Source organism: Desulfurispora sp., from assembly GCF_052744395.1.
In genome coordinates this window covers 1-57,671 of the sequence record NZ_JBRAJI010000004.1, presented here as the reverse complement: position 1 = coordinate 57,671, position 57,671 = coordinate 1, and the positions used below count along the sequence as shown (strand labels likewise).

Sequence of the window (57,671 nt, the reverse complement as noted above, 5' to 3'; positions counted from 1 at the left end):
GACCGTGGAGGACATCGCCCTGATGCGCAGCCTGCCCGGGATGACCGTGCTGGTGCCGGCCGACGGACCCTCCACCCGGGCGGCCGTGCTGGCCGCGGCCGAGATCAAAGGCCCGGTTTACCTGCGCTTGGGCCGTTCCGGCGTGCCCGTGCTCTACGACGAGCCTGTGTCCTTTACTGTGGGCCGGGCCAACTGGCTGCGCCGGGGGGAAAAGGCGGCTATCATTGCCTGCGGCATCATGGTGGGCATGGTCCTGGAAGCAGCCGGACAGCTGGCCGGAGAAGGCGTGGAGGTTTCCGTGCTGGATATGCATACCATTAAGCCCCTGGACGAGGCGGCAGTGCTGGAGGCGGCCCGCAGTTGCGGCGCCCTGGTGGTGGCCGAGGAGCACAGCATCATTGGCGGGCTGGGCAGCGCAGTGTGCGAGGCTGTGGCCGGCGGCTGCCCCGTGCCGGTGCGCCGGGTGGGCCTGCCCGATGTGTTTGGTGAGTCGGGCAAACCGGCGGAGTTATTAGCCAAATACGGCCTGACCGTGGAAGGACTGGTGCGGGCGGTTAAAGAAGTGCTGGATCGGGTTAAGTGAGGTTACCGTGAACGGGGGGCGGGTGCAGCGTAAAGTGAGCCCATCCTCCGGGAGGGACGATGGGCGGGCCTGGCCCGTGCTGGTCAGGACAGTTGCATGAGTTATGAAAAAATGAGCGCGGGACAAACCGCGCTCACTGGTTTTCTACGGGCAGCCGGCTGTACTGGCGGTGAAAGAGCAGAACGGATAGGGGCAAGAACACAGCCACCAGGCCGGTCAGCACCACCAGATCGTGCTGCATGGTGGCAAAGCTGATGTCCATCAGCGCAATATCGCGCAAATTGCCGGCAAAATAGGTCAGGGGCAGCAGGGCGGAGATCGCCTGGCACAGGGGGGGCATAGCCTGCACCGGCCAGGTGTAGCCCGAGAACAAGAATGAGGGCAGGGCAATTACCATGGACAGCTGGGTGGCCTCCAGTTCATTGCGCGACACCAGCGAGAGAAAGGTGCCCAGAGCCAGAATGCCGCCCAGGAAAATCACTTCCAGCAGCAATAATTGGGTCAGGCTGCCGTTAAAGGGAATCTTAAACCAGTACACACAGCTGGTCAGCAGCAGGTTCAAAGTGAAAAAATTGACCGCAAAATACACGCCGTATTTGCCCAGCAGCACGGCCAGGGCGCTGATGCCTTCCTCCCGCAGGGCGGCCAGGGTGCCGGCCGCCTTTTCCCGCACCAGAGAAGTAGCCATGTACAGCAGGGTCACCTGCTGGATGGCCGTGGCCAAAAGGCCCAGTACCAGAAAATTGGCGTAGTTGAAAGTGGGATTGTACCAGATGCGCAGAGCCAGCTCCACGGGCTGCACGGCTTTAAGGGCGCTGTCCGGCGGCAGGCCCATGCTCTCCAGTTTGACCAGCGTGGAGCCGGCCGCAATGGTGGAGACGATTTCCGTGGCCGCACTGAGCACTGCGTTGCTGAAAAGCATGTTGCTGCCGTTAACAATCACCAGCACCTTGCTGGACTGGCCGCGCTGCAGCTGGCGGGCGAAGTCGGCCGGGATAACCAGGGCCGCCTCTACCTGCCGGGTATCCAAAAGCTGGCGAATCTCCCGCTCACTGGCGGCCGTGGTTACCAGATCAAAGCGGTCCGAATCGGCAAAGGCTTCCACCACCTGGCGGCTTAACGAGGTCTGGCTGGCGTCCCAAACCGCCGTGCGGATATGCAGGATGATGTGCTGGCTGTAGAGCAGGTTGAACAGGATGATGGCCAGGACGGGAAAGGCGAACATGATCAAAAGCAGTTTAGGGGTCCTGAGCATGTAAGCCAGTTCCCGCCGGGCTATATCAAAAGAGCTGCGCAGCAGTCCCCGGGGAGTGGGTAGTGGTTGCAAGAACATAGCCGTTCCTCCTCTAGTCAGCAACGCTGGATGCGATGGGCCGCATAAACCGGCGGGCAGGGGGCAGGCATCACCGCCTGGGAGATAATATCGCGATTACACCGGGGTAGCCCGGCCTGGCCTGGCTTTATTCAAAGTGCACGGTCAGCTCCATGCCCGGCCGCAGGCGGGGATCATCTACCTGGATTTTCACATTATATGTCACAATGTCTTTCTCCCCCCGGTCGTTGGTGGCGCGGTGGGTGGCGAAATTGGGCTTGCGGGAAATATCCACAATCCGCCCTGCATAAACCGTTTTGCCCAGGGTTAGACGGGCCTTTTGCCCGGTTTGCAGGTTCTGCACAATGTCCTGGGGCACCTTGACATTGACATGGTTATGTTGAAAGTCGCTGATCACCATGATGGGCAGGCCGGTGGAGACCAGTTCACCAATTTCCACATTGACTTCGGTTACAGTGCCAGCAGCCGGGGCCTTGATGGTGGTTTCCTGCAGGTTGGCCCGCACCTGTTCCAGGGCAGCCCGGGCCTGGGCCAGTTTGGCCCGGGCTGTCGCCACGTTGTCCTGGCCCAGCTGCACCTGCAGGCGGGCCGAGAGGGCCTGGTTCACCGCGGCCTGGGCCTGATCCACGGCAGCCCGGGCGGCCTGGGCGCGAGCCCGCACCTCGTCCAGCTGCTGGGCCGAAATGGCCCCTTCAGCATACAGAGCTTCCAGGCGCTGACGGGTCTTTTCGGTTACCTCCAGGTCGGCCCGGGCCCGCTGCAGGGTGGCCCGGGCCTGTTCCAGAGCCGCCGCCGTGCTTTGATCCTGGAGAGATGTCGAGGTGTTGGCCTGGTCCAGCCCGGCCTGAGCAGCACTGATCTGGGCCAGTAGTTCTTTCTCTTTGGCCTGCAATTCCTTGCTGTCCAGCACGGCCACCACCTGACCGGCCTGTACTGTATCTCCCTCGCGCACTTTCATTTCCAGCAGGCGGCCGGGGATCTTGCTGCTCACATTGTATTCGGTGGCCTCCACCGTGCCGCTCAGTTCCCGGCCGGCCTGGGCCGCTCGGCTACAGCCGGTTAAGGGAATGGTGCTGCCCAGGAGCAACAGAGTGCCGGTGAGCAGGGCCAGAGCGGAACGCCAGGAACTTTTTTCTAAAAAGTTAATCACTGCTAAAAACCTCCCCGTAAAAAATTCATGGGATCATTTTTGTTCGGTTTAGCATCTTGCGCTGCCAGATGGTGTTTCTCCGGCAATGGCGAAAGGCTGTATACGGCAATTTTGCTTGCCGCCGCACCCAAATGTTTACTAATATGTATTGCTGGTTAAGTACAACATATCATGCGGGCGCCTGGCGTAAAAAATTGACCGGCGGCGGTGGTAATTTGTGTACTGACCGGTCAGTATAAAGTTAGATCAATAATTGCCAGCTGGCAAGGGCAATTTTGCCCCGCCTGGGCTAAAAAAGCCTGATTGAGATGGATAAGCGAAAAATGCTCAAAAATTGAGCATCAATTTATGTTTTTTTACAGGCCGGGAACTTGTCTGAAATTTTGCTAAATAACAGCTGGAGAGGTAAAAAAAGAAAACCGGCTGGCTGGCCGGTTGAAGTAACATGATTTACGGGCTGTTTTCGGTTGCGCGGCAGTGACGGCCATAAACCGGTTGTGCATAGCCATAAGGGCTATAACTTCTTGATCACGGTAACCTTTCCGTTTTCCAGAGTCAGCCGGACCTCCCAGCCCTTTTCCACTTCGCCCAGTTCATCGGCGCTGGTGTTCTTGAAGGTGCAGCTGGAACTCACCGGCAGGGTGAAGGACAGGCCGTTGGACTGTTCAATGGTGATCTTGTTGCTGCCCGACCGCACTTCTTCCACCGTTCCTTCTACAGTGATGTCCTCATCGTTGGTGATGTCAATGCGCGTGACCTTGTCACTGCTGTTCAGGTAGAGCTTTACTTCGGCACCCAGCATGATGTCCTCAATGTCCATGCTATCGCCGTCCTTGTATACCCTGACACTGCTGGCCAGGTAGTATTTCCTCTGGTCAAGGGCGATGTAGGAACTGGTCTTAAGCGCGGTCACCGTGCCCCTGCGGGTGGAGGAACTGCTGGCACTGCTACCGAGCAGGATCAATTTGGTAATTTCATCGCTACTGTTCAGGTCAAAGGTTACTTCATCGCCTACTTCAATATCAGCCAGATCTATATCATCGCCGTCCTGGTCTTCTATAGTGGCACTTTTGCGCACATAGTAGGTTTCTGTATCGCCGTCATCCAGACGCACCTTGATCTCGCGATTGTCCTCATCCACACTGCGCACTGTGCCGGTGTAGTCCAGCCGGCTGCTGGTGTCATCAGAAACTTGCAGCCAGACAATCTGGTCATCCTCGTCCAGCTCAAATTCCACCTCGTCGCCCACATCTAGATCGTCCAGGGCGATTTCGTCGTCGTCCTCATCCAGCAGTTCAGCCCGCTTGTACACGTCATAAGTCTTGGAGGTGCCGTCCGCCAGCTTGATGGAGAGCTGCCTGTCGTCAGCGTAGACCTTCTTGATGGTGCCGCTCCATTTGCCCTCGCTCACCAGACTTATTTCGATGGCTTCGTTATTATAAGCTGTGACGCGCAGCTCCTGTCCTCTGGCAATGGTGAAGCGTTTTTCCCGGCCGTTCTGGTCGTAAAAAACTGTGGCGCTGCTATAGGTGTAGGTGGCCGAGGTACCATTGCTTTTGGCCAAAGTAAAAGAGCTGGAGCCGGTGCCAGTGACCTTGCCTTTCACTGTTACACCCGGCAGGATGTTCACCTGGTAAATGTAGCCGCTTTTGATTTTGGCCTTAATATAAGTGTTATTGCTCAGGGCGGCAATATCCCGGCTGCCGTAGCTGTCGGTAATGGTGACATTGCTGGCCAGGCTGTAGGTGTAATAGCTGCCGTTCTGGCTGAGCTGTAGCTGCCAGCCGCTGCTGGTGAGGGTTTTGCTCACCACCCGGCCGGTGATTTCCATGTCGGGTTGGACTGGCTGGGTCGTGGTGGTAGAGCCACTGCCGGGCGTGGTGGGCGTTGTGCCGCCACCCTGGGTCGGAGTTTGTCCAACTGCTTTGAGCCAGTTGTTTTCCGCCAGGCGAGCCACCAGCACGGCCATCTGGGCCCGGTTGAGCGGGACGTCCGGGGCGAACTTCACCCGGCTGGAGCCAGCTTTTTCCGGCAGGCCCGACATCAATTTCTTTTCAGTGACAATAGCCACATAGGGCTTGTAGGCGTCGCCAATTTTCGCGGCGTCCACATAGCTCTGCAGAGATGTGTTGCTGCCTTTGCCCAGCTTGAGGGCGGCGGCCAGCAGATAGGCCATTTCCGCCCGGGTGATGGCATTGTTGTATTTGAGCTGGTTGATAGTCTCTTTGGCCAGAATACCCTGCTGGGCAGCGTAAACCAGGTACTGCTGGCCCCAGGTCATGCCGGCCGGCAGTTTGATGCCGCTTTTGGCTACATCCACCTTGCTCAGCGTGTCTTCGCCTACAGTGCCGCGCAGCACTATGGCCATGGCTTCCAGGCGGCTGAGCGCTTTGCCCGGCATGAATTTGCCATCCGGGTAGCCCTGCATCAGCTTGAGCTCACTGCTTTTCTGTACAGCGCTGCTGGCCCATTCCCAGGACCTGTCCAGGTCGTTAAAGCTGACCGCGGGCGCGGCAGCCGGCAGCAGTAAACAGCACAGAATAAGCAGGCTAAGAGCCAGGAGAATTTTTGGTTTGGACAAGCGATCTACCCCCTTTTTTTATTTGCCCGGCCGGTGCCGAACAGTCCTCGCTCAACCAGTCAATCTATTGACGTTTACTCCGGGTGGTTCGGTTGCTACTATATGGAAATATTTTAGCACATTTTTCCCAGGCCGGCCAGCCGTTTCGGCGAGCAGGAGGCATCCGGCAGGTGGTAGGGCTGTTATATAATGTATTTTCCAGCAGGACTTTGCCTGCCGCCGTCGAAAAAAAACTGCAGGGAGGCAGGTGCCGGAGAATATGCTCAATCTTTACAATGTCACCAAGGTTTACCCCAACCAGGTCAAGGCGCTGGATGATGTCAGCCTGACCATTAAAAAAGGCGAATTTGTCTTTCTGGTGGGCCCCAGCGGGGCCGGCAAGACCACCCTGACCAGGGTCATTTTTCGGGAGGAACTGCCCACCCGCGGTCAGGTGTTGTTCAACGGCAAAAACATCCTGCGGTTGCGCGGCCGGGAGGTAGCTCTATACCGGCGCAAAATCGGCATGGTTTTTCAGGACTTTCGCCTGCTGCCGCAGAAAACGGTTTTTGAAAATGTGGCTTTTGCCCTGCAGGTGAGCGGGGCGGGCAAGCAGGAGATCAGCCGTCGGGTGCCGGAAGCCCTGGCCCGGGTGGGTCTGGAGGGCAAGGAAAATATGCTGCCAGCCCAGCTCTCGGGCGGGGAGCAGCAGCGGGTGAGCATCGCCCGGGCCATTGTGCGCGAACCGGTGCTTCTGATAGCCGATGAGCCTACGGGCAACCTGGATCCGGATACAGCCTGGGAGCTGATGGAATTGTTTCAGCAGATCAACCAGCAGGGGACTACCATCATTATGTCCACCCACGCCCGGGAAATTGTCGATGCCCTGCAAAAAAGAGTGATCGCGCTGGAGGCGGGACGGGTGGTCAGGGATCAGGAAAGCGGAGGCTACCGGCATGAGTCTATTTAACACCCTGGTTTACTACTGGCGGGAGGCTTTTACTTCTATCGCCCGCAACAGCTGGCTGTCCCTGGCCTGTGTGGGGACGGTGGCCGTGTCGTTGATGGTGCTGGGCTGTTCGGTCCTGCTGGCGCTCAATGCGGCGGCGCTGGCCGCCGAACTGGAGTCCGCGGTGGAGATCCGGGCCTTTTTAAAAGATGATCTGGCTCCCGACGAACTGCGACGCTGGCAGAAAGAAGTGGCGGAATGGCCCGAGGTCAGCACAGTGCAGTATGTCTCCAAAAGCCAGGCTCTGGAAGAAATGAAGCAAAAATTCGCCGACCGGCGGGAGATCCTGCAGGGGCTGGAGGAGAACAACCCGCTGCCGGCTATGCTGCGCGTTAAAACCCACCGCGCCGACCAGGTGGCCGGGGTGGCCGGCCGGCTGGCCGCCTTCCCCGGGGTGGAGGAAGTCAACTATGGACGCGGCCTGGTGGAAAAGCTGGTGCAGGTAGTGCGCTGGATCCGGCTTTTCGGCCTGGGGCTGGTGGTAGCGCTGGCGGCGGCGGCGGTTTTTCTGGTATCCACCAACATCCGCCTGTCGGTTTTTGCCCGGCGGCGGGAAATCGGCATCATGGTTTTTCTGGGGGCTACCAGCTGGTTTGTGCGCCTGCCCTTTCTGCTGGAGGGAATGCTGCTGGGACTGGCCGGGGCAGCCATAGCGGCGGGTGCGGTTTACCTGGGCTATCGGCAGCTGCTGGCGGCTCTGCAGACGGCTATGCCCTTTGTGCAGCTGGTGACCGACTGGCGGCTGATTTATCAGATTCTGGGCGGTATGGTGGGGGCCGGCGTGCTGCTGGGCAGCCTGGGCAGTGTCATTTCCCTGCGCCGCTTCTTAAAAGTATAGCGGTTATTCGTGTCGCCCGCAAAAAACCACCGATCCGGGGGGTGTGGCCTGTGCGGTTCCATAAAATCTGGGCTCTGCTGGGTCTGGCCGGGCTTTTGGTGCTGGGCTTGCCGGCGCTGCCCGGGGAGGCGGTTTCCTTAGAGCAGCTCTTGCAAGAAACCCGGGCTAAACTGACCCAGAAGAAGCAGCAGATCAAGGAGACCAAAAGCGAGGTGCGCAGTTTTTCCCAGCAGGTGGCGGCTCTGGATGAGGATATCCAGGCGCGCCAGCGCCAGATCGCCAACCTGCAGGGCAGTATTCAGCTAACCAGGGAGCAACTGGGCCGAATCAATGCCGAACTGGCTCTGGCCCGCTGCCAGCTGGCGGAGAAGAATGAACTTCTGCGCCAGCGGGTGCGGGGTGTGTACCTGGCCGGCGAGGGCAGCTACCTGGAGGTGCTGCTGGACGCGCAGGACTTCAGCGATTTTATTTCTCGCCTGACTCTGCTGCGCCGGCTGGTGGAACAGGACCGGCAAATCGTCCGCCAGGTGGAGGAGTGGCAGCAACAGGTGGCCGAGCGCCAGAAACGGGTGGAGGACAAGCAGCAAACCCTGCTGGCCCTGCTGGACCGGCAGGAACAGGCCCGCCGGCAGCTGGCGGTAAGCCGGGCGGCCAGGGAGCGTCTGCTGGCCGATGCCCGGGAGGATTTGCGCCGTTTTGAGGCCGAGGCGGCCGAACTGGAGGCCCGAGAACAGAAGATCATCGCCCAGATCATCGCCCAGCGGCAGAAAAAGGATGCGCCGCGCAAGGGCAGCGGCGTTTTCGCCTGGCCGGTGCCCGGGTACACCGCCATTTCCTCGCCTTTTGGTAACCGGGTTCACCCCGTACTGGGGGTGGTGCGACACCACAACGGCATTGATATTCCCGCCCCCACCGGCACGCCGGTAGTGGCCGCCCAGGACGGCACCGTGATTGACGTGGGCACTATGAGCGGTTACGGGCGGATTGTCATGCTGGATCACGGGGGAGGGCTGACCACACTCTACTCCCACCTGTCCTCCCAGGCCGTGCGAGTGGGGCAGGAAGTGAAAAAGGGCCAGGTGATTGGCGCCGTGGGCAGCACGGGCATGTCCACCGGCCCGCATCTGGATTTTTCCGTCCGGGTGAATGGCACGCCGGTCAATCCCATGGGTTATTTCTAGTATTACAGCGTAATATATAAACCGCTAGTGGCAGGTGTGCCAATCCTGAGCGAGTCCGTCTGGACTACCGGTTGTACAGCACATAAAAGCCAGCTTGCTGGCGAGCAGCGTGCAAAAGCGAGCCCGTGGCGGAGCAACGGCAAACGGCACTAGGCGCAGCGGCGGTAACGAAGCCGGAGGGCCGGACATGGATGTCCGGCCCAGCCCCAGTTGAGACAGGATGTCGAATCTGGGGCGATCCGGCTGAGTCCGCCGCAAGCCGTAGTGCCGTCCGGTGCGAAGCGATCGGGCGAGCGTTGCACATGCTCGCACTGCATTGTCCCAGCCGCGACTGAGCAGCTGGTGCTGCCCGGTACGAAATTCGGGCGAGCGAAGGATGCGCACCCGCGTTCAGGTATACCAAGAGAAACACAGCCGGCGGGTGACTGCCCTGGGGGTGGTTAGCCGCCCGGCTTTTTTACTGGATGACATTGTCATGCCCCGTGGCTTGTTGTAGTATAATAACGTATGCGAGGAAGGTGATGGGGCATGGAATACACGCCGCGGGAGTGGAGTGGTGGCGAGCGCAGGCAAAGCCGGGGCTTTCGCTGGCTGGCTTTGCTGTTATTTTTGGTCTTTTTACTGGCTGGTGGCCTGTTGGCCAAAAACTACCAGCATCTGGGCAATTTGCTGCGGGTGCTGGTGCTGGTCAAGACCCAGTATTTGCACCCGGTGAGCACGGGGACGCTGGTGGACGGGGCCATGCAGGGTATAGTGGACGCGCTGGACGATCCCTATTCGGTCTATCTGGATGCCCGGACCTTCAAACAGCTGCAGGAGCAGATCCGCGGTTCCTTCGGCGGCCTGGGCATTCTGGTGGGGCTGAAGAACAACCAGCTCACCGTGGTGCGTACATATGAAAATACACCGGCCTTTGAAAAGGGTATTCAGCCGGGCGATATAATTGTGAAAATTGACCAGCATGATGCCCGGGGCATGGACCTGGAAACCGCGGTGCAGTTTATGCGCGGCCCGGTGGGCAGTCAGGTGCACCTGGTGATCAGCCGGCCGGGGCTGGACAAACCCCTGGATTTGACCATTACCCGGCAGGAGATCAGTGTGCCCACCGTGCAGAGCCGGATGCTGGACCAGTCAGCGGGCATCGGTTACCTGGCCATTGCCCAGTTTACGGAAAAAACCGCCGACGAAGTGGAGCAGGCGCTGCAGAAGCTGCAGAAAGCCGGTTTAAAAGCGCTGGTGCTGGATTTGCGCGACAACCCGGGGGGCGAGCTGCGTGCGGCGGTACATGTGGCCGGCTTTTTTGTGCCGCCCGGTCCGGTGGTGTACATTCAGTACCGGGGTGGTCAGGAGGATGAGCTGAAGGCGGAAGGGCAGCTGCTGCGCCTGCCACTGGTGGTGCTGGTGAACGGCAACAGCGCCAGCGCGGCCGAGATTCTGGCCGGGGCCGTCCAGGACCGGGGAACCGGCCGGCTGGTGGGCGAAAAGACTTTTGGCAAGGGTGTGGTGCAGACGGTTTTCAACCTGAGTGATGGTGCAGGACTGAAATTGACCACGGCCCGCTATTTGACGCCGGGACGGCACGACATCAACAAAAAGGGCATTCAGCCCGACGTTGTGGTGGAGCAGGCGCCCGGTGCGGCGGTGGACCGGCAGCTGGAAAAGGCCCGCCAGCTGCTGGAGGAAAAGCTGGAGCGCCCGGCGGCGTAGCGGCGGGAGTAAAGGATGACTGTCTTCGCTGTTTTGGTTGCTGGTAGCGCCCGGGCTGAGCCGGGTATGGTAACTGGTTGACGGCGTGACCGGCCGGGGCATATAATGATTATGTGAATAATTGCTGGCAGGCTGGATAAGTTTGCCGGGGGAGGGTACAAAATGTGCGAAGCCAATGCTTACCTGCGCCAGGGGGGCAAAGAGGAGCTTTTCCTGGAGATGGTGGACAAGGTGCAGCCCCAGCCCGACGGCAGCCTGGTGCTGGAGGATATTTTCGGCCGGCGCAAAATGGTTAAAGCGCGCATTGCCGAGCTGGAACTGGTCAATCACCGCATCATTCTGGAAAAGGCGGAATGAGGTTTTGCGGCCGGAGCCGGGCGAAACGGCCCGGCTTTTTTGTATTTGCCGGTGCTGACACTGCCGGCCGGGGTTAAATCAAGGCGTCGGGGTAACCAGATTTTCTCTTCGCGTTCCGGGCCGGGCGGAGAGACCCAGTTGGATTATTGAGGTGAAAGCATTGTCGGTAGAGAGAAGTTTATTTGCCACAGCAGAAGAAGGAGATCTGTTCGGTTGCGCCGACCTGGGGGAGCTGGCGGCGCGAGTGAGCAACTGCCGGCGCTGTCCTTTGCGCCAGGGGGCCAGCCGGGTGGTCTTTGGCGAGGGTAACCCGCAGGCCTGCCTGGTGCTGTGCGGCGAGGGGCCGGGCGCCGATGAAGACCGCCTGGGGCGTCCCTTTGTGGGCCGGGCGGGGCAGCTTCTGGACAAAATCCTGGCCGCCTGCGGCTTTGAGCGGTTTACTCATGTCTACATCCTGAACACGGTCAAATGCCGGCCGCCGGGCAACCGCATTCCTACTCCCCAGGAGCGGCAGGCCTGCCGGCCCAATCTGGATGCCCAGCTGCGACTTTTAAAACCGCAGATCATGGTTTTGCTGGGGGCTACCGCTTTGCAGGAAATTCTGGGGGCGGACCGGCGCATCACCCGCGACCGGGGGCAGTGGGTGCAGCTAAGCGGCGTGTGGATCATGCCCACTTACCACCCGGCCGCGCTGCTGCGTAACCCGGCTTTAAAGCGCGATGCCTGGGAGGACTTCAAACAGGTGGTCTATAAATATCGCCAGCTGATTGACCCGCAACATTACTCACCGCATTGTTAGGTTCATCATTTTGCGCCCTGCTGTGAGAGCAGGGTGTTTTTATATTCCCGTGCCGCCCGGGCCATACTAAGCTAAACCCGGAAAAATGGGGAGGGCGGTGCGCGATGCGGGGAAGTCTATCCTGGCTGCGAGTTCTGGTGCTGATCCTGCTGCTGGCCCTGGCGGCGGGCTTCCTGGCCGGCTGTAGCAAGAAAAAGCAGCCGGCCAGGAAACCCAATCCTGCCAGGATCAAAATTGCCATCTGCCTGGCCGACATGCAGCGGGATGGCAATAAAACCATCGCCCAAACCATCAAAAAGGAAGCCCAGACCGCCGGGGTGGATTTGCTCTTGGCCGAGGCGGGCGGCGATGCCTTCAAGCAGGTGAGCCAGCTGCAGGAACTGGGGCAGAAAAAGGTCAAGGCCGTGATCTGGCAGCCGGTAAGCGCCGCCCTGGGCCAGCAAGTGCTGCCGCAGCTGGCCCGGGACAAAATCAAGGTGGTGGCTCTGGACAGCCTGCCCCGGGCGGCGGCCGTGGATGGGTATGTGGCGGCCAACCACGCCCTCACCGGGCAGCTGCTGGCCCGCTATGCGTTGCAGCGGCAGGCGCGCCGGGTGGTGATCCTGAGCGCTGACCCGCAGGACCGGGCGGTGGCTTCTATGGTGGAAAGCGTGCAGCGGGAACTGGCGGGGGCCGGAGTAAAACCCCTGGCGGTGCTGGAACACCCGGCGGAAAAGTCCTCCGCTGTGGCCGGTGAACTGGCCCGCCTGGACGCGGGCGGCGGTTTTGATGCGGTGCTGGCCACCGCCAGCAAACTGGCGGTGGAAGCGGTCAAATATCTGCAGGGCCAAAACCGCACCGCCCGGGTGACCACGGTGGGCGTGGGAGCGGACGAAGCGGCCAGCCAGGCCCTGGCTGCCGGCCTGCACGATGCCGAGATCGACACCCGGCCCGAACTGCTGGCCCGCTACGCTCTGAATGCGGCCAGGGAGCTGGCCGAAAAAGGCCAGTGGTCTTATGAGGGCCAGCTCACCGAGGGCACCAGCGCGGTGCCCTATCGCTACACGCCGGTGCGCCTGATTGACCAGCAGAACATTTACCTGCTGGCCGAGCGCTGGCAGTCGCTGACCAAAGGCGGTCAGCCGGGCGGCCAGGGACAGGCGGGGGGAGCGGGAGGTTCCGGCGGCGGCCAGAGTGGCGGGAGCAGCGGTGGCTCCGGCGCTCCGGGAAGCGGTGGGCCGGGCGGCCAGGGCGGCGGTGAGCAGAAAAAAACCATCCTGCGCATTACCACCATGGAAGGTAAAACCATGGAAGTGGAAGTGCCGGGGGAAATCAAGAAGATGGAAACCCGGGGTGCCGCCGAGCAGCAGGTAGCGGGCCAGAAGAAACCCGGCCAGGCCGCTGGCGGCGGACAGGGGGATGAACAACAAGGGGAGCAGCAGGAAGGAGAGCAGCAGTAGTTTTGCTCAAAACCAGGTTGGTGCGGTAGTCTGCCGTAAAATATTCCCTGTCACGTTGGAGCGGCAGGAATATTTTGTTATAATAAATCCTGGATCAATCCGGTGCAGAATTTGCTGCTGCCTGCCGATATTTACTGGTAGGCCGGGTTGGTCTTTGTGAGCGGGTTGGCCCGTAAGATTTTGCAGGTTTCTTAGGGAAAGGAGAGAAAAAATGCGGCGCTCCAGAGTAAGGACAAAGGTTAACTATTTAGTTGTTTGCTTGCTGATCATCAGCTTGCTGTGCACCGCCCTGCCGCCGGCCGGTGCAGCAACGGTAACTGTGATCACGCCGGTGGCCATGCCGGGAGCCGGTACCTATGACCGGGCCCAGGAAGTGATTTTGTATTCGTATGATAGTGCCGATCCGGCTCAGAAGGTAAAAATTACTTATAAATTCCAGGGCCGGGAAGCCATTCCGGAAACCGATTACTATCCTGCGGGTATTGATAAGGATACCGATATTACCGCTCTGCCCAAAATCATTATTGACCAGGATGGCATATTAAGTGTGAGCGCTGCCAGGGCCAGTGATGCCAGTAATAAAAAATATACGCAATTTCGCTATATTATTAATCCCACTGTGCTGAGCGTTTACCCGGGCTATTATACCGACTCGGTCAGCGGGGCGGTTTATTCCCGGGTCTACATCAAGTTCAGCCGCAAGATGAACCTGGACAAAATGAGCCAGCTGAATTTCGAGGTCCGCCAGGGCAATGAGACAGCCCAGCTGGAAAAGAAAGACGCCCTGGGCAAAGATGCGACCAATAACCAGGTCTATATCGACCTGCTTAAAAGATTGGATGGTGATCAGGACTACAAGCTGACCATTGTCCCCACGGTGAAAGGGGCTTTGCCCGACGGCGGCAATGCCGAAGTGCGGGACAGTGACGGCAAGCTTTTTGCGGGTCAACTGCAGTATACCTTCCACACCCTGAAGGATGCCCCCTATACTTTCTACGGTTCGGTTTGGACCGAGCTGGGGCACTATGCTACCGGTAGCCCGGCTACCATCAAAGTGCGGGGTACCTATCTGGAAAAAGTAGGGGATGAATGGATAGCGCAGCTCAGTGGCGGTAAAGATATAAAAATACAGTTTTTCAAGGTGGAGAAAAACAATTCTTATGTGCTCAAAGGTGAGGGAGTTATCAGCAGCGTGGGCGTTGACGGCTTTGAGGGGGAGATCACCGGTATTGATTTGAGTACAGCGGGCGATTATGTGGTCAAGGCCTATGCCGGTAGCGGTACCAGTTATGAATTGTTCGCCGAAAACACCTTTACCGTAGGGCCATTAAACGCCCCCCAGCTGAAAAACACCCCCGATGTTTCACCTTCTGGTGACACCTACAAATATTTTGAGCCGGTCAAGGTGACTTTGAGCACCACCCAGTCCGGGGTGGAGATTTATTACACTCTGGTGGACAAAGCCGATTACCTGGATGGCCTGAATCCCAAAGTAGGCAACAAATATACCGGTCCCCTGTCCATTGATCCTAAAACGCTGGGCGGCGGGGATAATCCCACGTATATTTTGAGGGCCATTGCCCGCAAGGGGAATGTTTTTAGCTCTGAGATTACAGCTGTCTATGCCTTCAACACTACCCTGGGTTACCTGCAGTACGGGCCCAGTGGCAGCAATGTGGCCATTAATGAAAAGCCCTATATCAAATTTGGCCGGGCGGTCAAACCCGATGTCGCCAACAAGTTCTTCCTGAAAAAAATCCTGGACGGCAAGAAATTTGAGTATGTCAGCGGCCGGGTGCGGTATGATTCGCTGGAGCACAAGGCGGTCTTCTATCCCGATGCGCCCCTGCAGCCCGACACGAGATATCAGGGCTATGTGCTAAAAACCGTGCAGGATCTGGAAGGCAATAATTTCAATCCCGGCAGTGATATGGACAGTGATTCTTTCGGCTTTTACTGGGAGTTCAAAACCGGGGCCGGGCAGGGCATACTGGTGGACGGCAATGCCCTGGTGGGCAACAGCACTGTGGTGAATAAAAACCCGGTGCGCATAGATATTACTCTGGCCAATATCAACATGGTCACCATCAACAAAATTCCGGCCCTGCCGGCCGAGAGCAATAGTGACGATGAGACCCAGAAGCACTATTATGCGGAAGTGCCCTTAAAAACGGGCCGGAACAGCATTGAAGTGGTCACCACCGCCACAGATGGCAGTACCGAGACATATAAATTCACCATTGTTTTTGCCGATGTGCTGGCGGACGGGGCGGAAAGACAGGTGGTGCTGGATGAAAAGGGCAAAATTGAGCTGTTTGGCAAGAAGCTGAGCATGCAATTTGCCCCGGGCAGTCACCTGTATGATACCAACAGTGAACTGGGCGCTTCGGTGGATCAGACCATCAAGGTGGAGGCCTACAAACAGCAAATGGTCAAAGGGTCCCCGGCCGTGGGTTTTGTGTTTGATATTTATGCCAAAGCCGACGCCCAGAAGACCGGCAATGTGGATCTTAAGAACAAGGCTGAAGCGACCATTACCGTACCCTATGACAAGCAAGTGTCCCAGGTCTCGAAAAGCGCCCTGTCGGTGGTGTTCCGCCCGGACACATACAGCGACTGGCAGGTGCTGGGCGGTGTGGTGGATACCGGCAAGGGCAGTGTTAAGGTACCTTTTAAAGGCTTCGGAGAGTATGTGGTGGTGAACCGCATTCCGGTCTTCCCGGACTTCGAACAGGTGGGCTGGGCCAAAATGTATGTGGAATACCTCTGGGCCCGCGGGATCATGAATGAAGATCCGGCCCGGCAGCCTTTCTTCGGCCTGCTGGAAACCGACGGTACTGAAACGCCCATCACCCGGGGTGAATTTACGGTCATGCTGGCCAGGGCGCTGGGTTACAACCCCGAACAGATCAGCAAGAGCGAACTGCGCACCGTAAGCCTGTTCAGTGACTTGCGCATAGAAAGCGGTGCCGCTCAAGCCAGGGATCTGCAAACCGGGCGCTGGTATGACATCCCGCTGGATGACTACAAGTACATCTACCTGGCGGCCCGCAATGGGGTGGCTACGGGAGTGCTCACCCCCACCTACGAGCACGCCTTCGACTATTACAGCTACATCTCCCGGGAGCAGGTGGCCACCATGCTCTGCCGGGCCATGAACCTGAAGGTGGATGATGATGATACCAAGGTGGCTGGTACCATGCAGAAGCTGTTTACCGATACCGACTCGGCCAATATGTCCCAGTGGGCCATGCCCTATATCCTGGCCACAGTGAAGGCGGGTTACCTGGCCGGTTTTCCCGACAAGACCTTTGGTGGCAAGCAGTATTTTACCCGCCCGCAGGCAGCCAAGACCATTTATATGATGATGAAAAAAGCCAAGCTGATTAAATAATCTTACAATCGAACGGTTCGGCCGGCAGGGGATGTAATTTACCTGCCGGCTTTTGGTTTTCAAGCCGGAAAAATAAAAAATCACTTCCAGTTGTCCACAACCTGCTTGAACATGTGATATAATCCTGGTGATAGTACTCGTAGAACAAAAATTCGTTGCCGTGGGCAAAGGAGGGTGCCCTGTGGCCGGCTTTGTGTTGAAATCCGATTTTGTGCCCCGCGGCGACCAGCCGCAGGCCATTGCCCAGCTGGTGGAGGGCCTGCAAAAGGGCTACAAGCACCAGACGCTGTTAGGCGTGACCGGGTCGGGCAAGACCTATACCATGGCCCAGGTTATCCAGGCCGTGCAGCGGCCCACCCTGGTGCTGGCGCCCAACAAGACGCTGGCCGCCCAGCTGTGCAGCGAGTTTCGGGAGTTTTTCCCCGACAATGCCGTGGAATATTTTGTTAGTTACTATGACTATTACCAGCCCGAGGCCTATATTCCCCAGACCGACACCTATATCGAAAAGGATTCCTCCATTAATGATGAGATAGACAAGCTGCGCCACTCGGCCACCTGCGCCCTGCTGGAGCGGCGCGACGTGATTGTGGTGGCCAGCGTGTCCTGCATCTATGGTCTGGGTGATCCCGGCGAGTACCGCAACCTGGTGATCTCGCTGCGCCGGGGCATGCGCATCGAGCGCGACGCTGTGCTGCGCCGCCTGGTGGACATCCAGTACGAGCGCAATGATGTGAACTTCACCCGGGGCAAGTTCCGGGTGCGCGGCGATGCGCTGGAGGTTTTCCCGGTGGCCACCACCGAGCGGGCCATCCGCATTGAGTTTTTCGGCGACGAGATTGAAAAAATGCTGGAGTTCGATGCTCTGACCGGTGAAATCATCGGCCTGCGCCAGCATGTATCCATCTTCCCGGCCAGCCACTATTCGGTGAGCAGCGACCGGCTGCAAAGGGCCATTGTTTCCATCCGCCAGGAGCTGGAGGAGCAGCTGGCCTTGCTCAGGGAGAAGGGCAAGCTGTTGGAAGCCCAGCGCCTGGAAAGCCGCACCAACTATGACCTGGAGATGCTGCAGGAGGTGGGCTACTGCAACGGCATTGAAAACTATTCCCGCCATCTCACCGGGCGGGCACCAGGCGAGGCCCCCTACACCCTGCTGGACTTTTTCCCGGAGGACATGCTCATGTTCATCGACGAGTCCCACGTGGCCGTGCCCCAGGTGCGGGCCATGTACGAGGGCGACCGGTCCCGCAAAAGCGCCCTGATCGAGTACGGTTTCCGCCTGCCCTCGGCTCTGGATAACCGCCCCCTTCAGTTCGAGGAGTTTTTACAGCGCCTGAGCCAGGTCATTTACGTCTCAGCTACGCCGGCCGCCTTCGAGCTGGAGCACAGCAGCCAGGTGGTGGAGCAGATCATCCGGCCCACCGGTCTGGTGGACCCCGAGATCCAGGTGCGGCCTACCGCCGGGCAGATTGACGACCTGCTGGGCGAGATCAACCAGCGGGTGCGCAAACAGCAGCGCGTGCTGGTGACCACCCTGACCAAGAAAATGGCCGAGGATTTGACCGACTACCTGCGCCAGGCCGGGGTGAAAGTGCGCTACATGCACTCGGATGTTAACACCATTGAGCGCATGGAGATCATCCGCGACCTGCGCCTGGGGGTGTTTGACGTGCTGGTGGGCATCAACCTGCTGCGCGAGGGGCTGGATTTGCCCGAGGTCAGCCTGGTGGCCATCCTGGATGCCGACCGGGAGGGCTACCTGCGCTCGGAAACCTCGCTCATCCAGACCATCGGCCGGGCGGCCCGCCATGCCGAGGGCCGGGTGATCATGTATGCTGACCGGATTACCCGCTCCATGGCCCGGGCCATCGGCGAGACCAACCGGCGGAGGGAAAAACAGCTGGCTTTCAACCGGCAGCACGGCATTGTGCCCCGTACGGTGCAAAAGAGTGTGCGGGCGGTGATTGAGGCCACCAGTGTGGTCGAGGCGGCCGGTGTATACCGGGCGACAGCGGGCGACAAAAAGAAAAAATATAGCAAGAAAGAGTTAAAGCAGTTAATTTCTGTCACCGAAAAGCAGATGCGGGAAGCCGCCCGCCGCCTGGAATTTGAGGAGGCCGCCCGCCTGCGGGATATTTTAATTGAACTGCGCTTGCAGCTCCGAGGGCGGGATCCCCGCATCAAAGCGGTGGGCGAGGAAATGTGACATTCTATCCCCCTTGCTGCTCTACCGGCCCCCGGCTATATTAGTACTACGGGCTGCTGGAGCGAGCGACGTGCCACCGCACGCCTGATCTGCGGCGCTCCCTGGCTCGTATCAATTCAGGCAGCCGAACCGGGAGAAGGGGGATATGTGCAGTGATGCTGCAGAGAAATGCGCAAAGCAAGTATTATACCGTGATCAATCATCTGGGCCAGGTGGTGCTGCCCGCCGCAGTGCTGGTGCAGCTGGGCATTGACAGTACCAGCGACCTGGCCATGTATATAGAGGGCAATGCCATTGTTTTGCGGCGCGTGGGCACAAGTGCGTCCAGACGCGCATCGCGCGATTTTGAACCGGCAGTTAATGAGACCAACCATATCGTTGAGGAGACAGGGTCCGGAGGCTGTCCGGCAGGGCCACCGCTAGAGGTGCTGTCTTTCTCTCGGCGAAAAATTACACAGGAGCGTTTGACCCCATGCAGGATCACATCATCATCCGCGGCGCGCGGGTGCACAACCTGAAAAACATCAATGTAGAAATACCCCGCCACAAATTTGTGGTGCTCACCGGCCTGTCCGGTTCGGGCAAATCCTCGCTGGCCTTTGACACCATTTACGCTGAAGGGCAGCGCCGCTATGTGGAGTCGCTGTCGGCCTACGCCCGCCAGTTTCTGGGCCAGATGGACAAGCCCGATGTGGACAGTATCGAGGGGCTTTCCCCGGCCATATCTATCGATCAGAAAACCACCTCCCACAACCCGCGCAGCACAGTGGGTACGGTGACCGAAATATATGACTACCTGCGCCTTTTGTACGCCCGCATCGGCACGCCCCACTGCCCGCGCTGCGGCCGGGTGATCAGCAGCCAGACCGTGCAGCAGATGGTGGACCGGCTGCTGAGCCTGCCCGAGGGCAGCCGGCTGCAGGTGCTGGCGCCCGTGGTGCGGGGCAAAAAGGGCGAGTTTGCCCGTTTGCTGGAGGAGGTGCGGCAGGAGGGTTTCGGTCGGGTAAGGGTGGACGGAGCGGTTTACGATTTGAGCGAACAACCGGCCCTCAGCTTGGCCAAAAATAAAAAGCATAATATTGAAATTATTGTGGATCGCCTCATCCTGCGCCCCGGTGTGGAAAGCCGCCTGGCCGATTCCCTGGAAACCGCTCTACGACAGGCCGGGGGGCTGGCCCTGGTGGCGGTGGGCGAACAGGAGGAAATTCTGTTCAGTGAAAACATGGCCTGCCCGGAATGCGGCATCAGCCTGCCCGAGCTGTCGCCCCGCCTTTTTTCTTTCAACAACCCCCACGGCGCCTGCCCCCAGTGCACCGGCCTGGGTGTGCGCCAGGAAATCGACCCCGATTTGCTCATCCCCGACAAGAGCAAGTCGCTGGCCGAAGGGGCCATTATGGGCTGGCAGCAGGGCCAGCACGCCGCGGCCTTTTTGCAGGCTCTGGCCGGCAAGTACGGTTTTTCCCTGGACACGCCGGTGGAGCAGCTGCCGCCCCGGGCGCTGGAAAAGGTGCTCTATGGCACGGGCGGCGAGCGCCTGCCGGTGCGCTACCGGGATGGGCTGGGTTACGAGCATGTCTACAACATGAGCTTTGAGGGCGTGGTCAACAATTTGCTGCGCCGTTACAAAGAAACCAGCTCCGAGTATATCCGGCAGGAAATTGAAAAGTACATGAGCGCGGTGCCCTGCCCGGCCTGCCGGGGGGCGCGTCTCAAGCCGGAAGCTCTGGCGGTTAAGGTGGGCGGTTTAGCCATTCATGAGCTGTGCGCCCTGCCCGTGCACCGGGCGCAGGAGTTTCTGATGGGCCTGGAGCTCACTGAACGGCAGCGGGCCATCGCCCGCCAGGTGCTCAAGGAAATTAACGAGCGGCTGGGTTTCCTGGTCAATGTGGGGCTGGACTACCTGACGCTGGACCGGGCGGCCGGCACCCTGTCGGGCGGCGAGGCCCAGCGCATTCGCCTGGCCACCCAGATTGGCAGTGGGCTGACCGGTGTGCTCTACATCCTGGACGAGCCCAGTATCGGTCTGCACCAGCGGGACAACCAGCGGCTCCTGAGCACCCTTTTCCGCCTGCGCGATCTGGGCAATACCCTGATTGTGGTGGAGCACGACGAGGAAACCATCCGTCTGGCCGACCACATTATTGACATCGGACCCGGGGCGGGCGAGCACGGAGGGCAGGTGGTGGCCCAGGGCGATGCGGCAGCCATCATGGCCTGTCCCCAGTCGCTCACCGGGCAGTATTTGAGCGGCGCCCGGCGCATTGAGGTGCCGGCCGCCCGCCGGGTGCCGGGCGGCAAGTACCTGGAGGTACTGGGGGCGCGGGAGAACAATTTGCAAGATATCGACGTGGCCTTCCCCCTGGGGCTGTTCATCTGCGTCACCGGTGTGTCGGGCTCGGGCAAAAGCACGCTGGTCAACGAGATTCTCTACCGGGCCCTAGCCGCCGCCCTGCAGCGGGCCCGGGTGAAGCCCGGCGCCCACCGCGCGATCCGGGGGCTGGAGCATGTGGACAAGGTGATTGAAGTGGACCAGTCGCCCATCGGCCGCACCCCCCGCTCCAACCCGGCCACCTACACCGGGGTGTTTACCGATATTCGCGAACTGTTCGCCCTGACGCCGGAAGCCCGCCTGCGCGGCTACAAGGCCGGGCGCTTCAGCTTCAATGTGAAGGGTGGACGCTGCGAGGCCTGCCAGGGCGACGGCATCATCAAGATTGAAATGCATTTTCTGCCTGATGTCTATGTGCCCTGCGAGGTCTGCCGGGGCCGGCGCTACAACCGGGAGACGCTGCAGGTTACCTACAAGGGCAAAAACATCGCCGATGTGCTGGCCATGACTGTGGACCAGGCGGCCGAATTTTTCCGGGCCATCCCTCGCATCCACCGCCGGCTGCAGACTCTGCAGGATGTGGGCCTAGGTTACATCCGCTTGGGCCAGCCCGCTCCCGAGCTGTCGGGCGGGGAGGCCCAGCGGGTTAAGCTGGCCACCGAGCTGGCCCGCCGCTCCAACGGCCGCACCGTGTACATCCTGGATGAGCCCACCACCGGCCTGCACATGGCCGATGTGCACCGCCTGCTGGGCGTGCTGCAGCGTCTGGTGGACGCTGGCGATACCGTAATTGTTATTGAGCACAACCTGGATGTGATCAAGACGGCCGACTACATTATCGACCTGGGGCCCGAGGGCGGCGTGCGGGGCGGCCAGCTGGTGGCCTGCGGCACGCCCGAGGAAGTGGTCCGGGTGGAGCAGTCCTACACCGGGCAGTTTTTGCGGCAGGTGCTTTTTTAGATTTTTTGCTATAATGGAAGATAAGAGCGGGGATTGTTCGGGGATATTTTCGAGACAGGGGGGACGAATATGCTGACTAGTAGCGATTTGTCCAGGATCAGGAAAGATATTTTGGATAGCCTTATGCTTTTAACCGAGCCACAACAGGAGCAGGTGCTGCAATTTATCCGTGCTTTGCTGGCCCAGGCCGGGGGGAAGGCTTTGCTGCCTCTGGCCGGTACTATTGCTCAGGATGATCTGGCGTTAATGGAAAAAGCTATTGCCGAAGGGTGCGCAAGAATTGAACGGGGCAACTGGTAATTGCTTGCTGGACACCAATATTGTGATTGCGTTATTTGCCGGGGATGAAAATGTTTTGCAGAACATTGTGGGTTGCCGGCAAATTTTTTTACCATCCATTGTCCTAGGCGAATTGTATTATGGAGCGCAAAAGTCGCAGCGGGTGGAAGCCAACAGCCGACGCATTGATGAATTGGTTTTCCGGGTGAAAGTACTGTCAGTGGATACACAAACCGCCAGGTTATACGGGCAGATTAAATCTATTATGCAAAGAAAAGGGCAGCCCATTCCGGAAAATGATCTCTGGATTGCTGCTCTGGCTCAACAACACGGTCTGGTTTTGGCCACCCGTGATCAACATTTTAACTTTATCCCAAATGTGGTGGTAGTGAACTGGTAAAGGGTGACATTATGAGTTTACAGGACAAACTGCCCCATCTGCCGGCGGCGCCCGGCGTGTACATTTTTCGCGATAGCAGCGGCAGTGTGCTCTATGTGGGCAAGGCGGTCTCACTGCGCCAGCGGGTGCGCTCCTACTTCCAGGATCCCGCCCGCCTGCCGCCCAAAACCCGGGTAATGCTGCAAAAGGCAGCCGACCTGGAATACATTGTCACCGACAACGAGGTGGAGGCCCTGATCCTGGAGGCCAACCTGATCAAGGAGCACCGGCCGCGCTACAATGTGCTGCTGCGCGATGACAAGAGCTATCCCTACCTCAAGGTGACCATAAACGAGGACTACCCGCGGGTTTTTGTTACCCGCACGGTGACCCGGGACGGGGCCCGTTATTTCGGGCCCTACACAGCGGTGCGCGACCTGCGGGAAACGCTGGAAGTGCTGCGCTCGCTCTTCCCTTTTCGCACCTGCAAGCACAAAGACCTGAGCAAGGTGGAACGACCCTGCCTCAATTACCACATCAAGCGCTGTCCGGCCCCCTGCGGCGGGCGGGTGAGCCGCGAGGAATACCGGCGCAGTATGGAGCAGATCTGCCTGTTTCTGGAAGGCAGGCAGGAGGAAATATTGAAACAGCTGCGCGGACAGATGCAGGCGGCGGCCGCGGCGCTGCAGTTTGAAAAGGCGGCCCTGCTGCGGGACCGGCTGCGGGCGCTGGAGAGCGTGCTGGAAAAACAAAAAGTGGCCGCCGCCGGCCGGGGCGATCGCGATGTGCTGGCCCTGGCCAGAAGCGGCGACCTGAGCTGCGTGGCGCTTTTTTTTGTGCGCGGCGGTAAGCTGGTGGGGCGGGAGAATTTTTTTCTGGAGGGCACCGAAGGGCTGGAGCGGGCCGAGGTGCTCACCGCCTTTCTCAAACAGTATTACAGCCGGGCCGAGTTCATCCCGCCGCTGCTCCTGCTTTCCGAGGGGGACAGGCGGGAGCTGGCCGCCGTGGCCGGGTGGCTGACTTTATTACAGAAAAAAAGTGGTCCGATAGACCGCGCTGGTGTTGTCGGCCAGCCGGAAAGCAAACCGCCGGAGGGCTGGCCGGAAGAGCTGGGGAGAGAAAAAAAGCGGCCGGCTGTGCAGATTAAAGTTCCGCAAAAAGGCGATGACAAACAGCTGGTGGACATGGTGGCCCACAACGCCCGGCTGGCCCTGCAGGAGGAGGAGCTGGCCCGCACTGGGCGGCAGCGGAAGGAGCAGGCGCTGGAACGCTTGGCCGCCGTGCTGGGACTGCCCGAACCGCCCCACCGCCTGGAGTGCTACGACATCTCCCATACTGCCGGGCAGGAAGCCGTGGCCTCCCTGGTGGTGATGCTGGAAGGCCGCCCGGCGCCACAGGAGTACCGCAAATTCCACCTGCGCACTTTAAGCGGGCCGGACGACTTTGCCGCCATGACCGAGGTGCTGGAGCGGCGCTTTAACCGGGCCCGGGAAGAGCGGCAGCTGATCAATACCGGCCAGCTGTCCACCAAAGAGGCCAAATTTTATCAGCTGCCCGATCTGGTGCTCATTGACGGCGGGGCCGGGCAGCTGGTCGCTGCCCTCCGGGTGCTGCAGCAGCAGGGTCTGGCCCACATCCCGGTATTTGCCCTGGCCAAGAAGGAAGAGCTGATTTACCGGCCGGCGGGCCAGCCACTGCGCCTGCAGCGGGATGACTCGGCCCTGCAGCTGTTGCAGGTCCTGCGCGATGAGGCGCACCGCTTTGCCGTGAGCTATCACCGTCAACGACGCACCCGGCGCAGCTTGAAATCGGTGCTGGAGGAAATCCCGGGCATTGGCCCGGTGCGGCGGCGGGCCCTGCAAAAGGCTTTCCCCGGGCTGGAGGAGCTTAAAAAAGCTTCCCTGGAAGAGCTGGCCGCCCTGCCGGGCATGAACCGCAGCGCTGCCGCGGCGGTGTACCGCTTTTGGCACGGGGAGGGTGGCGATCGGGAATAAGTTGGAGCAGCGGGTGCGCCCGCGCACAGTTCAGCTGGAGGTAAGGCTGTAAGCTTTCAGGGAGGGACAGGCACCGGCTAGCAGGTCATAATGCTTGTCCCGGTGTACCAGTGTGCAGTCCGATTGCATCGCCCAGGTGGCAATCAGCAGGTCCATCATGGGGATGAGCAATCCCTGTCGCCTTAAACGATAGCCCAGCCGGGCGGCTTTTTCCCAGACAATGTCCTCCCCGGTCAGCAGGGGCAGGGCCTGGAGCATGCTGTCCAGTTCCGCAAACTGTTTTTCACTGCGGGCACCAATTAATATTTCGGCTTTGATGGGCGGGGCCAGTACCGCGCGCTCTTGCAGAAGAGTCTCCCGTAACCAGCCGGTGATTTTGGGATTACCACCGGGGCGCAGCGCTTCAATCCAGACCGAGGTGTCTATCAGAAATTTTTCACTCATTCCGGCGCAGTTCCTCCAGCATGGAATCGTCCAGAGCCAGGTCTACCTGCCCCAGGCTGGCGGCCAGCTTTTCCAAACGTTTGCGGCGGACAAATTCCACCAGGGCTTTTTCAATGGTCTCGGTGATACTTTTCAGTTCGGCCAGCTCCATTGCTTCCTGGAGGAGCTGGCGGTTGACATATAATGTGGTCTTCATTGTAAGTCACCTCAAGATATATTATAACAGAACAACTGTCCACATTACGACATAAATAGCATATTTATATTTATTGTTAAAATTTCTGCGGCGTCCTGCGGGAAGGGCTGGTGAAAGGAGTATAATAATGACCGAGTACAAGCTGCTGGCCATGGATGTGGACGATACACTGCTGGATCGGGAACTGCGCCTTCATCCGGACGACGAGGCGGCCATCGCCCGGGCCCGGGCGGCCGGCGTGCAGGTGGTTCTGGCCACAGGGCGCATGTACCAGGCCACTTTGCCCCTGGCCCGGCGTCTGGGTATAATCGCGCCCCTGATTACCTACCAGGGGGCCTGTATCCGCCATCCGCTCACCGATGAGGAAATCTGGCACTGCCCGGTGCCCCTGGAGCTGGCTCTGGAAGTGCTGGAGCTGAACCGGCAGTGGGGCTTTCATGTCAACGCCTATTTTGATGACAACATCTATGTGGCCGAGCAAAATGAACACAGTTTGCGCTATCAGGCCATTTCGGGTATTGCGGCCACTCCTGTGGGGGACCTGGGGGCATTTTTGCGCCGGGCCGGCCGCGATCTGACCAAGGTGCTGTTTATCGCGCCGGAAAAAGAGCTGGATGCCGTGCTGCCCCTCTGCCAGCGGCATTTTGGTCAGCGTTTGCATATTACCAAGTCCAAGCCTTTTTTTCTGGAGTTTTCCCATCCCCGGGCCAACAAGGGGGAGGCCCTGGCCCGCCTGTGCGACCATCTGGGGCTATCTCTGGCCCAGGCCATAGCCGTGGGCGACAGTTATAATGATCTGGAAATGCTGGAGATGGCCGGGCTGGGTGTGGCCATGGGCAATGCCCGGGAGGAAGTGAAGGCGCGGGCCGACTGCGTCACCGCTCCGGTGGAGGAAGGCGGCGTGGCCCGGGTGGTGGAAAAATTTATATTGGGGCAGGCGGTGTCGTGTTCCGGGCGGGGTCTGGCGCCGCCTGCCGGAAAGTGAGGGAGGGAGAGGGATGCAGCCCATTACCTTGGGCAAGGCGGCCTGGGCCAATCATGAGGCCGGAGCCGGGCGGGAGTGGTTGGTGACCAACGGTACGGGCAGCTATGCCATGAGCACCATCATCAACCTGAACACGCGCAAATACCACGGCCTGCTGGTGGCCTCGCTCAGCCCGCCGGTGCGCCGCACCCTGCTGCTGGCCAAACTGGACGAAAGCGTGACTATCGGCTCTACCACCTACAACCTGGCCACCAACCGCACGGTGCACGGCCTGAGCGAAGGCGGGTACATCCACCAGCAGCGTTTTGTGCTGGATTATTTCCCCACGTTTGTTTACGCCTTTGATCAGGTGTGGCTGGAAAAGACCATTTTTATGCTGCACGGTGAAAACAGCACGGTGGTCCTGTACCGCCTGGTTAACGGTGCGCAGCCGGCCCACCTGTGCCTGCGCCCTATGGTCAACTGCCGCGATCACCACTGGACGCTGCGCCAGGGCCAGATTGCCCTTTCCGCCCGCCCTGTCCCCCGCGGGGTGAGCATCCAGGCGACCCCGGCCGTACCGCCCCTGTTCCTCTGCTGTGACCGGGCCTCATTTCACCCGGCCGACGACTGGTACCGGGAGCTTTTCTACCCGGAAGAAGCGGCCCGGGGGGAACCGGCGGTAGAGGACCACTACCTGCCGGGACACTTCACGGTGGAAATTGCCCCTCATGAGGACGCCTGGATCACTTTTCTGGCTACCACTACCACCTGCCGGGAGGTGGACGGCCCGGCCGCTCTAGAAAAGGAGAAAAAGCGTTATCAGGTTTTGCTGGAGCAGGCCGGTTACAGCGACCCGCTGGCCCGCCGCCTGGTCTGGGCGGCCGATGCCTTTATCGTGCGCCGCCAGTCCACGGGGGGCAAAAGCGTGATTGCCGGTTACCCCTGGTTCAACGATTGGGGGCGGGATACCATGATTGCCCTGCCCGGCCTCACCCTGGTGACCGGGCGCTTTGCCGCCGCCCGCTCCATATTGCTCACCTACGCCGCCTACTGTAAAGAGGGCCTTTTGCCCAATGTCTTTCCCGACGGCCGGGGGCAGGAGCCGCTGTACAACACGGTGGACGCTGCCCTGTGGTACTTTCACGCGGTCTATAAATATTACCAGTACACCGGCGACCGGGAGCTGATCCGGGAGCATCTGCTGCCGGTACTGCAGGAGATAGTGGAGTGGTATATCAAGGGTACCCATTTCCACATCGGGATGCAGGAGGACGGGCTGCTGGCTGCCGGCAGCCCCCGGCACCAGCTCACCTGGATGGACGCCAAGGTGGACCAGTGGGTGGTCACCCCCCGGCACGGCCGGGCGGTAGAAATCTGCGCCCTGTGGCACAACGCCCTGGGGGTGCTGGAATACTTCTGCCGCCTGTGCGGCCGTCCCTTCTCCTGGCCGGATTTGCCCGGGCGGGTGCAGGAGAGCTTTCAGCGCACCTTCTGGTACGAGGCGGGTGGCTACCTGTATGACGTGGTCAACGAGCAGGGGGCGGATGCGGCCATCCGGCCCAACCAGGTGATCGCCTGCGCGCTGCCCTTCACCCCGCTGCGCCAGGAACAGATGCGCCGCCTGCTGGGCGTGGTCTGGCGCGAGCTTTATGCCACATACGGGCTGCGCAGTCTGGCTCCCGGTCACCCCGCCTACCGGGGGGTGTACCAGGGCGACCGCTGGCAGCGAGATGGCGCCTACCACCAGGGTACAGCCTGGAGCTGGCTGATCGGGCCCTTTGTCACCGCCCTGCGGCGGGCGTATAATTACGATGCGGCCAGCCGTCGGCTGGCTGCCAGGATCATCCAGCCCTTCGCCGACCACCTGGCCGAGCACGGGGTGGGCTATATTGCCGAAATTTTCGACGGCAACGAGCCGGTGATGGCCCGGGGCTGTCCGGCCCAGGCCTGGGGGGTGGCCGAAGTGCTGCGGGCCTATGTGGAAGATGTGCTGGAAAAACAGAAAGATCATAATATTACGAAAGGCAGGTGAACGGGCCGGCGAAAAATCGGCCCGGTGGCATGGACGCAAAACTGCTGGACAATGTACAATTGCTGTATGAAAAGGACAGCAAAGGTATGCTCAAAGCCCTGGCCGAACTGCCCCACCAGTGTTACCTGGCCTGCTGGGAACTGCCCGGCCGGCTGGAGCTGGCGGACAGCGCGCCCATCAGCAACATTGTGGTCACCGGCCTGGGCGGTTCGGCCATTGGCGGCGACCTGCTGCGCGTGTACTGCCTGGACCGCTGCAGCGTCCCCGTGCTGGTCAACCGCGACTACACCCTGCCCGCCTTTGTGGGCCCGGATACCCTGCTCTTTGCCGTCAGCTATTCGGGCAACACCGAGGAAACCCTGAGTGCCTACCAGCAGGCCCGCCAGAAGGGCGCCCGCATTGTGGCCCTGACCACGGGAGGGCGGCTGGCCGAGCTGGCCAATCAGGACGGCGTGCCCTGGATTAAAATACCTGCCGGACTGCAGCCCCGGGCAGCCACCGGCTTTTTGTTCATCCCCACCCTGGTGGTGCTGGAAAAACTGGGCTTTATTTCGGGTGTGGAAAAAGAAGTCCAGGAACTGGTGGAGCATCTAAAAACGCTGCAGAGAAACCTGGCTCCCGAAGTGCCCCAGGAAAGCAACAGCGCCAAGCAGCTGGCGCTCAAGCTACACGGTCGCATCCCCGTGGTCTGGGGGGCCAGCGGCACCAGCGAAGTGGTGGCCCAGCGCTGGAAAGGGCAGATTAACGAAAACGCCAAGGCGCCGGCCTACTGGAACATTTTACCCGAATTGAACCACAACGAACTGGTGGGCTTTCAGGTGCCGCCCGAAATTTTGCGCCAGCTGCACATAGTCATCCTGCGCGACCCCGACGATCATCCCCGGGTGCAGAAGCGGGTGGATATTACCAGGGAAATCATTGCTTCTGCGGTGGGCGGCGTCACCGAGGTTTCGGCCAGCGGGGGCGGCCGACTGGCGCGCACCTTTTCCCTGATTTACAGCGGTGACTACACCAGCGTATATCTGGCCTTTCTTTATGGCCTTGATCCCGGACCGGTAGAAGTGATCGATTATCTAAAGCGGGCCCTGGCCAGTGATGGTGGCCGGTAGCCGGTCGTCAGTCGTCAGTCGTCATAGCAGAAGAAAGGGGTGGTGGCATGGGGCTGCGCATGGTCATAGTCACCGGCCTGTCGGGGGCTGGTAAAACCCAGGCGGTAAGAGCGCTGGAAGACCTGGGGTTTTTCTGCGTGGACAACCTGCCGCCGCGCCTGATGGGCAAGTTTATTGAGCTGTGCCTGGCTTCCCGGCGGGAAATCAAAAATGTGGCCCTGGTGGTGGACATCCGGGGCGGGGAATTTTTCGATGATCTCAGTGATGCCCTGGCTGGCCTGCAGCAGAATCGGGTCAGCTATGAGATCCTTTTCCTGGAAGCGTCGGATGAGGTCTTGCTGCGGCGTTACAAAGAAGCGCGGCGGGTGCATCCTTTGAGCCAGGGCGGCGATGTGCTGGCCGGCATTCGCCAGGAGCGGGAAAAATTGCGCGAACTGCGCGGCCAGGCCGATGTAAAGGTGGACACCTCCCGCCTGTCGCCCGCCCAGCTGAAAGAGATCATCCGCAACCACTTTCCCGGTGATGAAAGCGGCGGGCGCCTGCGGGTCACCATTACCTCTTTTGGCTACAAATACGGTATCCCCTCGGACTGCGATCTGCTGTTCGATGTGCGCTTTCTGCCCAACCCGTACTACCAGCGGGAACTGCGTCCCCTGACGGGCAATGACCGGGCGGTGGCCGATTATGTACTGGCCCCCGCGGTTACCGGACAGTTTATGCAAAAATTAATAGACTTGCTGCAGTTTTTGCTGCCTTACTACCAGGCCGAGGGTAAAGCCGGACTGCAGATTGCGGTGGGCTGCACCGGCGGCCGGCACCGCTCGGTGACCATTGTCAACGAACTGGCCCGTTTTCTGCGCCAGCAGGGGTATCCGGTGCAGGTGCAGCACCGGGACATCGGGTTGCCGGCGGGGGGAGAGGTATGCGGCAGCTAGCCAAGTGGCTCTACCCGGGCCTGCAGGTGAAACGCTGGCTGCTGCTGGCGGCGGCCGGTTTCTTGCTCACGCTGGCCAGCAGTGCGCTGCTGGCCGCCCGTTTTTGGCCCTTTCCCCGCCAGCTGGTGCTGGAGTGGGGCAAAGCCCATCTGGGACTGGCTGCGGCCTGGCCCTGGCTGGTGCTGGGGGGGCTGGCCGGGCTGGCGGCCAATATTTATGGCCTTTACCGGGCGGTTAAATCGCTGCTGGTGGTAGTGCAGCCCGACGGTACCCGTCTGGTGGACCTGCTCTACGCCCGGCATTTTTTAAAGCGCGGCCCGCGCATTGTGGTAATTGGCGGCGGTACGGGCCTGTCCACTTTGCTGCGTGGCCTGAAAAAATATACCAGCAACCTGACGGCTATAGTATCGGTGGCCGATGACGGCGGTAGTTCGGGGCGGTTGCGCCAGGATATGGGCATCTTGCCCCCCGGTGATATCCGTAACTGCCTGGTGGCGCTGGCCGACCGGGAGAGCCTGATGGAGCAGCTTTTCCGCTACCGCTTCCCCAGCGGTGAGCTGGCCGGACACAGCCTGGGCAACCTGCTCCTGGCCGGCATGGCCGACCTGACGGGCAGCTTTCAGCAGGCCGTCCACGATATCAGCCGCGTCCTGGCCGTGCGGGGCCGGGTGTTGCCCGTGACCCTGCAGAAGTGCACCCTGGGGGCCCGTTATGCCGACGGCGAGGTGGTCTGGGGGGAATCTAGCATCCCGCAGCCGGGACGCCCGATAGCCGAAGTCTTTCTATCACCGGCCGACTGCCCGCCCCTGCCCGAGGCCGTGGCCGCCATTGCCCAGGCCGACCTGATTGTGCTTGGGCCGGGCAGCCTTTACACCAGCATCCTGCCCAACCTGCTGGTGCCCGGCATCAGACAGGCCCTGCAGCAGGCGGCGGGGCGCAAAGTATATGTGTGCAATGTAATGACCCAGCCGGGGGAAACCGAGGGCTTTACCGCCTCCCGTCACCTGGAGGTGCTGCAGCAGTATGCCGGCCGGGTGGTGGACTGGATGATTGTCAACCGGGCTCCGGTGCCGGCGGCTGTGCGGGAGCGCTATGCCGCCCAGCAGGCCGGACCGGTGTTGGTAGATGAGGCGGAATGCGCCCGCTTGGGAGTGGCCGTGCTGGCGGAGGAGCTGCTGCAAATAGAAGGCCAGGTGGTGCGCCATCACCCGGACAGGCTGGCCAGCCTGCTCATGGGCCTTTTGCTGGCCGACCGGCCGCTGCGCCCGCGATGGGGGAACAACGCTCGCCCAACCGCTTCGCTTCGGACGGTACTGTAGCGTGCTGTTTGTACTTCACACCGCAGTGGGTGTGCATCCCGCGCTCGTCCGAACTGCGCGCCGGGCAGCACCAGCGGCTCGGCCACGGGCAGGCCGGGCCGCCCCAGATTCGACATCCTGTCTCAACTGGGGCTGGCGCGGACGTCCTGTCCGCGCCTCCCGGCCTGCTGCCGTGGCCTCGCCGGGTGCTGTTACCGGCGCTCCGGACGGGCTTGCGCGGGATTGGCACACCCACTGCAAGCCTAAGCCCATCTGTGACAGGCGAGTGTTGTCCATGTTCGCCGGGCAAGCCAGTGCGCCCGGTTTTCCGGACGGGCGAGCGCGGGATGCACACCGCCATCGTGCAAAGGCAAGCTACCACATAAAGGTGGTGAAAAGCGATTACAGTCAAAAGAGTGCTGCTGGCCCTGGTCAGCTTGGTTTTCCTGGCGGCCGCCGTGGCCCACGTGGCCTACCACGACGCCCGCTACAAACTGACTCTGGCCCTTTTTGAAAAATATCCGCCCGCTGTAGCCGGGGGCAAAAGCGAGCCCCGGCCCGTGCCCGTACCCGTGCTGATGTACCACAAGGTCAACCCGGACCCGCGCACCGGGGGGCTGGGCCTGCGCGTGCCGCCGGACAAATTTGCCTGGCAGATGGAATTTCTGGCCCGCCACGGTTATCACACCGTCGGCCTGACCGATGTGCTGGATGCCTGGCGGGGCGAAAAAAAACTGCCCCCCCGGCCCGTGGTGATCACCTTTGATGACGGTTACCTGGACAACTACACCTGGGCCCTGCCCATCCTGCAGCAGCACGGCTTTACCGCCACGGTTTTTGTGGTGGCCGGTACAGTGGGAGGGATCAACTCCTTCGATTACCCGGTGCGCCAGCCGCGCAATGTGATGATGGGCTGGGAGGAGATCAAAAAAATGCAGCGGGCCGGTATCACCATCGGCTCGCACACGCTCAGCCACCCTCACCTGGCTGAACTGCCAGCCGGTCAGCAAGCTGAGCAACTCCGGCGCAGCAAGGAGATCCTGGAACAGCACCTGGGCCGGCCGCTGGAGGTGCTCTGCTACCCCTATGGTAGTTATAATGAGGAAACTATACGGCAGGCCGCAGCGGCCGGTTACCGGGTCGCCGTGACCACAGAGCAGGGCCTGGCCGCGCCCGACGACGCGCCGTATCGCTTAAAGCGCATCCGCATCCGGGGGGATTACTCCCGGGACAAGTTTGTACACGAGCTGTTGCGGTATTATTAAGCATACACAGCCTTTTCAGTAAACTTTATGAAGATACTGAAAAGGCTGTGTTTATTCTCCGCTTTGTGGTATAATATTTGCGAGTGGTGAAGTCCCATGTCCTTCTCTCATCTGACCAAAAACGAACTGGCCCGCATCTCGCCCGGCCCGCCCTGCTGTCGGCGGGCCGAACTGGCTGCGCTGGCCAGACTGGACGGCACGCTGAAAATAAGCCGCCAGCAGATCACCCTGCAACTGGTCAACGAAAACGCCGCCGTGGCCAGGCGCATCTTCACGCTGCTCAAAGAACTCTTTGATGTACAGCCCCGGGTGCTGGTACAGCGCCAGACCCGCCTGCGCAAAAACAATATCTACCAGGTGGTGGTCTCTTCCGAACAGGCCGTTCCGGTGCTGGAAACCCTGGGACTGCTGACACCGGACGGAATGCTGCAGGAAAAAGTGCCACCGTCCATCCTGCGCCGCGACTGCTGCCGGCGGGCTTACCTGCGCGGCGCCTTCATGGCCGGCGGGTCGGTGAACCACCCCGGGACCACTTACCACCTGGAGGTCATCAGTAACAACGAAAAGCATGCCCTCACTCTGGCGGCTCTGATGAAGCGCTGCGGCCTGGAGGCCCGGGTCAGCACCCGCAAGGGCTGGTTTGTGGTTTACCTGAAGGAAAGCGAGCAAATTGCCGCCTGCCTGAGCATTATGGGTGCCCACGCCGCTCTGTTGGAGTTTGAAAACAAACGGGTCATGAAGGACATGCGCAACCATGTCAACCGCCTGGTGAACTGCGAAACCGCCAACCTGAACAAGACGGTGCAGGCAGCGGTCAAGCAGGTGGAGGATATTAAACTTATTGAAAGCACCATCGGTCTAGATAAACTTCCGGAGGCCCTGCGCCAAACCGCCCGGCTCAGGATCAGCCATCCCGATGCCAGTCTGCGGGAACTGGCCGAAATGAGCCAGCCGCGCCTGGGGCGTTCCGGCATCAACCACCGTCTGCGTAAAATAGAGCAAATCGCCCGGCAACTGCGGCAGGGCACCTCCGGTTAAGATACCGGTCCTGGTCGGCCGCCGGCAAGGAGTGATAGGATGCGGATTGGATTTGGTCTCAATGTGGAACAGACCCAAAAACTGATCATGACCCCCGAGTTGCGCCAGGCCATTGCCATCCTGCAGCTCTCCTCCCTGGAGCTGGAAACTTACATCCAGCAGCAGTTGCAGGAGAACCCCTTGCTGGAGATCAGCGAAGAGGAGGAAAAAGATGAGCTTTTGGCCGGGCGGGAGGAAACAGCAGCAGCCCGGGCAGAGGACGCGGCCGGGGAAAAAACCGGCGATTGGGACTGGCAGGAGTATTTCCAGGATAGCAGCGATCTTGGATATGTGAAAATTGAGAAAAGTCACAATGAAGAAGAATATTCATATGAAAACTACGTCAGCCGGGAACCCACCATGCAGGAGCACCTGCACTGGCAGTTGAACATGACCCCCTGTGGCCCCCGGTTACGCTGTATCATCAGTTTTCTAATTGGCAACCTGGATGGGCGGGGTTACCTGCGCATATCCTTGGCCGAAGCAGCCGCCATCCTGGGTACCGTACCCGGCCAGGTGGAGGAGGCGCTGGCCGTGCTGCAGAGCTTCGATCCTCCCGGGATTGGAGCGCGCGATCTGGCCGAATGTCTGCTGATTCAACTGCGCCAGCGGGGGCAGGACCAGGGACTGGCCGGCCGGATTGTGCGCCACCACCTGGACGACCTGGCCCGGGGCAAGTTGATGCGCATAGCCGGCCAGCTGGACGTACCCGTGCAGGAAGTGCAGCGGGCGGTGGATTTGATCCGCAGTCTGGAGCCCAAGCCGGGGCGCAATTTCCCCTCCAGCGGTGACGTGCGCTATGTGGTGCCCGATGTGGTGCTGGAAAAAGTGGGGGGCGACTACATCATCCTGATCAACGATACCGCGTTGCCCCGCCTGACCATCAACCAGACCTACCGTTCAGTACTGCAATCCGGACGGGATTACGACGATAAAACCCGGCGCTATGTGGAGAGCAAGCTGAATGCTGCGGCCTGGCTGCTGCGCAGCATTGAACAGCGCCGCATGACGCTATACAAGGTCGCCAGTTGTCTGGTGGAATTGCAGCGGGATTTTCTGGATTACGGGGTCAAATATTTAAAGCCCCTTAATTTAAAAAAAGTGGCCGAGATGGTGGGACTGCACGAATCCACTGTCAGCCGGGCCACTTCCAACAAGTACATCCAGACGCCCCGGGGTGTCTTTGAAATGAAATATTTCTTCAGCACCGGGCTGGGCAATACCATGGGAACCGGGGTGTCCACCTCGGCGGAGAGCATCAAGAAGATGCTCAAAGAGCTGGTAGCCGCCGAGGATCCGCGCCGCCCCTACAATGACCAGACTATCGCCGAGATTTTCCAAAACCGCGGCATAAAAATATCCCGCCGTACCGTAGCCAAATACCGCGATGAACTGGGCATCCCGCCCATCCGCATGCGCCGCCGCTACTAGCCGGCGGTGTTTTTTTATGCCTTCATGGAAAAATAATCTGCTGATAAAGCAGGAATATACCCTTTAATGTGGAATATGCATATTAAAAAGAGTAACACAATTAATTGATTAGTGTATAATAATTACTGTAAAACTGGAAAGGAGTGCATCTATAATGGCTGTGAACCTGGGCATCAATGGTTTCGGACGTATCGGACGCTGCGTGCTGCGGGCGGCTTTGCAGCGCGATGATATAAATGTGGTGGCGATCAACCACAAATCCCGCCGCCTGCCGGCCGGCGAGGACTACGCGGCCCGTTTGGCCCATACGCTCAAATATGATTCTGTGCATGGTAAATTGGATCTGGATGTTTGTGGCGAAAATGATATAATATGCATTGGGGGAAGGAAAATAAAGGTCCTGGCGGAAGCCGATCCGGCCAGCCTGCCCTGGCGGCAGCTGGGGGTGGACATCGCCGTGGAGTCCACGGGCAAGTTCAACAACCCGGAAGCGGCGGCGGCCCATTTCACGGCGGGAGCAAAGAAAGTGGTGCTCACCGCTCCGGCTAAAGGCGAGGCGCTGACGGTGGTCATGGGGGTAAACCAGCACATGTATGATCCGGCCGTGCATCATGTGGTCTCCAACGCCTCCTGCACCACCAACTGCCTGGCTCCTCTGGCCAAGGTTTTGCATGACCATTTCGGGATTGTGACCGGACTGATGACCACCGTGCACGCGGTGACCAACGACCAGCAGATTCTGGACATGCCGCACCGCGACATGCGGCGGGGCCGCTCGGGAATGATGAGCATTATCCCCACCACCACCGGGGCGGCCAAAGCCGTGGCCCTGGTGCTGCCCGAACTGAAGGGGCGCTTAAATGGCTTCGCCATGCGCGTGCCCACACCCGATGTGAGCGTGGTGGACCTGACGGTCAGCCTGGCCCGGCCAGCCAGCCGGGAGGATGTGAACGGCGCCCTGAAAGAGGCGGCCGCCACCAGTATGCGCGGCATCATGGCCTACAGCGAGCTGCCGCTGGTTTCCACCGATTACATTGGCGACAGTCACAGCTGTATTGTGGATGCACCCCTGACTATGGTGACCAGGGAGGGGCTGGTAAAAGTTGTGGCCTGGTACGACAACGAGTGGGGCTATGCCAACCGGGTGCTGGATCTGGTGGCATACATGGCCCGGCGCGGTTTGTAACAAAATAATACCGGTTCCTGTTCCGGAAACCAGAAAACCGGCCGCGACAGGCCGGTTTTGCTGCTATTATTTAGAAAATTATGAAGGGTGAGGTAATATGGCCAAGAAGACGCTGCACGATGTGGACTTATCCGGCAAGCGGGTGCTGGTGCGGGTGGACTTCAATGTGCCCCGCGATTCCGAGGGCAATATCACCGACGATACCCGCATCCGGGCTGCCCTGCCCACCATTGAATATTTGCTCCGCCAGCCGGCCAAAGTGATCCTGGCTTCCCACCTGGGCCGGCCCAAAGGCAAGGTGGATGAGCGCTACCGCTTGGATGCCGTAGCCCGGCGTTTGGGGGAACTGCTGCCCTGCCGGGTGTACAAGGTGGACGATTGCGTGGGCCCCGAGCCTCAGGCCGCCATTGAAAAAATGCAGCCGGGCGAGGTGCTGCTGCTGGAAAATGTCCGCTTCTATCCGGAGGAAGAGAAAAACGACGAGGTTTTCGCCCGCCGCCTGGCCTCCCTGGCCGACGTGTTTGTCAATGATGCCTTCGGCGCCGCCCACCGGGCCCATGCCTCCACTGTGGGCGTGACCCGATACCTGCCAGCGGTGGCCGGCTTCCTGATGGCTCGGGAGCTGGAAATGCTGGGCCGCGTGCTGGAAAACCCCGGTCGCCCGCTGGTGGCCATTCTGGGTGGAGCCAAGGTCAGTGATAAAATCGGCGTGATCAACAACCTGCTGGGCAAAGTGGATACCCTGATCATCGGCGGGGGTATGGCCAATACCTTCCTGGCTGTCCGGGGTTACCACATGGGTAAATCCCTGCTGGAGGCCGACAAAGTGGATCTGGCTCGCCAGCAGCTGGAGCAGGCCGCCGGCCAGGGGGTGCGGGTGCTGCTGCCCGTGGACCTGGTGGTGGCCGAAGCGGCCCGGCCCGATGTCACCCCGCAAGTGGTGCCGGTGGAGGCCGTGCCGGCCGAATATATGGCTCTGGACATCGGCCCGCGCAGTGCGGAAATATTCCGCCAGGCGGTGCGGGAAGCCCGCACCGTGGTCTGGAACGGACCCATGGGCGTCTTTGAAATGGCCCCCTTTGCCGCCGGTACCTTTGCCGTGGCCCGGGCCCTGGCTGAAAGCGACGCCCTGACCGTGGTGGGCGGCGGCGATTCGGTGGCCGCGGTGGAAAAAGCCGGTGTGGCGGACAAGATCGGCCATATCTCCACCGGCGGGGGAGCTTCCCTGGAATACCTGGAAGGCAAAGAGCTGCCCGGCGTAGCCGCGTTGCAGGATAAATAATCGAGGAGGCCGGATCATGCGCAGACCACTGATTGCTGGCAACTGGAAAATGCACAACACCGCGGCCCGCACCCGGGAACTGCTGGGAGCGCTGCAGCACGAGCTTTCCGGCTACAGCGGGCCGGCCGAGGTGGCCGTTTGCCCGCCTTTTACCAGCCTGGCCGCGGCGGCCGAGAGCGTGCAGAATACCTCCCTGGTGCTGGGCGCGCAGAATATGCATTATGAAGAAAAGGGCGCCTACACGGGGGAAATATCCCCGCTCATGCTGGCCGAACTGGGCTGCCGCTATGTCATCCTGGGCCATTCGGAACGGCGGCAGTACTTTGCTGAGGATGATGCCCTGATCAATCGCAAGGTGCGGGCCGCCCTGCAGTACGGTTTGGTGCCCATCCTCTGCGTGGGCGAGCTGTTGGAACAGCGCCAGGCCCGGGTTACCGAGGCGGTCATTCGCATTCAGCTGGCCGGCGGTCTGGCCGGGCTGACGCCGCAGCAGGTGGCCGGCCTGGTGATCGCTTACGAGCCGGTCTGGGCTATTGGTACCGGCAAGACCGCCTCGCCGGCCGATGCCCAGCAGGTGAACGCCTACATTCGCCAGGTGGTGGGTGAGTTCTTTGGCGGCGCAGCGGCGCAGGCGGTGCGCATCCTGTACGGGGGCAGTGTCAATGCGGGCAACGCCGCCGAGCTGCTGGGACAGGCCGATGTGGACGGTGCCCTGGTGGGCGGGGCCAGCCTGGACGCGGCCGGCTTTGCGGCCATTGTCCGGGCGGCGCGTTAAAAGTATTTTGTTGCATCGGTTCAGGCATATAGGGTGCGCCAATCCCGAGCGAGCCCGTCCGGAGCGCCGGATGCAGCACCCGGCGAGGCTGCAGCAGCGGGCCGGGAGGCGCGGACAGGAGGTCCGCGCCAGCCCCTGTTGAGACAGGAGGTCGAATCAGGGGCGGCCCGGACCGCCTGCAGCTGAGCCGCCGGTGCTGCCCGGTGCGCAGTTCGGGCGAGTGAGGGATGCGCACCCGCAAAAAGCTGGGCTAAAAGCGCTGCCAGCAGTTGTGCCATTCGGTGGGCAGCTGAGGGTGAGCATTGTCCATGCTCGCCGGGATTATATGCCCGATATCCAAAGTTTCGGAAAGGAGACTAAAGCCTTGCCAGACAAACAAGGCCCCCTGGTTCTGGTCATCCTGGACGGCTGGGGGCTCCGCAACGACACCCACGGCAACGCCATCAAACTGGCCCGCACCCCCCACATGGACAGCTTCTATCAGCAGTACCCCTGGACCAGCCTGATCTGCAGCGGCGAGGACGTGGGCCTGCCCGCCGGCCAGATGGGCAACTCGGAAGTGGGCCACCTGAACATCGGAGCCGGGCGCATCGTCTACCAGGAACTCACCCGCATCAGTCGGGAAATCCGCCAGGGCGGCTTTTTCCGCAATGACGTCCTGCTGGGCGCCATCCACCACGTGCGCCTGTTCAACAGTTCCCTGCACCTGATGGGTCTTCTGTCGGACGGCGGTGTGCACAGCCACCTCGAGCACCTGCTGGCCCTGATCGACCTGGCCAAACAGCAGGGGCTGAGCAAGGTCTATGTGCACTGCTTCCTGGACGGCCGGGACGTGCCGCCCAGCAGTGCCCTGGAATACATGGACACCCTGACCGGCCACCTGCAGCAGACCGGTACCGGCCGGGTGGCCAGCGTTATGGGCCGTTACTATGCCATGGACCGGGACAAGCGCTGGGAGCGCACCGAGAAGGCCTACCGGGCCATGGTGCTGGGCGAGGGGCTGAAAGCTACCAGCGGCCGGGCGGCCATCAGCGAGGCCTATAAACGGGGCGAAACCGATGAATTTGTTCAGCCCACCGTGATCGAACAGCCGGATGGTAGTGTGGCCACCGTGCGCGAAGGCGATGCGGTGATTTTCTTCAACTTCCGCCCCGACCGGGCCCGGCAGATCACCCGGGCTTTTGTGGACGGCGACTTCACCGGATTTAACCGGCCGCAGCATCCCCAGGTGCACTTTGTCTGCATGACCCAGTACGACAAAACCATTGACGCGCCCGTCGCCTTCAAACCGCAGCGCATCGTCAACACGCTGGGTGAGGTGCTGGCCCGGCACGGGCTGTGGCAGCTGCGCCTGGCCGAGACCGAAAAATACGCCCATGTAACCTTTTTCTTCAACGGGGGCGTGGAAGCGCCCAACCCGAAAGAGGAGCGGGTGCTCATCCCTTCTCCCAAAGTGGCCACATATGACTTGAAACCCGAAATGAGCGCCTACGAGGTGACCGAAGAGTTTTTGCGCCGCCTGGCCGAGGACAAGTACAGCGTGATCATTATGAACTACGCCAACGCCGATATGGTGGGGCATACTGGCGTGCTGCCGGCGGCCATCCGGGCCATTGAAGCGGTGGATGAGTGCCTGGGCCGGGTGGTGCCGGCAGTGCTGGAAAAACGGGGTACCGCGCTCATCACCGCTGACCACGGCAATGCTGACCAGATGCTGGACGAGCAGGAGCACCCCCAGACGGCGCATACCACCAACCAGGTGCCCTTTATCCTGATCGGTGAACCGTACCGGGGGCGGCGCCTGCGCCCGGGTGGGCGGCTGGAGGATATTGCCCCCACCATGCTGGAAATACTGGGATTGGAACAGCCAGCCGAGATGACCGGGGAGAGCCTGCTGCTGGAAGAATAGGGGCGGGCCACCGGGAAAACGGTGCTGTTGTGCAGGTAATACCTGAATTAATATTCATGCAGGGAGGTTATCTTTATGTCCACAGCAATTATGGATGTACTGGCCAGGGAGATTCTGGACTCGCGGGGCAATCCCACTGTAGAAGTGGAGGTAGTTCTGGAAGATGGTACCATCGGGCGGGCGGCCGTGCCCTCGGGTGCTTCCACCGGTGCTTTCGAGGCGGTGGAACTGCGGGACGGGGATGCCGGTCGCTACCTGGGCAAGGGTGTACAGCAGGCCGTGGAAAATGTCAACAGTGTGCTTGGTCCGGAGATACTGGGCCTGGATGCCACCGAGCAGGTTGTCCTGGACCGCACCCTGATTGAACTGGACGGTACGCCCAACAAGGGCAAGCTGGGCGCCAACGCCATCCTGGGGGTTTCTCTGGCCGCGGCTCGGGCGGCGGCTGCGGCGGTGGGCCTGCCCTTCTACCAGTATATTGGCGGAGTTTATGCCCACCAGCTGCCCGTACCCATGATGAACATATTGAACGGCGGCAAGCATGCCGACAACAATGTGGACATTCAGGAATTCATGATCATGCCGGTGGGGGCGGCCAGCTTCGCCGAAGCCCTGCGCATGGGGGCCGAGGTTTTCCACACCCTGAAAAAAGTGCTGCATAAGCGGGGTCTGAGCACCGCGGTGGGCGACGAGGGCGGTTTTGCTCCCAACCTGGCTTCCAACGAAGCGGCCCTGGCCGTGATAGTGGAAGCCATCCGGCAGGCCGGTTATGAGCCGGGCCGGGACATCGCCCTGGCCCTGGACGTGGCTGCCACCGAACTCTATCAGGATGGGGCCTACCTGCTGGAAGGGCAACGGCGCAGTGCGGCGGAAATGGTGGATTACTACGCCGCTCTGGTGGATAAATATCCCGTACTGACCATTGAAGACGGGCTGGCCGAGGAGGATTGGTCCGGCTGGCAGCTGCTGACAGAAAAGCTGGGGCGGAAAATCCAGCTGGTGGGCGACGACCTGTTTGTGACCAACACCGAGCGCCTGGCCCGCGGGATTAAGGAAGGCATTGCCAATTCCATATTGATCAAAGTCAACCAGATCGGCACCCTCACCGAAACTCTGGCCGCCATAGAAATGGCCAAACGAGCGGGTTATACAGCCATTGTCAGCCACCGCTCGGGCGAGACCGAAGATACCACCATTGCCGACCTGGTGGTGGCCACCAATGCCGGCCTGATTAAAACCGGCGCACCCTCCCGCACCGACCGGGTGGCCAAATATAACCAGCTGCTGCGCATTGAGGAAGAACTGGGCGAGGCGGCGGTTTATCCCGGCCGGATGGCGCTGTATTGCCTGCGCTAGGTGAACGACCGGTCAAGAGGCAAATTTGACTTTTCACCTTCTTCTCCCGACCGATTGTCAATTTTTTCTCTGCATGTTATAATTACTGCTATATGAATGCCCCCTGCACATATGGCGGAAAATTTTGACAAAATGGCGCTATCTGGTGCCCGTAAAGGAGGTGAAGGGGTGCTACAGGGTGTGATCACAGCCCTGCACGTGCTGGTGGCTCTGGGATTGATTGCCGTGGTGCTGCTGCAGTCCGGGCGCAGTGCCGGCCTGGGGGCCATTGCCGGCGGTGCGGAAACCATCTTTGGCAAGAAAAAGGGGTTGGACGAGCTTTTGGCCAAACTGACGGTGCTCATCGGGGTGTTGTTTGCCGTCACATCACTGCTGCTTGGTTTGTGGCACTGAAAACTTGATGAGGGAAGAGGAGGGTTTAACTAGTGGAGTACACCAATATGACGCTGGCCTATTATGCGGCCGCGGCCGGTGCCTTCGCCCTGCTGTTCGCCTTGTTCACCCTTTCCCAGGTGCTCAAGGAGAGCATGGGCACGGAAAAAATGAAGCAGATTTCCGAAGCCGTGCAGGAAGGCGCCATGGCTTACATGAACCGCCAGTACAAGACGCTGATTCCCTTTGCACTGATCATTTTCGTCTTGCTCTGGGCGGCCAAGTATTTTGTAGTTCAGCAGCCCGGTTCCCACCTGCCGGTGGGCGGCGCTTCGGCCATCTCCTTCCTGGTGGGTGCCGTTTGTTCCGCCATCGCCGGTTATCTGGGCATGAACAGTACTACCAAGTCCAACGCCCGTACAGCGGAAGCGGCCCGCAGCCATGGCCTGGGCAAGGCGCTGCAGGTTTCCTTCCGGGCCGGTGCCGTGATGGGTCTGTCCGTGGCCGGTCTGGGCCTGCTGGGCGTGTCGGTGCTGTTCATCATCTTCAAGACTCCGCTGATCATCAACAGCTTTGCCTTTGGCGCTTCGGCTATCGCCTTCTTTGCCCGGGTCGGCGGCGGTATCTACACCAAGGCGGCCGACGTGGGTGCCGACCTGGTGGGCAAAGTGGAAGCCGGTATTCCCGAGGACGACCCGCGCAACCCGGCCACCATTGCCGACAACGTGGGTGACAACGTGGGCGACACCGCCGGTATGGGCGCTGACCTGTTCGAGTCCTATGCCGCCACCACCATTGCGGCCATGCTGATTGGTAACACCCTCTTTGGCTTCGAGGGCGTGATCTTCCCGCTGCTGGTGGGTGCCATCGGCATTATTGCCGCCATCATCGGTACCTTCACCGTGCGCACCAGTGAGGACGGCAACCCGCAGGCCGCTCTGAACGTGGGCCTGTGGACCACCAACATCCTGACAGCTATCGGTACTTATTTCCTGGCCAGCAACATTTTCGCCGACACCAGCAAATTCGGCGGTGTGGCCTTTGGCGTGTTCCTGGCCGTGGTCTCCGGTCTGATTGTTAACGTGGCGGTTGGTTATCTTACTGAATATTACACCTCCAACAACAAGCCGCCGGCCATCAAAATTGCCGAGGCTTCCAAGTCCGGTCCGGCCACCAACGTGATCCACGGTCTGGCCGTGGGTATGGAATCGGTATTCATTCCCATGCTGGTTTTTGCCGGGGCTATTTACTTCGCCTTCTGGGCGGTTTCCTCCTATGCTCCGGCCGATAAAGGCGCGCTCTGGGCCATTTACGGTATTGCCATGGCGGCCATGGGCATGCTCTCTACTGCCGGCATGGTGGTGGCCATGGACTCCTTCGGCCCGGTGGCTGACAACGCGGGCGGTATTGCTGAAATGGCCGAACTGCCCAAGGAAGTGCGGGAGAAAACCGACAAACTGGACGCTGTGGGCAACACCACTGCGGCCATCGCCAAGGGCTTTGCCATTGGTTCCGCCGCCCTGACCGCGCTGGCCCTGTTCAGCGCCTATGTGGATGGCGTCAAGCACAAGTTTGGTTTGGAAGAGTTTGTGGTTAACCTGACCGAACCCATGGTGCTGGTGGGTGTGTTCATTGGCGGCGCCGTACCCTTCCTGGTGGGTGCCCGCACCATGCGCGCCGTGGGCGAAGCCGCCTTCGATATGGTGGCCGAGGTGCGCCGCCAGTTCCGGGAAATCCCCGGCATTATGGAAGGCACCGGCAAGCCCGACTACGCCCGCTGCGTGGACATTGCTACCCGCGCGGCCATTGGCAAGATGATCTTCCCCGGTATCGTAGCTGTGGTAGTGCCCATTCTGGTGGGCTTCGGTCTGGGTGCCAAGGCGCTGGCTGGTTTCCTGGGCGGCCTGACCACCGTGGGTGTGCTGCTGGCCCTCTTCCTGGCCAACGCTGGCGGCGCCTGGGACAACGCCAAGAAATACATCGAGGCCGGCAATCTGGGCGGCAAGAAGAGCGATCCGCACAAGGCGGCGGTTATTGGCGACACCGTGGGCGACCCCTGCAAGGATACTTCCGGCCCGGCCATGAACCCGCTGATCAAGGTGGCCGGCACCATCTCCCTGATCCTTGGTCCCCTGCTCACCAGACTTTAATTGACCAGGCGGCTTTCCGCTGTTTAGTCCAGACAAAAAGTGAGAAAACAGGCAAACAACACCCTTGTAAAACCGGGCTGTTGCCAGACAGGGCAACAGCCCGGTTTTTTTAACCAGCAGTACAGCCTGGTATGCTGCTGCATTTCCCCGCGGGAAAGAGAGCGGGCTGCAGGCTCCGGCGACGGGACGGAGTAAAAGCAAAAACCCCCGCCAAACTGGCAGAGGTTATTGTTGTGAAGAACCGTTATTCACCAGCTGCAGACAACCCCGGGCGACGGTGAGCTGGTTTTCCATAAACTGCCGTACCTTCTGGCGCGTGGCCGGATCCATCTGCTGAAAACTGGCCGTTCCGGCCACACTGCTGATCAGGTAATCCACCTCGGTGGCATTATAACCGGTGGCAATCAATTGCCGGCGCAGTTCCACTAACTGGTTGGTGCCGGTATCGGCTTGCTGCTGGCTGGCGGGTTTTTCCCAGCGCACACTGGCCCGCAAAGCTTCCTCCCTCAAGCGTCATTTTGCCTCCCCTGCTGCTCTCCACAGGTTATTGCGCAACGGCAGCCCGGCTGCCCTGACAGAGCGTGTTTTAGGCCCGTGGCTTTGCGTCATCACCTTTCGGTGATTTTGCCTCTGGCGGAGCGCAAGATTTTAAGTATAAATTCTCCAAATTTGTCGGTATACCTGCCGTTTTCGGAAAAAATTTGCCGCGGCATATCAGCCCGGGTTGCTACATATATCTTCCATAAAAAAACCGATACGGGGGATGGCCATTGTACAGCGACAATTTGCTGGAGCAGGTCAGCGCTTTGCGGGAATTCTGGCCGGATTTGTCCGGGCCGGCCCTGTACCTGTGCGGACCGGTGGGGAGCGGCAAAAGCACCCTGGGCAATTTACTGCTGGGAGAAGATATTTTACCCGCAGGTTTCAGCCCCCGGGGGCACGGCCAGGTGATCTGCCGGTACGGTCCGCAGTTCCGGGCAGTGCTCCAAAAAGGCCGGCGCGAAATGGAAATCAGCACAGGGACCGGGTTGACACTGGCCCTGCGCCGCTGGTTTGACCGGCAGGATGTGCTGCAGATCTGGCATCCGGCTGCTTTACTCCAATTGTGCCATCTGGTGGAAGCAGGCAGCTGCCTGCCGGATGAAAACAGCAAACCAGTGCTGTCCGCTGTACCTTCCCCTCTGGTGGTGCTGGTGCTGCACGCCCGCGGGCCGGATTGGCCGGAGGTGGAGCAAATATGCCGCTGGCAGCAGGCGGTAGGGCCGGCAGCGCCGGAACTGCTGGTGCTGGTGAACACGCAGGCGGGAGGCGACCGGCAGAGCGGACTGGCGGCTGCCCGGGAAATGCTGGGCCGCCGGCCGGTGGGCCGCTGCCGGATGGTGGCGCTGGATTTGCACGATCCGCAGGAGGCAGGTGAACTGGTTGGCTATGTTCAGGGAGCCCTGGTGAAAGCGCTGCTGCTGCGCCTGGAAAAAGAGTGTTTGGAGCGCGACCGGCAGCTGGCGCGGCGCTGGCACCAGCTAAGCAGTCGGGCGGCCGGCGTGGCCGGCTGGTCCGGGTGGGCGGAGCTGTGGCAGGAAGCACGACGCATCAGGGAAGCTGCCGCGCTCATCCAACACTGCCGGCGGCAGGCTGGCAATTGGCAGGAGCGCCTGCTGCAGCGCTGCGGTTCAGACAGCGCTGCCCGCCGTCAATACAGGTTCTGGTGGGGGGAAAAACCGGGTGATGCCAGTAACAAAGCGCGGCCGCTTTCGCTCAGGCGGCCGGGCGATCCATACCGGGTGCTGTTGCTGGGGCCTTTTTCCAGCGGGAAGAGCTCTTTTATCAACGCTCTGCTGGGGAAGCAGCTCCTACCGGTGGAGGATCGCTCCACCACCCTCTGTCCGGTGGAAGTGCGCAGCGGTTCGGAATGGCAGGTACGCCTGGCCTTGCGGCAGGCGGTGAGCTTTGAGATTGCCCGGATGGGGCTGGCGGGCGGGGAAATTTACCGTCCGGCGCTGCGGGCATTATCCGACCTGCTGGCCGAACCCGCTCTGGAAGCCTGCTGGGGCGGCTTTGCGCTGCGCTACGGCAGCCGGGTGGAAACCTGGCCGGCCTACCGCCTGGCGGCTTTGCGCGCCAGTCTGGCCGGACTTGCCGGGGCGGCGCAGCGGCCGGGCCGGCTCAGTGTGGCCGGCGTTCCTCATGAGGTGACACTGTATGTCCGGCCCGGAGCAGCAGATTTGCTGGCGGGCGGCCTTGACCCCGGTACGGGGTGGGGCAGGCTGGTGAGCCGGCCGCTGGGCTGGCTGATGGAAAAGGTGGAAATAGTGGTGCCCGCAGCCTGGCCGGACAATCTGGTGCTGGTGGACACCCCCGGGCTGGATGGGCCCGAGCAGGTGGGGCCGGGGAGTGTAACCGGGCAGTTGCCTACCTGGCTGGCAGCGGCAAATTGCTGTCTGCTTTTTGTTTCCGCCCGCCAGGTACTGGCCGGCCGGCTGCCATCATTGTGGCGCATTCTGGAATCCAGGGAACTGACCGGGATGAACTGCCACTATGTCCTGACCTTTGCCGATCTGTTGGGTCCGCGCGAACTGGAGCGGGCGGCGGCCCACCTGCGTTACCAACTGCCGCTGCAGCGGTATGCAGCAGGGCGACCCCGCATTTTTATCATTTCCACCGCCCGGCCGCAGGCCGCCGCGCCGGACGGAATCAACGCCTTGCGCCGCTGGTTGTTTGGGCGGGCCGCCGGACAGGGAGGTGAGGATGTTGGAACAGGCCCGGTTGATTGACGAGTCCGTAAAATGGCTGATGCGGGAAATCAGCCAGTATACCGGTCGGGAAATGAAAAAAGAGCTGGAGCGGGAACTGGTGCAGCGGCTGATGGCGGCCTGGCAGGAACAACAGCAGGCGCTGAGCCTGCGTTACCTGTACATGATCAAAAAAGCTCTGGAGGGATGAACATGGCCGCTCATGAGGAGCAAATGCAAAAAATGTTGCGGGAGATCATTCAAGGAGCAAGGCAGAAGTTTACCGAGCCGCTCATGCAGGAGCAGAAAAATCTGCAGCGCCTGTGGCAGAGCGAACAGGTTCGCCAGCAGGAGCAGTTCCAGGAAATACTGAGCCGCCTGCAGCGCCTGGAGGAAAAAATACAGCAAATGCCCGGCCAGCTGCTGGCCGCACTGCGCGATGCCATCAGCCAGGCCGGTTCCTGAGCGCACGGGATGTCCGGGGCGGACACGGCAGAGCGATGCTTATGGGGATATGACCGGTCGGCGGACTGATCCCGGCCGCAGCAGGGAGGTGGTGAACTTGTCCGGGGAAAACTGGCGGCGGGAAGCGCAGGAACTGGCCCGCACCATAGAGCAGAGCTTGCTGGCGCCGGCCCGGCAAAAAATGGCCGGTCTGGAAGACAGGCTGGAGCAGGCCGACCGGCTCTGCCAGGAAAGCCGGGCCATGCTGTGGGAACAGGTGCACCGGCTGGAGAGAAAGGTACAGCGCTGGCAGACGGTTAGCGCGGTGGGACTGGTGCTGGTTTTGCTGGCTCTCCTGGGGCTGGGCTGGCGGTTGCTCCATAGCGGCTAACCATGCAGGGTGACCAGTCCCAGGATCAGCTCCAGCAGGATCAGGAAAACTATGGTCAGCTCCAGCAGGGTGGAGTGCCAGGTGGTCAGCTCATCGCTGAGCATGGCGTAGCTCTGCTGGATCAGGGAAATTTTACGGTCGATGCTGGCCGCCCAGCTGTGGGTGCGGAAAATGCTCAAAGCGGCGCTGTACACGCGGGCGTAAAAGATGTCCTCGGTAACCTTGAGCGAGTTGTGAATCTTTTCGTGAATGTCGCTGATGTCCACCACCAGCTCCATCAGTCGATTCATGATTTTGCGATAACGACGGCGCCGTCCAAACCCGGAAAAGTGTTCGGCATCTTCAATCTCCTGGTACATGCGGTCCATTTCCCGGCTGAGCAGGTTGTCGTAGTAGCGCAGTTCCAACAGTTGCATGTTGGCAAACTCCAGCAGGTCGGGGATGTCGTAACTGCCGCTGTCATCCACCACCAGGGCGCTGTCCCAGGTGAGCACGGCCAGGTCGCCCGGCCCGTAGGAAAAAGAATTGGCCAGAATCTGCTGGCGGGTCTGCTGGCTGAGTGGCTCTTTTTCCGCCAGCAGCAGCGGTACCGGATCCCATGCTGCCGGCCAGCGGGGAAAGCAAAAAACCGTGTAGTCCTCCACGAATTCGTGCCGGCCGGGTCGGTGCATGGCCGGATCCAACAGGTGGCGCAATTCGGCCAGCTGCCGGGCCAGCAGTTCGTCGACCCGGTCGTTCTCCGGCAGGGCCAGGGCCAGTTCCAGAAGTTCCGAATAAGTGAGGTGTTTTTCCGGGTACAGGCGCAGGGCCAGGCTGATCACGCCCAGGTCGAAAATCTTGGCCTTGCCGATGGCCCGGCAGGCCAGACCGGCCGCCTCGATAGTATCTTCCCCCGCACTGATCAAAAGCGGCGGGTTTTTGATCTGCATGGATTTGGGCCGCACCCGGCCCAGCTGCATCCGGCCCACCTGACTGTCCGCCAGCAGCTGGCGGGCCGCTGTCAGGTTGATTTCTTCGGCCACATCATAAATGCGATAGAGAATGATTTGAACGGGCATTTTTTCGCCTTGGTCCAGGATGGCGGGCATGGACAACACTTCCCATATTATGGAGATTACAATCAATTATAGCACAAATAAATTACAGAATACAAAGCTGGACCTTCCCGGACAGGAAGGATTTGGCGTGCCGGATGGCGAATGAAGCAGCGGGTGATCACCAATGCTGACAGTGGATTTGAACCAGCTGCTTTTTTCCCTTTCTCTGGCCATGGACTTCCACAGCCATGGCCTGTTGCGCCACCACCAGCGGGTGGCCCTTTTAGCGCTGCGCCTGGCTGAAGAGATGGGCCTGCCCGAGGAGCAGTGCCTGTTGCTCTATCAGGCCGCCATAGTGCACGATGCCGGGGTCAGCACCTGGCAGGATAAGTCCACCCTGGGTCAGTTTGAGCTGGAGCAGGCTGCCCGGCACAGCCAGCGCGGCGCCGTGCTGCTGCAGCTGCTGGACCGGGCCACGGGCACCACTCTGGCTCCGGTGTTGCTGTCCCATCATGACCGCTGGGATGGCAGGGACAACCCCTCCGGCCTGGCCGGGGAGGCCATTCCGCTGGCCGCCCGGATTATTCACCTGGCCGATCGGGTGGATGTGCTGCTGCAAAACGGTTATGTGCTGCACTACCAGCAGCAGATTGTGGACAAGGTCAGCCAGCTGGCGGGCAGCGTTTTTGACCCGCAGCTGGTGCGCCTGTTTGCGCGTCTGGCCCGGCGGGAAAGTCTCTGGCTGGATCTCACCGGATATTTCATGAGCGAGCTGCTGCAGCAGGAGATCCGGCGCTGGCCCCTGCAGATCAACCTGGCGGGCCTGCTGGCCCTGGGGGAAATTTTCAGTGCCGTGGTGGACGCCAAAAGCCCCTTCACCCACCGCCATTCCCGCCTGGTGGCGGCGGTGGCTGCCCGGCTGGCCGAAGGGCTGGGCTTTGAGGAGCGGGAAGTGCAGCAGGTGCGCCTGGCCGGGTTGCTGCACGATCTGGGCAAGCTGAGCGTGCCCGAGTCCATTCTGGAAAAGCCGGGCCGGCTGACCGAAGCCGAGTTTGACGTGATCAAGCAGCACACTTATTACACCTATCACATATTGAACCAGGTTCCCCAGCTGGAGCGCATCCGGGACTGGGCCGCCTTTCACCATGAAAAACTGGACGGCAACGGTTATCCCTTCAAGGTGGACGCCGGGCGGCTGGATACCGGCTGCCGCCTGATGGCCGTGGCCGATGTCTTTGCCGCCCTGGTGGAAGACCGGCCCTACCGGCCGGGTATGCCGGTGGAAAAGGCACTGGATATTTTAAGCCTGAATGCCCGGGCCGGTCAGCTGGATCGCCGGCTGGTGGCGCTGGCCGAACGCCACGCCGGTGAGCTGGCCGAGATGGCCCGGACCACGGTTTCGCTGCCTGGGGAAAGCTGAGCCGGCAGCATGGCAGGCGGTAATCCGCAAAATTATGCACGGGGAGGCCGGTCCGGGTGTATGAGCGGGCGCCGGGCGGGGAAGGATAAAGGCGCGTGGTGCAAAGCGCACCGGCGACATCACCGTCCATGCAAAGGAGGCCTTTCATGAGCAGGGAAGAGCGCTACCTGTACGATCTGGACTTCTGGGACGACGACTACCCGCCGCCCGAAACGCCCGGGGAGGAACCGGTGGAGGAACTGGATCTGGATTCCTACTACCACTCCTTTTACGGCTATTAAAATGGCGGACAGCAAAAAAAACAGCCGCGCACTCGTGGGCGGCTGCTCCAGGCCGGTCGGATTAAAATGAGATGACAATACAGCCTTTGCCCCCGTATGTGCCGATGGTGGAACCCACCGGGGCCACCAGCACATCCCGCGGGGCAAATTTGTTTTGAATGCTCTCCTTCAGCTGCAGGGCCTCCTCCAGACAGTCCAGGTGAGTGATGCCCACAATTTTGTCGGGCAGGTTCTTACCCAGTTCTTCCACCAGCTGCAGCAGGCGCTGCAATGATTTCTTGCGGCCCCGGATCTTTTCTAGCACCTTGATCTGCCCGTCTAAAGTGGCCATGCCCACCGGCTTGATGTCCAGCAGGTTGCCGATAAATCCCGGCAGCCTGCTCACCCGGCCGCCTTTGATCAGGTTTTCCAGCGAGTCCATGGTGAAAATCAGGTTCATCTCCTGGCGGTATTGCTGCAGCCTCTCCAGCACACTGGCGGCGCTTAAACCCTGCCGGGCCAGTTCGGCCGCTTTCAGGGCCAGGATGCCGATGCCCAGCGAGCCCATGCGGGAATCCCAGACGTGCACCCGTTCGGTGAACTGGCGGGCGGCCAGCTGGGCGCTCTCCACCGTGCCGCTAATTTTGGAGGAGATGCCCACATAGATGACATCCCGGTAGTGGCTCAAGGCGCGCTGGAAAGATTGAGCAAAGGTTTCCGGGTTGGGCCGGGAGGTTTTGGGCAGTTCCCGGCTGGCCAGCAGTTTTTGGGCAAATTGCTGCGGGTTGATGTCCACGCCGTCCAGATAGGTCTGGCCGTCCTCAAAGGTGACATACAGCGGCACCACTTCCACATCGTACTGCTGCTGCAGTGCGGCGGGCAGGTCGGCGGCGCTGTCGGTGATGATCTTTACCTGGCTCATGGGGTTGTTCAACCTTTCTCCGGTGCGGTAAAACTTTTGGCCAACATTCTATCAGTTAATCAGTGAAAAGTCCAACAAAAGTTTGTCATCTTGCGCGGCCGGCCCATCCGGGGCATAATGGTATTATTGCAGCCTCTGTGTGTATACCGGCGGGGGTGTCTTGCCTTAAGCGAGCCCGTCTGGAGTACCGGTTGCAGCACCCGGCGAGGGCGCGGTTGCGGGCTGGGAGGCGCGGACAGGACGTCCGCGCCAGCCCCAGCTGAGACACGATGTCGAATCTGGGGCGGCCCGCCCCGCCCGCAACCGAGCCGCCGGTGCTGCCCGGTACGAAATTCGGGCGAGCGAAGGATACACACCCGCCGTGTTCAGGAAAAAACACACACGCGAGTTTACGTTATTATGTTACATGATGAGGAAGGTGGAGAACCATGCAATATGCCAGTACGCGCGGCGGCTGCGGCCCGGTGAGCGCGGCCCGGGCCATTGAGGCTGGCATCGCGCCCGACGGCGGGCTGTTCGTGCCCCTTGAGCCGGTGCGGCTGGAGGACTACCTGTCCTGGCAGGAGCTGGACTACGCCGGGCGGGCGCAGCAGGTGCTGCGGGCCTACCTGACCGACTTTACCGGGGAGGAACTGGCCTACTGTGCCGAAAACGCCTACAGTCAGCGCAACTTCGACCACCCGCAGGTAGCTCCGGTGGTGGAACTGTCCCCCGGCCTGTATGTTCTGGAGCTGTGGCACGGCCCCACCAGCGCCTTCAAAGATATGGCCCTGCAGATCCTGCCTTATTTTCTGCCCCTGGCCCGGCGCAAAAACGGTGGGGAGCAGGAAAGCGTCATCCTGGTGGCCACTTCGGGCGATACGGGCAAAGCGGCCCTGGAGGGCTTTAAAGACGTGCCCGGCACCCGCATTCTGGTGTTCTTTCCGGAGCAGGGCGTGAGCGAGGTACAGCGGCTGCAGATGGTCACCCAGGAAGGCCGCAATGTGGGTGTGGTGGCCGTGCAGGGCAATTTTGACGATGCCCAGAGCGGGGTCAAGGCCATCTTTACCGACCCGCAGCTGCGGTTCGAGCTGGAACAGGCCGGTTTTGTCTTTTCCTCGGCCAATTCCATCAACTGGGGTCGCCTGGTGCCGCAGATAGTCTATTATTTCAGCGCTTATCTGGATCTGGTGCAAAAAGGTGCTCTGGCGCCCGGTGCCCCGGTGAACTTTGTGGTGCCCACGGGCAACTTCGGCAATATCCTGGCCGGCTACTACGCCCGCGAGGCCGGCCTGCCCGTGCACAAACTGATCTGCGCCGCCAACAGCAACAATGTGCTGACCGATTTTGTGCGCAGCGGCACCTATGACCGGCGGCGGCCCTTTTATAAAACCCTTTCCCCCTCCATGGACATCCTGGTTTCCAGCAATCTGGAACGCCTGTTGTATCATTTGAGCGGTGGTGACAGTGGTGCCGTGGCCTCCTGGATGGGCCTTTTGCAGCGGGAGGGTCTGTACAGCGTTTCCGCCGGGGTGCAGGAACAGGTGCGGCAGATTTTCTGGTCGGATTACGCCGACGACCGGCAAACGCTTAACACCATAGCCCGGGCTTACCGGCAGTACGGTTATGTCCTGGATACCCACACCGCGGTGGGCCTGGCTGTGTATGAAAATTACCGGCAGGCGACCGGCGACTCCACTCCCACCGTGCTGCTCTCTACGGCCAGCCCCTGCAAGTTCAACGCCAGCGTGGCCCGAGCCCTGCTGGGTGAGGCGGCCGTGCAGGGTAAAAGTGAGTTTGACTTGCTGGAAATGCTGGTCCGCCACACCGGTCTGACCGTGCCCGCGGGGTTGCGCGATCTGGAGCAGCGGCCGGTGCGGCACCGGCGGGTGGTGGAGAAAGACCGGATGGTGCAGGCAGTACGGGATTTCCTGGGTCTGGCCTGACTTACAAATTATCGCTTTCCCCGGAGCCCTGCAGCACCTGCTGCAGGGCTTTGATATGCCGGCAGGCGAAATCCTTTTGCCGGTAACGGCCGAAGCGGAAGGTGCAGCAGGTGCAGCTGTCGGGGGTGGTGAGCAGTTCCCAGCGACAGTCGGTGTCAATCACCCGGGCCCGCTGCGGTCCTTCCAGGTAAACCACCAGTTCGTCAACCAGATAAGGTGTTTTCAGCTCTACGGTCATTTGTGCCTCTCCTTCCCTGTTTCCCTGTGGTCTTGCCACAACATTATTTTACCGGCCGGCGGTCGGCCTGGCCAGCTTTTCTTGAACCAATCAGAAACCCCCTGCCAGTACAGGGGGTTTCTTTGACACGGGTGCATCAGCCGGCCACAGCCGGTGATGCCCCGGTAGGCATATTATGCGCCGGCATTCTTTTTTCATGCGCCGGCGGGGCCGGCAGGTAATGGTGCATCTGGTATGCGGCCGGTACAGCGGGTGCATGAGCGGGCGCTTTTCGGGGCAAATTGAAGAAAAAAAATTTAACCGGGCGGGTGAGGAGATGTATTCCTACTATATGCTCACGGCCATGCCCCGTTTGCCGGCAGAAATCAGCGGCCTGGACACTCTGGCTTATAATTTCTGGTTCAGCTGGCAGGACCGGGCGCGTCACCTGTTTATGCACATTGACCCCGAACTGTGGTCACAGGTGCACCATAATCCGGTGCTCTTCCTGCAGAGCGTGGCAGAAGAAAAGCTCCACCGGGCGGCGGCCAGCCCGGAGTATCTGCGCCAGTACCGCCAGGTCTGGGAAGAATTCCAGCGGTATATGGAAACAAGGGATACCTGGTACAGCCGGCACTATCCCGAACTGGCCGGACGGCCGGTGGCCTATTTTTCCGCCGAATTCGGCCTGCACGAGTCCTATCCCATTTACTCGGGCGGTCTGGGGTTGCTGGCCGGGGACCATCTGAAAGCGGCCAGCGATCTGGGGCTGCCCTTTGTGGGAGTGGGGCTTTTGTACCGGCACGGCTATTTCACCCAGCGCATCAACCGGGAAAACCGCCAGGAGGCCACCTATCCGGAAAACAACTTCTTCCAACTGCCCGTGCGGCCGGCGGTGCGGGCCGATGGTTCGGAAGTGTTTGTGGCGGTGCAGATGGCCGACCGGACGGTGTCTGCCCGGGTCTGGGAAGTGCAGGTGGGCCGGGTGAAAATCTACCTGCTGGACAGCGATGTGCCGCGCAACCGGGCCGAAGACCGGCTGATCACCGGCCAGCTCTACGGCGGGAACCGCGATACCCGCATCATGCAGGAAATTCTGCTGGGCATCGGGGGAGTGCGGGCCCTGCGCGAACTGGATATTGAGCCGGCGGTTTACCATATCAACGAGGGCCATTCGGCCTTTCTTACCCTGGAACTTTTGCGGGAAAAAGTGGTGCAGGGTCTGGCGGCGCCGGTGGCCATCCAGGCCGTGCGGGCCTGTACGGTTTTTACCACCCACACCCCGGTACCGGCCGGACATGATTATTTCAGCGCCGAGATGATAGACTATTATCTGGGCTACCTGCCGTCCGAACTGGCCATGAGCCGGGACGAACTGCTCATGCTGGGCTGGGACAGCCAGGCCTGCGCATTCAACATGACCCTGCTGGCTCTACGTCTGGCCGATTACTGCAACGGGGTGAGCCGGTTGCACGGTGCGGTGTCCCGGGCCATGTTCCGGCGCTTTTTCGGCCATGTGCCGGCCGAGGAGGTGCCGGTGGAGCACATCACCAACGGTGTGCATTTGAGCACCTGGATGGCCCCCGAAATGCAGGAACTGCTGGGCCGCTACCTGGGTGCTGGCTGGCAGGAACGCCTTGACGATCCCTCCCTGTGGGATAAGGTGCTGGAAATTCCCGACGAGCAGCTGTGGCAGGTGCACTGCCACCTGAAAGAGCGCTTTATCGCCTATGTACGGCGCAAAGTTAAACAGAACCGGCTGCGCAATCTGGCTCCCGCGGCCGCCCTGCGGGAGGCCGAGGAACTGCTCAGTCCGGCCGCCCTGACCATTGGCTTTGCCCGCCGTTTTGCCACCTACAAGCGGGCCGCGCTGATCTTTAGGGACCGGGAGCGGCTGGCCCGGCTGCTGAACAATCCGGAACGCCCGGTGCAGATTGTTTTTGCCGGCAAGGCCCATCCCGCCGATCATCCCGGCCAGGAACTGATCAAGCTGGTCTGCGATATGGCCGAGGAGGAGCCCTTCCGGGGTAAAATCGTGTTTCTGGAAAACTACGATATTGATGTGGCCCGGCAGATGCTGCGGGGGGTGGATGTTTGGCTGAACAACCCGCGCCGGCCCCAGGAGGCCAGCGGTACCAGCGGCATGAAAGCGGCTCTGAACGGTTTGCTCAACTGCAGCATCCTGGACGGCTGGTGGCCGGAAGCCTACAACGGGCAGAACGGTTTTGCCATCGGGACTGAGGAGGAGCTGCCCTCCGAAGAGGCCCAGGACCTGCAGGACGCCCTGTCGCTGTATAGTGTGCTGGAAAACCAGATCATTCCCCTGTATTACAGCCGCGAACAGCAGATACCCCGGGGCTGGATCCAGTACATGAAAAACAGCCTGCGCAGCATAGCCCCGTATTTCAACACGGTGCGCATGGTCAAGGAATATACCACCCGCTATTATGTGCCGGCCATGCACCGCAGTGAAAAGCTGTCCCGGGATCAATATCACCTGGCCGCGCAGCTGGTTTCCTTCCAGGAGCACCTGCGCTCTCGCTGGCACCAGGTGGAAGTGCGGGCGGTGGAAGTGGGGGTGGAAAAGGGCCGCCAGCTGGCCGCGGGCGATAGCCTGCCAGTGCAGGCCCTGATCCATCTGGGCGAGATCGCTCCGGATGATGTGCAGGTGGAGCTGGTCTGGGGGCGGCTCAAGGACAACAGCCTGGTGCCGGGCCGCATCCAGCCCATGCAGCGGGAAGCCGTGCTGGAGGAAGGGATGTACCGCTATGCCGGCATCCTGGAAGTACCACCCGGTGTGATTGGCTTTACCGTAAGGGTGAGACCGCGCCATCCCGAGTTTGTACACAGGTTCCAGCTGCCCCTGGTGGCCTGGTTGCAAAAGCCGCTAGCCTGAACTGGCCGCTGCCGGAGGGGGCGGTGGGGGCAAGTGCCGGTAAGTGCCCGTGTTCTTCAGCCGGTCTACCAGCCAGCCGTACAGGGCGCGTAACACTGCTCCAGGTGGTGCGGCACCTGGAGCAGCACCTGTACTGCGCCCGCCGCGCTGCTGAGTGGTTTTCGGCCAGGAGCGCCGACCCGACCAGGGCTACAAATTTACGTGTTTATTATGGCTGCTTAACCGCTTGATTTATGAATAAGTGTTCTGGTTTTATTTCACCTCCTGAAAATAAGCAAACCACCGGGTGAGCGGTGGTTTGCCAGCGGGGCTTTAATGCACAGCCTTCTTTTGCAGCTTAAGCACTTCTTCCAGAGGCAGGCCGGTGATTTCGCTGACCAGTTGAGGGTCTAATCCTTTGCGCAGGGCGGCCAGGGCGTTTTCCCGCGCTTTTTTAAGTTCGCCCTGGGCTATACCCTCCTGCTTACCCAGCATCCAGCCCTCCGCCCGGGCTTCTTCTCTAATCCATTGCTCAATCTTGGTCATCTTGAGCACCTCCAAAAGTTTTCTCTTGGCGCTTTCCTCCATGAATTTGTCGCTGATGGCAATTATTGCCCCCAGCAGGAACGGCGTTTCCGGTATTTCGTTAGCTTTAGCCAGTTCAGCAGCTTTGATGGCCATTTCGGAACGGCCGGCGCTGCTTTTCATGAGGGGTAGGAAGATCAGCTCCAGCATTTCCTGCCGGGTGAAGGGCTCGCCCTTTTCTGCTTTTTGCTGCAGCCGCTGGTAGATAGCATCGCCGTCGTAGTTGTGCAGGTAGACGTTGCGCACCTGGTAGTCAACCGTACCTTTAAGCAGTGTGTCGGCAGCCCGGCTGATTTCCCCGGCGTAGATGACCACGGTGCGGAGGGTTTTCCGGGTGTGGTAGACCAGGCGAGCGTCGTAAAGCAGGAAGCGGTACAGGTCATCTATACTGGCCGTGGTCTGGAATTCCAGGTGCAGGAGGCTGTCATCGGCCAGCTGGAAGAGGAAGTCGGTGCGGGTCTCCTTTGCCTCCAGCACGGGCAATGCGGTGGGGGCCAGGTCGATGATGGCAGGCAGGTCTAACCCCAGGAATTTGAGGGCGTCCTGCTGGAAGATGCGGCAGGCGGCTTTCATGACAATGTCGGT

At 60.6% G+C, this 57,671-nt stretch carries 48 protein-coding genes and 1 riboswitch (1 of these 49 running past the window's edge); of the genes, 38 read left to right on the top strand and 10 right to left on the bottom strand.

Going from position 1 to position 57,671, the window contains the following annotated elements; genetic code table 11:
- Positions 1–583, top strand: partial view of a transketolase family protein gene (locus tag ACUVTU_RS01985; protein WP_445888285.1) — the 3' portion only. It extends 359 nt beyond the left edge of the window; 583 of the gene's 942 nt are visible here — the last part of the coding sequence; its start codon lies off the left edge, out of view; the stop codon is at positions 581–583.
- 133 nt (positions 584–716) lie between these two features.
- Here ACUVTU_RS01985 and ACUVTU_RS01980 read toward each other — a convergent pair whose 3' ends face one another.
- The 3 genes from ACUVTU_RS01980 to ACUVTU_RS01970 all read right to left on the bottom strand — a co-directional run bounded on the left by ACUVTU_RS01980 (position 717) and on the right by ACUVTU_RS01970 (position 5,647).
- On the bottom strand, positions 717–1,916 hold the full coding sequence (locus ACUVTU_RS01980) for an ABC transporter permease (RefSeq protein ID WP_445888284.1): 1,200 nt from the start codon (positions 1,914–1,916) through the stop codon (positions 717–719).
- Between the two features lie 127 nt (positions 1,917–2,043).
- A complete protein-coding gene (locus ACUVTU_RS01975) occupies positions 2,044–3,066 on the bottom strand; it encodes an HlyD family secretion protein (protein ID WP_445888283.1) in 1,023 nt (340 codons plus the stop codon).
- A 514-nt stretch (positions 3,067–3,580) separates the two neighbouring features.
- Complete coding sequence (locus tag ACUVTU_RS01970) at positions 3,581–5,647, bottom strand: S-layer homology domain-containing protein (RefSeq protein ID WP_445888282.1); 2,067 nt, start codon at positions 5,645–5,647, stop codon at positions 3,581–3,583.
- A 259-nt stretch (positions 5,648–5,906) separates the two neighbouring features.
- On the opposite strand from ACUVTU_RS01970, the gene ftsE reads away from it, so the two are divergent.
- From ftsE to uvrC, 14 genes are all read left to right on the top strand, one after another.
- Entirely contained in the window at positions 5,907–6,596 is a 690-nt protein-coding gene (gene ftsE / locus ACUVTU_RS01965; RefSeq protein WP_445888312.1) for a cell division ATP-binding protein FtsE, read from the top strand.
- Complete coding sequence (gene ftsX, locus ACUVTU_RS01960) at positions 6,583–7,473, top strand: permease-like cell division protein FtsX (RefSeq protein WP_445888281.1); 891 nt, start codon at positions 6,583–6,585, stop codon at positions 7,471–7,473. Before ftsE ends, ftsX begins: the two co-directional genes overlap by 14 nt.
- A gap of 50 nt (positions 7,474–7,523) precedes the next feature.
- The gene (locus ACUVTU_RS01955; protein WP_445888280.1) at positions 7,524–8,654 is read left to right on the top strand and encodes a murein hydrolase activator EnvC family protein; all 1,131 of its coding nucleotides are present in this window, start codon (positions 7,524–7,526) and stop codon (positions 8,652–8,654) included.
- A gap of 528 nt (positions 8,655–9,182) precedes the next feature.
- Entirely contained in the window at positions 9,183–10,361 is a 1,179-nt protein-coding gene (locus tag ACUVTU_RS01950; protein WP_445888279.1) for a S41 family peptidase, read from the top strand.
- Positions 10,362–10,523: 162 nt separating this feature from the next.
- Positions 10,524–10,718: a CooT family nickel-binding protein gene (locus ACUVTU_RS01945; RefSeq protein WP_445888278.1), complete on the top strand. Its 195-nt coding sequence runs from the start codon at positions 10,524–10,526 to the stop codon at positions 10,716–10,718.
- A 160-nt stretch (positions 10,719–10,878) separates the two neighbouring features.
- A complete protein-coding gene (locus ACUVTU_RS01940) occupies positions 10,879–11,517 on the top strand; it encodes a uracil-DNA glycosylase (RefSeq protein WP_445888277.1) in 639 nt (212 codons plus the stop codon).
- Between the two features lie 104 nt (positions 11,518–11,621).
- Positions 11,622–12,956, top strand: a complete 1,335-nt coding sequence (locus ACUVTU_RS01935; RefSeq protein ID WP_445888276.1) for a sugar ABC transporter substrate-binding protein — start codon at positions 11,622–11,624, stop codon at positions 12,954–12,956.
- 211 nt (positions 12,957–13,167) lie between these two features.
- Positions 13,168–16,350, top strand: a complete 3,183-nt coding sequence (locus ACUVTU_RS01930) for an Ig-like domain-containing protein (protein ID WP_445888275.1) — start codon at positions 13,168–13,170, stop codon at positions 16,348–16,350.
- Positions 16,351–16,531: 181 nt separating this feature from the next.
- On the top strand, positions 16,532–18,556 hold the full coding sequence (uvrB, locus tag ACUVTU_RS01925) for an excinuclease ABC subunit UvrB (RefSeq protein ID WP_445888274.1): 2,025 nt from the start codon (positions 16,532–16,534) through the stop codon (positions 18,554–18,556).
- Positions 18,557–18,708: 152 nt separating this feature from the next.
- A complete protein-coding gene (locus ACUVTU_RS01920) occupies positions 18,709–19,074 on the top strand; it encodes an AbrB/MazE/SpoVT family DNA-binding domain-containing protein (protein ID WP_445888273.1) in 366 nt (121 codons plus the stop codon).
- On the top strand, positions 19,029–21,845 hold the full coding sequence (gene uvrA, locus ACUVTU_RS01915; protein ID WP_445888272.1) for an excinuclease ABC subunit UvrA: 2,817 nt from the start codon (positions 19,029–19,031) through the stop codon (positions 21,843–21,845). The genes ACUVTU_RS01920 and uvrA overlap by 46 nt, the downstream gene beginning before the upstream one ends.
- Positions 21,846–21,914: 69 nt before the next feature.
- Positions 21,915–22,145, top strand: coding sequence for a hypothetical protein (locus ACUVTU_RS01910; RefSeq protein ID WP_445888271.1), 231 nt, complete (start codon positions 21,915–21,917; stop codon positions 22,143–22,145).
- Positions 22,146–22,149: 4 nt separating this feature from the next.
- A complete protein-coding gene (locus ACUVTU_RS01905; RefSeq protein ID WP_445888270.1) occupies positions 22,150–22,524 on the top strand; it encodes a type II toxin-antitoxin system VapC family toxin in 375 nt (124 codons plus the stop codon).
- An 11-nt stretch (positions 22,525–22,535) separates the two neighbouring features.
- Positions 22,536–24,497: an excinuclease ABC subunit UvrC gene (gene uvrC / locus ACUVTU_RS01900; RefSeq protein WP_445888269.1), complete on the top strand. Its 1,962-nt coding sequence runs from the start codon at positions 22,536–22,538 to the stop codon at positions 24,495–24,497.
- Between the two features lie 30 nt (positions 24,498–24,527).
- Here the strand turns inward: uvrC and vapC are convergent, their stop codons facing one another.
- Both vapC and ACUVTU_RS01890 read right to left on the bottom strand, forming a co-directional pair.
- Positions 24,528–24,941 (bottom strand): type II toxin-antitoxin system VapC family toxin, encoded by a 414-nt coding sequence (gene vapC / locus ACUVTU_RS01895; RefSeq protein ID WP_445888268.1) that lies wholly within the window; start codon positions 24,939–24,941, stop codon positions 24,528–24,530.
- A complete protein-coding gene (locus ACUVTU_RS01890; protein WP_445888267.1) occupies positions 24,934–25,137 on the bottom strand; it encodes a type II toxin-antitoxin system VapB family antitoxin in 204 nt (67 codons plus the stop codon). Before ACUVTU_RS01890 ends, vapC begins: the two co-directional genes overlap by 8 nt.
- 127 nt (positions 25,138–25,264) lie before the next feature.
- Between ACUVTU_RS01890 and ACUVTU_RS01885 the strand changes: the two genes are divergently transcribed.
- From ACUVTU_RS01885 to ACUVTU_RS01815, 15 genes are all read left to right on the top strand, one after another.
- On the top strand, positions 25,265–26,122 hold the full coding sequence (locus ACUVTU_RS01885; RefSeq protein ID WP_445888266.1) for a Cof-type HAD-IIB family hydrolase: 858 nt from the start codon (positions 25,265–25,267) through the stop codon (positions 26,120–26,122).
- 13 nt (positions 26,123–26,135) lie between these two features.
- Complete coding sequence (locus ACUVTU_RS01880) at positions 26,136–28,136, top strand: amylo-alpha-1,6-glucosidase (RefSeq protein ID WP_445888265.1); 2,001 nt, start codon at positions 26,136–26,138, stop codon at positions 28,134–28,136.
- Positions 28,137–28,165: 29 nt separating this feature from the next.
- Positions 28,166–29,245, top strand: a complete 1,080-nt coding sequence (locus ACUVTU_RS01875) for a bifunctional phosphoglucose/phosphomannose isomerase (RefSeq protein WP_445888264.1) — start codon at positions 28,166–28,168, stop codon at positions 29,243–29,245.
- A 53-nt stretch (positions 29,246–29,298) separates the two neighbouring features.
- The gene (gene rapZ / locus ACUVTU_RS01870; protein WP_445888311.1) at positions 29,299–30,180 is read left to right on the top strand and encodes an RNase adapter RapZ; all 882 of its coding nucleotides are present in this window, start codon (positions 29,299–29,301) and stop codon (positions 30,178–30,180) included.
- Positions 30,168–31,499, top strand: coding sequence for a gluconeogenesis factor YvcK family protein (locus tag ACUVTU_RS01865; protein WP_445888263.1), 1,332 nt, complete (start codon positions 30,168–30,170; stop codon positions 31,497–31,499). Before rapZ ends, ACUVTU_RS01865 begins: the two co-directional genes overlap by 13 nt.
- 395 nt (positions 31,500–31,894) lie before the next feature.
- The gene (locus ACUVTU_RS01860) at positions 31,895–32,743 is read left to right on the top strand and encodes a polysaccharide deacetylase family protein (protein ID WP_445888262.1); all 849 of its coding nucleotides are present in this window, start codon (positions 31,895–31,897) and stop codon (positions 32,741–32,743) included.
- A gap of 96 nt (positions 32,744–32,839) precedes the next feature.
- Complete coding sequence (gene whiA, locus ACUVTU_RS01855; protein ID WP_445888261.1) at positions 32,840–33,781, top strand: DNA-binding protein WhiA; 942 nt, start codon at positions 32,840–32,842, stop codon at positions 33,779–33,781.
- 39 nt (positions 33,782–33,820) lie between these two features.
- The gene (rpoN, locus tag ACUVTU_RS01850; protein ID WP_445888260.1) at positions 33,821–35,251 is read left to right on the top strand and encodes an RNA polymerase factor sigma-54; all 1,431 of its coding nucleotides are present in this window, start codon (positions 33,821–33,823) and stop codon (positions 35,249–35,251) included.
- A 154-nt stretch (positions 35,252–35,405) separates the two neighbouring features.
- Complete coding sequence (gap, locus tag ACUVTU_RS01845) at positions 35,406–36,437, top strand: type I glyceraldehyde-3-phosphate dehydrogenase (protein WP_445888259.1); 1,032 nt, start codon at positions 35,406–35,408, stop codon at positions 36,435–36,437.
- Between the two features lie 97 nt (positions 36,438–36,534).
- Positions 36,535–37,719, top strand: a complete 1,185-nt coding sequence (locus tag ACUVTU_RS01840; RefSeq protein WP_445888258.1) for a phosphoglycerate kinase — start codon at positions 36,535–36,537, stop codon at positions 37,717–37,719.
- A 16-nt stretch (positions 37,720–37,735) separates the two neighbouring features.
- Positions 37,736–38,494: a triose-phosphate isomerase gene (tpiA, locus tag ACUVTU_RS01835; RefSeq protein WP_445888257.1), complete on the top strand. Its 759-nt coding sequence runs from the start codon at positions 37,736–37,738 to the stop codon at positions 38,492–38,494.
- A gap of 364 nt (positions 38,495–38,858) precedes the next feature.
- A complete protein-coding gene (gpmI, locus tag ACUVTU_RS01830) occupies positions 38,859–40,403 on the top strand; it encodes a 2,3-bisphosphoglycerate-independent phosphoglycerate mutase (protein ID WP_445888256.1) in 1,545 nt (514 codons plus the stop codon).
- Between the two features lie 75 nt (positions 40,404–40,478).
- Positions 40,479–41,759, top strand: coding sequence for a phosphopyruvate hydratase (gene eno, locus ACUVTU_RS01825; RefSeq protein ID WP_445888255.1), 1,281 nt, complete (start codon positions 40,479–40,481; stop codon positions 41,757–41,759).
- Between the two features lie 168 nt (positions 41,760–41,927).
- Complete coding sequence (secG, locus tag ACUVTU_RS01820) at positions 41,928–42,152, top strand: preprotein translocase subunit SecG (RefSeq protein ID WP_445888254.1); 225 nt, start codon at positions 41,928–41,930, stop codon at positions 42,150–42,152.
- Positions 42,153–42,199: 47 nt separating this feature from the next.
- Positions 42,200–44,281, top strand: coding sequence for a sodium-translocating pyrophosphatase (locus tag ACUVTU_RS01815; protein WP_445888310.1), 2,082 nt, complete (start codon positions 42,200–42,202; stop codon positions 44,279–44,281).
- A 225-nt stretch (positions 44,282–44,506) separates the two neighbouring features.
- Here ACUVTU_RS01815 and ACUVTU_RS01810 read toward each other — a convergent pair whose 3' ends face one another.
- Positions 44,507–44,791, bottom strand: coding sequence for a hypothetical protein (locus ACUVTU_RS01810; protein WP_445888253.1), 285 nt, complete (start codon positions 44,789–44,791; stop codon positions 44,507–44,509).
- 43 nt (positions 44,792–44,834) lie between these two features.
- A riboswitch (cyclic di-GMP riboswitch) is annotated at positions 44,835–44,920 on the bottom strand.
- 131 nt (positions 44,921–45,051) lie between these two features.
- Between ACUVTU_RS01810 and ACUVTU_RS01805 the strand changes: the two genes are divergently transcribed.
- From ACUVTU_RS01805 to ACUVTU_RS01790, 4 genes are all read left to right on the top strand, one after another.
- Entirely contained in the window at positions 45,052–47,052 is a 2,001-nt protein-coding gene (locus ACUVTU_RS01805) for a dynamin family protein (protein WP_445888252.1), read from the top strand.
- Positions 47,027–47,221: a hypothetical protein gene (locus ACUVTU_RS01800; RefSeq protein ID WP_445888251.1), complete on the top strand. Its 195-nt coding sequence runs from the start codon at positions 47,027–47,029 to the stop codon at positions 47,219–47,221. Before ACUVTU_RS01805 ends, ACUVTU_RS01800 begins: the two co-directional genes overlap by 26 nt.
- 2 nt (positions 47,222–47,223) lie before the next feature.
- The gene (locus ACUVTU_RS01795) at positions 47,224–47,475 is read left to right on the top strand and encodes a hypothetical protein (protein WP_445888250.1); all 252 of its coding nucleotides are present in this window, start codon (positions 47,224–47,226) and stop codon (positions 47,473–47,475) included.
- Positions 47,476–47,572: 97 nt separating this feature from the next.
- Complete coding sequence (locus tag ACUVTU_RS01790; RefSeq protein WP_445888249.1) at positions 47,573–47,845, top strand: hypothetical protein; 273 nt, start codon at positions 47,573–47,575, stop codon at positions 47,843–47,845.
- Here ACUVTU_RS01790 and ACUVTU_RS01785 read toward each other — a convergent pair.
- Positions 47,842–48,933 carry a hypothetical protein gene (locus ACUVTU_RS01785; protein WP_445888248.1) on the bottom strand — a complete coding sequence of 364 codons (1,092 nt, stop codon included), beginning with the start codon at positions 48,931–48,933 and terminating at the stop codon, positions 47,842–47,844. The genes ACUVTU_RS01790 and ACUVTU_RS01785 overlap by 4 nt on opposite strands.
- A gap of 133 nt (positions 48,934–49,066) precedes the next feature.
- Between ACUVTU_RS01785 and ACUVTU_RS01780 the strand changes: the two genes are divergently transcribed.
- Positions 49,067–50,302, top strand: a complete 1,236-nt coding sequence (locus ACUVTU_RS01780) for an HD domain-containing phosphohydrolase (protein ID WP_445888247.1) — start codon at positions 49,067–49,069, stop codon at positions 50,300–50,302.
- Positions 50,303–50,448: 146 nt separating this feature from the next.
- Positions 50,449–50,583, top strand: coding sequence for a hypothetical protein (locus tag ACUVTU_RS01775; protein WP_445888246.1), 135 nt, complete (start codon positions 50,449–50,451; stop codon positions 50,581–50,583).
- 61 nt (positions 50,584–50,644) lie between these two features.
- Here the strand turns inward: ACUVTU_RS01775 and ACUVTU_RS01770 are convergent, their stop codons facing one another.
- Complete coding sequence (locus tag ACUVTU_RS01770) at positions 50,645–51,484, bottom strand: DegV family protein (RefSeq protein ID WP_445888245.1); 840 nt, start codon at positions 51,482–51,484, stop codon at positions 50,645–50,647.
- Positions 51,485–51,912: 428 nt separating this feature from the next.
- Between ACUVTU_RS01770 and thrC the strand changes: the two genes are divergently transcribed.
- Complete coding sequence (gene thrC / locus ACUVTU_RS01765; RefSeq protein WP_445888244.1) at positions 51,913–53,409, top strand: threonine synthase; 1,497 nt, start codon at positions 51,913–51,915, stop codon at positions 53,407–53,409.
- A 1-nt stretch (position 53,410) separates the two neighbouring features.
- Here the strand turns inward: thrC and ACUVTU_RS01760 are convergent, their stop codons facing one another.
- Positions 53,411–53,647: a hypothetical protein gene (locus ACUVTU_RS01760; RefSeq protein WP_445888243.1), complete on the bottom strand. Its 237-nt coding sequence runs from the start codon at positions 53,645–53,647 to the stop codon at positions 53,411–53,413.
- 316 nt (positions 53,648–53,963) lie between these two features.
- Here ACUVTU_RS01760 and glgP point away from each other — a divergent pair, with 316 nt between their 5' ends.
- Positions 53,964–56,522, top strand: a complete 2,559-nt coding sequence (glgP, locus tag ACUVTU_RS01755; RefSeq protein ID WP_445888309.1) for an alpha-glucan family phosphorylase — start codon at positions 53,964–53,966, stop codon at positions 56,520–56,522.
- A gap of 312 nt (positions 56,523–56,834) precedes the next feature.
- On the opposite strand, the gene ACUVTU_RS01750 is transcribed toward glgP, so the two are convergent.
- Positions 56,835–57,671: hypothetical protein (locus tag ACUVTU_RS01750; RefSeq protein ID WP_445888242.1), on the bottom strand; the 837-nt coding region annotated here is incomplete at its 5' end.

Excerpts from the sequence above, each read along its gene's own strand:
- ACUVTU_RS01980 (WP_445888284.1), bottom strand. The coding sequence starts at position 1,916 with ATGTTCTTGCAACCACTACCCACTCCCCGGGGACTGCTGCGCAGCTCT.
- ftsE (WP_445888312.1), top strand. The coding sequence starts at position 5,907 with ATGCTCAATCTTTACAATGTCACCAAGGTTTACCCCAACCAGGTCAAG.
- ftsX (WP_445888281.1), top strand. The coding sequence starts at position 6,583 with ATGAGTCTATTTAACACCCTGGTTTACTACTGGCGGGAGGCTTTTACT.
- ACUVTU_RS01950 (WP_445888279.1), top strand. The coding sequence starts at position 9,183 with ATGGAATACACGCCGCGGGAGTGGAGTGGTGGCGAGCGCAGGCAAAGC.
- ACUVTU_RS01945 (WP_445888278.1), top strand. The coding sequence starts at position 10,524 with ATGTGCGAAGCCAATGCTTACCTGCGCCAGGGGGGCAAAGAGGAGCTT.
- ACUVTU_RS01935 (WP_445888276.1), top strand. The coding sequence starts at position 11,622 with ATGCGGGGAAGTCTATCCTGGCTGCGAGTTCTGGTGCTGATCCTGCTG.
- ACUVTU_RS01930 (WP_445888275.1), top strand. The coding sequence starts at position 13,168 with ATGCGGCGCTCCAGAGTAAGGACAAAGGTTAACTATTTAGTTGTTTGC.
- uvrA (WP_445888272.1), top strand. The coding sequence starts at position 19,029 with ATGCAGGATCACATCATCATCCGCGGCGCGCGGGTGCACAACCTGAAA.
- ACUVTU_RS01910 (WP_445888271.1), top strand. The coding sequence starts at position 21,915 with ATGCTGACTAGTAGCGATTTGTCCAGGATCAGGAAAGATATTTTGGAT.
- uvrC (WP_445888269.1), top strand. The coding sequence starts at position 22,536 with ATGAGTTTACAGGACAAACTGCCCCATCTGCCGGCGGCGCCCGGCGTG.
- vapC (WP_445888268.1), bottom strand. The coding sequence starts at position 24,941 with ATGAGTGAAAAATTTCTGATAGACACCTCGGTCTGGATTGAAGCGCTG.
- ACUVTU_RS01890 (WP_445888267.1), bottom strand. The coding sequence starts at position 25,137 with ATGAAGACCACATTATATGTCAACCGCCAGCTCCTCCAGGAAGCAATG.
- ACUVTU_RS01885 (WP_445888266.1), top strand. The coding sequence starts at position 25,265 with ATGACCGAGTACAAGCTGCTGGCCATGGATGTGGACGATACACTGCTG.
- ACUVTU_RS01880 (WP_445888265.1), top strand. The coding sequence starts at position 26,136 with ATGCAGCCCATTACCTTGGGCAAGGCGGCCTGGGCCAATCATGAGGCC.
- ACUVTU_RS01875 (WP_445888264.1), top strand. The coding sequence starts at position 28,166 with ATGGACGCAAAACTGCTGGACAATGTACAATTGCTGTATGAAAAGGAC.
- ACUVTU_RS01865 (WP_445888263.1), top strand. The coding sequence starts at position 30,168 with ATGCGGCAGCTAGCCAAGTGGCTCTACCCGGGCCTGCAGGTGAAACGC.
- whiA (WP_445888261.1), top strand. The coding sequence starts at position 32,840 with ATGTCCTTCTCTCATCTGACCAAAAACGAACTGGCCCGCATCTCGCCC.
- rpoN (WP_445888260.1), top strand. The coding sequence starts at position 33,821 with ATGCGGATTGGATTTGGTCTCAATGTGGAACAGACCCAAAAACTGATC.
- gap (WP_445888259.1), top strand. The coding sequence starts at position 35,406 with ATGGCTGTGAACCTGGGCATCAATGGTTTCGGACGTATCGGACGCTGC.
- ACUVTU_RS01840 (WP_445888258.1), top strand. The coding sequence starts at position 36,535 with ATGGCCAAGAAGACGCTGCACGATGTGGACTTATCCGGCAAGCGGGTG.
- tpiA (WP_445888257.1), top strand. The coding sequence starts at position 37,736 with ATGCGCAGACCACTGATTGCTGGCAACTGGAAAATGCACAACACCGCG.
- eno (WP_445888255.1), top strand. The coding sequence starts at position 40,479 with ATGTCCACAGCAATTATGGATGTACTGGCCAGGGAGATTCTGGACTCG.
- ACUVTU_RS01815 (WP_445888310.1), top strand. The coding sequence starts at position 42,200 with ATGACGCTGGCCTATTATGCGGCCGCGGCCGGTGCCTTCGCCCTGCTG.
- ACUVTU_RS01800 (WP_445888251.1), top strand. The coding sequence starts at position 47,027 with ATGTTGGAACAGGCCCGGTTGATTGACGAGTCCGTAAAATGGCTGATG.
- ACUVTU_RS01795 (WP_445888250.1), top strand. The coding sequence starts at position 47,224 with ATGGCCGCTCATGAGGAGCAAATGCAAAAAATGTTGCGGGAGATCATT.
- ACUVTU_RS01785 (WP_445888248.1), bottom strand. The coding sequence starts at position 48,933 with ATGCCCGCCATCCTGGACCAAGGCGAAAAAATGCCCGTTCAAATCATT.
- ACUVTU_RS01780 (WP_445888247.1), top strand. The coding sequence starts at position 49,067 with ATGCTGACAGTGGATTTGAACCAGCTGCTTTTTTCCCTTTCTCTGGCC.
- ACUVTU_RS01775 (WP_445888246.1), top strand. The coding sequence starts at position 50,449 with ATGAGCAGGGAAGAGCGCTACCTGTACGATCTGGACTTCTGGGACGAC.
- ACUVTU_RS01770 (WP_445888245.1), bottom strand. The coding sequence starts at position 51,484 with ATGAGCCAGGTAAAGATCATCACCGACAGCGCCGCCGACCTGCCCGCC.
- thrC (WP_445888244.1), top strand. The coding sequence starts at position 51,913 with ATGCAATATGCCAGTACGCGCGGCGGCTGCGGCCCGGTGAGCGCGGCC.
- ACUVTU_RS01760 (WP_445888243.1), bottom strand. The coding sequence starts at position 53,647 with ATGACCGTAGAGCTGAAAACACCTTATCTGGTTGACGAACTGGTGGTT.
- glgP (WP_445888309.1), top strand. The coding sequence starts at position 53,964 with ATGTATTCCTACTATATGCTCACGGCCATGCCCCGTTTGCCGGCAGAA.